Consider the following 51,265-nt stretch of genomic DNA (forward strand, 5'->3'; position numbering starts at 1 on the left):
CGACATCACCACGGTGTAGTCCTTCGGCAGAACGATGCCGACGTCGGGATGCCGCGAAGCCCAGTCGGCGGCGTAGGAGCCAAGAATGTTGTAGCCGAGCACGAACCGCCCGTCCGCGACCCGCTCGAGGATAGCCTGGCTGGTCGAATAGAGCTTGACGCCCGCCGCCCCCATCGCCCGGATGACGCTCCAGATGTCGCCGAATTGTTCCTGGTCGCGTGCCATGAAGAGGAAGCCGACGCCCGATCGCTCGATATCGTAGGTGCCGATGCGGCCGAAGACGGCGCTTCCCTGGCGCGTCAGGTAGTCGACGAATTCGGCGCGCGTCGCCGGCGGCCGTTCCTTCGCGAAACTCGGCTTGTGGTAGACGAACACGGCCGGCTCGAAGGTCAGCGCATAGGCCGTGTTGCGCCAGTTGGCCCAGGCCGGCCAGCGGCCGCTCATCGGCAGGTCGCTGCGCTGGGCGTAGCCGTCGTTGCTGAGCTTGACCTGCAGGTCCATGGCGGAGGAAAAGGCGAAATCGGCCGTCTTCCGGCCGGCATCGGTCTCCTTGACGATCCGGTCGTAGATCTCGCCGGTCAGCATATCCTCGTAGCGCACCGCGACATCCGGATTGGCCTTCTGGAAGCCGACGATCATCGGCCGCGCCAGGGGCTCGTCGAGCGAGGAATAGACGACGAGAACGGGCGCCGCCGCATCGCCGGAAACGGCCGGGAAGAGCACCGGTGCTGCACACGCGAGTCCGGCGAAAAACAACCAAAAAGCGAAGGAAATCAAGAACCGCATAATTTCACCATGCCTCACCCGCACGCCGTTCACAAGCAAGGTCACGACCGATAAGGTGGGGCGGGGAGACGTAAAAATTGCGAATCTTGCTCGTTGAAGACAATCAGGCGCTGGCAGAGGGTCTCTCGACCCTTTTGCGGGACAGCGGCTACGCCGTCGACGTGGTGAACGACGGCGCTTCGGCGCATGCCGTCGCCGCGGCCGAGAGCTTCGATCTGGTCATCCTGGACCTCAACCTGCCGGAGATGGACGGGCTCGACGTGCTGCGCGCCATGCGGGCCCGGCAGAACCGGGCCGCCGTCCTGATCCTGACGGCGCGCGGATCGCCCGAAGAAAGGGTAAGGGGCCTAGATCTCGGCGCCGACGACTACCTGATCAAGCCTTTCGACATCGGTGAGTTCGAGGCGCGCGTGCGGGTATTGCTCCGGCGTCAGGCAGGGTTGCGCAGTTCGATCGTCAGCTACGGCAACGTCTCGCTGGATCTCAATGCACGCAGCTTTTCCGCCGGCGGCGTGCCGATCGAGATTCCGGCGCGCGAACTGGGGCTTCTCGAGCTTCTCTTCATGCGCGCCGGCAAGGTGGTCGCCAAGGACGCGATCGTGCAATCGCTGACCGGCCTCGACGACGACCTCAGCCCCAATGCCATCGAGCAATATGTCAGCCGGCTGCGCAAGCGCCTGGCGCCCTACGGCCTGACGGTGCGCACCGCCCGCGGCATCGGCTACTACCTCGACAAGGCGGCCAACCCCGAATGAGGACCGTCGTCTATTCGCTGAGACGCAGGCTGCTCGGTTGGCTGTTGATCTCGACAGCGGTGATCGGCGTGGTCGCGCTGATGGATACCTATCGGGAAGCGGTCAAGACCGCGAACGTCGTCTCGGACCGGGTGCTCGCGGGCTCGGCGCTGGCGATCGCCGAGCGCGTGGTCGTCGCCGAGGACGGCACGCTGCAGGTCGACATTCCCTATGTGGCGCTGGAAATGCTGACCTCGGCCGCGCAGGATCGCGTCTTCTATAGGGTCGACGGGCCGCCCGGCCAGTTCATCACCGGCTACCAGACCCTGCCGTCGCTTCCGGAAGTCGCCGGCCAGTCGACGAGTTTTGCCGATGCGGTCTTCCGCGGCGAGCCGATCCGCCTCGCGGTGCTTCGCCGCTCCGCCTCCACCGGCGTCAATTCCGTCCCCTTCGTCGTCACCGTTGCCGAAACGACGATCGCCAGACGCCAGCTGACGCAGACCATCCTGTTGCATTCGGCGCTCCGTCTCGGATTGATGATCGCCGGTGCCGCCCTGATCGTCTGGGTGGCGGTGACCTTCTCCCTGAGGCCGCTCTATCGACTCGGCGACGCAATTGCCGAGCGCAGTCCCGACGATCTGCATCCGATCGGCGAGCGCGTGCCGAGCGAGGTGCAGGGGCTGGTCGACACGGTCAACTCCTTCATGGTGCGGCTGCAGTCGGCGCTGGACGCGCTTCGACATTTCACCGGCAATGCCAGCCATCAGTTGCGCACGCCGCTGGCAATCATCCGGACGCAGCTGGCGCTCGCCCGCCGGGCCGCGACGGTCGACGATGCGCGGGCTGCCGCCTCGAAGGCGGACGAGGCGGTCGCCAATGCCGAACGCATCCTTGCGCAATTGCTGCTGATGGCGAAGATCGATGCGGCGGCCCAGGAGGAGGCGCGCGGATCGGAGCGGATCGAACTTGCCCGGCTGGCGCGCAGCGTCACCGCCGAGCAGGTGCCGGCGGCCGGAGAGGTGGACATCGATCTCGGTTTTGCTGGCGAGGGGGAATATTGGATCCGGGCCGAGCCGCTGCTCGTCGCAGAGCTCCTGAAGAACCTCGTCGGCAATGCGCTGCTCTATGCCGGGCGTGGAGCGGAGGTGACCGTCCGCGTCTCAGGCTTGGAAGATGAGGTTGCGCTCGAGGTCGAGGACAACGGGCCGGGCATCAGGCCGGAGCTGCGCGAGGCCGTGCTGAAGCGCTTCAGGCGCGGCGGCAACGAGGCGCCCGGCACGGGGCTCGGCCTGCCGATCGTCGAGGAAATCGCCGCACTTTATGGGGGAACGATGCGGCTCGAGGACGGCGAGGCTGGGCGCGGCTTGAGGGTGGTCGTCACGTTCCCCGCGGGTTGAAACGCGCGGGGCGCCGACGGTGGGCTTGCGGTTCGGCGCACCGGAGTTCCGCTCCTAAGACGAGGCGACGCAGGCCTTGATTGCCTGGAGCTGCTCCGCCAGCCGAGGGCTGGCGGCCGGAAACCGACCGTCGAGTGCCGAGGTTCCGATTGTGAACCCGGCCGCTCCGCCGCCTCGTATCGTTTCGATCTGATCGGGCCGGTCAACCGAGCCGGCGACAATCACCGGCTTGTGTGCAGCACGGCAGACGGCCTCGATGAGGCAGGATACGTCGCCAGACGAGCGATAGGCCAGCAGGTCAAGACCGGCGACACCGGGATGGCCGGCAAGTGCCACGGCGCTTTCGACGATCTCGGCCTGCGACCCTTCGAGGATGCTCGGATGCCCGACGACGCGTCCGGGGAACGGATAGTAGCGGATCGCAGTGCCTTCGAGCAGCGGCAGGACGTCCTCGGCGCGGGTGCCGCCCAGGATATAGTCGACATCAAGTTCGATTGCCGCCTTGACAGAACGTATTTCGCTCTCGCGGTCCAGCGACACGATTTCGAGGTAGCTCATCGCTCCGGCCCCGTGGATTTGGCGCTGAAGATCGCCGAGCGCATCGAAGGGAAGACCGATGTCCTTGAAGCCGATATGGCGGATGCCGGCGCGGAGCGCTGTCTGGGCGTGGGCCGCGGCGTCCGTGACGGTGCGGTCGTTGCGGGTCAGCATGAATATGAAGTCGAACTGTGTCATCTCTTGTTGGCTCTCATGTTCCCGGATTTCAGCCGGACGGCATAGTCGAAGGCTGTCTCAAGGCTGGACGGGTCGGCAATGCCGCGCCCTGCGATATCGAAGGCAGTACCGTGGTCGGGGCTGGTGCGAACAAAGGGCAGGCCGAGCGTGATATTCACGCCCCGGTCCAATCCCAGGTATTTGACGGGGATGAGCCCCTGATCGTGGTATTGCGCGACGACGATGTCGAAGCGACCCGTGCGCGCCTGCATGAATACGGTGTCACCGGGCCACGGACCGGTGACGTCGATCCCCTCGGCGCGCGCTGCCTCGATCGCCGGCCGGATAATGCGGACCTCCTCGTCGCCGAATAGGCCGCCTTCCCCCGCATGCGGATTGAGGCCTGCCACGGCAATACGTGGATGCGCGATGCCGAGCGACAGCGCGCCTGTATGGGCGAGGCGTATTGCGTCCATCTGCGCGGCGAAGTCGGCTCTGCGGATCGCCTCTGCCAGCGAGCAGTGGATCGTGACGAGAACGGTGCGGATATCCTCGTTCGCCAGCATCATCGCGACGCTTCGGGCGCCGCCGAGCTCGGCCAGGATTTCGGTATGGCCGGGATAGGTCAATCCGGCGGCGGCAAGCGCCTCCTTGTGGATCGGCGCGGTGACGATGCCATGGACGCGTCCTTGGCGCGCGATTTCAATCGCTGCGGCGATGGCGTCGAATGCCGCGCGTCCGCCGGCCGCCGAGACCGTGGCCACGGCCGGCAGATCGCAAAGTCGGGACGCACAAAGTACATCGAGAAAACCAGCTTCGAACGGGGCATCGTCGACGGAAGACACCGGGCGGATGCGCAACTCGGTGCCGAGCATCGAGGCGGCTCGTTCCATGACCATCGGGTCGCCGACGACGAGCCAATGCCGCTTGTCCGGCCGCCGGAGATACATCTTGATTATGATCTCGGGACCGATGCCGGCCGGATCGCCCATGGTTACCGCAAGCGGGGCAGAGGCGGTCATTGGATGCGGTCTCTCGTTTCGGCAGCGAGTGCGCGGGCAGCATCGACGAGCGTCGAGCGGGAGCCGAAGCCGCCGGCCTTCATGGCAATCAGCAGGGAGGAGCCGTCCGCCCGCTCTGCACGACCGACCGGGAAACCTGGCTCGAGTTCGAAAGCGAGCATGAAGCGGCGGATGCCGATCCGGTCGAGGATTGCCGCCATCGTCTCGCCGCCGGTGGCAATCACAGCGTCGTAGCCATGCCGAGCAAGCGCTGAGCCGGCCTGCGCCGCGAGACCAACCAAGACAGACCCGGCATCCCCTTGTCTCTCGATCGGCGCGCAGAGACACAGAATGGAAGCATCGTTGGGCGCATCGGCCAGATCGCCGACGACAGCGACGCCGTGCGCTCGCAGGGAGTCGCACTGGAGGTGTGTGACCCGGTTGGCGCTTCCGGCGACGATCAACACGCGCCGAGCGATCAGGCTGTCGTCCGCACCGCCCTTCGAAGCTTGCGGAACCAGCGCGGCAAGTGCCGTGGCGAGACCGGGCGAGCCGACCCAGAGCGCCGCCTGGGGGTGCGGAATGCGGGCGACTTGCCGGTTCAACGCCTGCTGGCTGTCAGCGTCGAGGATCAGGACAGGCGCCTCGGCCGCGGACGGCACGGCGTCTTCCAGCGCGATGATTGTTGGTTTGCCGATCGCGGGATCGACCAATGCCCCGATGTCGGACGTGGACGCCGGATGGACGGGGTCTCGTCGATAGTCACTGCCGCTGACGGGAATGCCGTGAACCATCTGCATGCCGCCGACGGTCAGCCGTCCGGCCGCGGGAAAGGCCGGGGCGACAACCAGCCTGCTTCGGCCGCTTGCGCGCCAGGCGGCCGCGATTTCCGCGCGGATATGGCCGCGGAGCGTCGAGTCGATGGTCTTGAGAAGAAGGCTCCGGTCGGAAAGCGCGGCAATCGCAGCCGCCGTCAGCCGCGCCGCTTCGGTTGCGCTTAAGCTGCGGCTGTTGGTGTCGATGGAAACGACCGGCTCCTGTCCGATCCTCGCCTGGTCCCGGGTGATCAGAGGTGCGCAGCCCTTCGCAAGAAAAGGTGCCGCGCCATCGGTGGCGCTGGTGAGATCGTCGGCGACAATGCCGACCTGGAATAGTGTGCTCTGCTTCATATTGGTGAGGCTTGCAGACAGGAGGCGAAGGAATAGCGATATGTTTTGACGGATAATGGTGATAAAGAAGCACCAATGAGACGAGCCGACATTCCATGCCTCGACGATCTGCGCGCCTTTGAGACGGTAGCCCGCCTCGGATCCGTGCGGGCCGCAGCCATCGAACTCTCCTTGACGCATGGCGCGGTGAGCCGACGCGTCTCCAAGCTTGCCGAGATGCTCGGCCTGCGCCTGCTCGAGCCGGATGGACGGGGTGTGCGGCTGACGCCCGACGGCGAAAAATTGGCGGCGACGACCGGCCGGGCATTCTCCGCCATTATGGATACTCTCGCCGAAATCCGATCTGCCGCGTCAGCGGCACCAATCCTGTTGTCGTGCGAACGGTCGCTGGCGATGCGCTGGCTAATCCCCCGCCTTTCCGGCTTTCAGGACAAGTACCCGCATATCGACGTACATCTTGCAACCGGCGGCGGGGCGCTCGACTTCGCGCGGGATCGCGTGACGCTCGCGATCCGGCGGCTCGACTTTCCCGTAGAGCCCGAATGGATGATCACCCGGCTGATGCCTGAGCGGGTCGGGCCGGTCATGCTCCATTCGCATCGGCAGCGTTTCGATCGTGGCGACTATGTCGCGCTCGGGTCCCGCACGCGACCGAATGCCTGGCAGATGTGGCTGGATGGGCATCCCTCGGCACCGCGGCCGCGAAGCACGCGATTGCTCGACCATCATTTCCTGATGGCAGAAGCAGCGTTGGCGGGGCTCGGCGTTGCGCTCGCGCCGCAAGCGATCGCAGCGGATGACGTGACAAGCGGCCGGCTGGCGGCGCCCCTGGGTTTCGACGCGGATGGAACCGATTATGGCCTCATACAGCCACGGCAGGCGCCAACGCCAGCCGGATTGGCAGAGCTCCGGCAATGGTTGGTCGGTCAAAGTATGGAGTATGTCGCCTGATCGCTTCAATCGGCGCCTGAAGGACGCCCGGAGCTACCGGCGCGCTCCGGCAGGCCGCTCAGCGACCGCGGCGAGGAGGATGGGACGCCGCGCCGCGGGTCTGGACCCGCAGCATTGCGTTCCAAAGCTGACGAGCGAAACGTGATTGAACCTGCTTCGCAAGCTTGCCCTGCGATGACATGATAAATCTCCGATAGTTCAGGATGGCGCTCGTATAGTCTATCGGCCGCGCCTTGGCCATGGCGGAGTCTACGGAGCTGCCTTGCAGGGCAAGCATATGTCGAGCGGCAAGAATATCGACTGAATTGGGTAGGAGAAAACAAAGATGCCGGGATGAATTTCTTCATCCCGGCGAGGTACTTCACTGGGAGGGCAGTCTTCTTCAGGTTTTTTTCCGGCCTTTCTGGCGGTAGACGTCGACGACCACGGCGGCGACGATGATCACGCCCTTGACGATCTCCTGGTAGTAGGCGTCGACCCTGAGGAAGGTGAAGCCGGAGGTCATCACGCCGAGAATGATCGTGCCGATGACGGTGCCGGTGATGCGGCCGACGCCGCCCGTCAGCGAGGTGCCGCCGATGACGGTCGCGGCGATCGCATCGAGTTCGTACATGACACCCATGCCGGCCTGCGCGGTCTGGGCGCGGGCTGCGGTGACGACGCCCGCAAGACCGGCCAGCATGCCGGCGATCGCATAGACCTTGATCAGATGCGCCTCGACATTGATGCCGGAGACGCGTGCCGCCTGGACGTTGGCGCCGATCGCATAGGTGAACTTGCCGTAGCGGGTGTAACGCAGGGCGATGTGGAAGATGAGGGCGACGACGAGGAAGACCACCACCGGCCAGATGCCCGTGCCGATGAAGTTGAACTGGTCGGTGAGGCCGGAGACCGGCTGGCCTTTCGTGTACCACTTGGAAATACCGCGCGCCGAGACCATCATGCCGAGCGTGGCGATGAAGGGCGGGATCTTGGTTTTGGCGATCAGCTGCCCGTTGATGTAGCCGGCGACAAGGCCGATGCCGACGCCAAGCCCGATCGGCACGATCGCCGGCAGGTCGGTCAGGGAAGGATAGAGCGCGCGCGGCCAGGTGGAGGCTTGCGCGACGCTCGCCGAGATCATCGCCGTCATGCCGACAACGGAGCCTGAAGAAAGGTCGATGCCGCCGGTGATGATCACCTGCGTCACCCCGACCGCGATGATGCCGATCACCGACACCTGCAGGATCATGATCGTCAGGCGTTGGGGATTCATCAGGAAGCTCTGGCCGACGAGCAGCCAGCCGAGAACTTCATAGACGAGCGCGATCCCGATCAGCACCAGGAAGATATTGAGTTCGGGCGGCAAGCGCCGTCTCGACCCGGCGAGGGTCGAACTCGTGCCATGTGCAGCGATATTGGTTTCCATAGTCTTTCCTCCCTGCGGTCGGCATCCGCGCTAACGCGCGGCAAGTTCCATGACCTTGATTTGGGTGGCTTCTGCCCTGTCGAGGAAGCCCGTGACCCGGCCTTCATGCATGACCATGATCCGGTCGCTCATGCCGAGCACCTCGGGCATTTCCGACGAGATCATGATGACGGCGACGCCGTTGCGGGCGAGTTCGGTCACCAGCCGGTGAATTTCGGCCTTCGCGCCGACGTCGATGCCGCGTGTCGGCTCGTCGAGGATCAGAATATGCGGATTGGTGAGCAGCCAGCGGCCGATGAGGACCTTCTGCTGGTTGCCGCCGGAGAGGTTCTCGATGCGCTCCTGCAGGTTCGGCGTCTTGACGCGCAGCTTGCGGCTCATCTCCTCGCAGGCCGCGTTGACTTCCTTCTCGCTTACGAAGCCGCGCTTGACGAACCTGTCCTGCAGCACGGCGATCTGCATGTTCTCGAGGATGTCGAGGATCAGTAGGCAGCCGGTGTCCTTGCGGTCCTCGGTCAGAAACGCCATGCGGTTGCGGATCGCCGTATTCGGATTGTCGATCACCACTTCCTTGCCGTCGATCGCGATCGTGCCCGAGCTTGCCGGGGTGACGCCGAACAGCGTCTCGGCAACGTTCGAGCGGCCCGAGCCGACGAGGCCGGCAACGCCGAGGATCTCGCCGGCGCGCACGTCGAAGGACACTTCGTGGAAGACGCCGTTGAGCGTCAGGTTCTTGACCGACAGGACGACGTCGCCGATCGGCACCTCTTCCTTCGGGAACATCTGGGTGATCTCTCGGCCGACCATCATGCGGATGATGTCGTCGCGGGTCACCTCGCTCGACGCGTGCGTGCCGATATATTTGCCGTCGCGGAACACCGAGAACTCGTCGGCGATCTCGAACAGCTCGTTCATCTTGTGGGTGATGTAGACGATGCCGATGCCCTGCGATCTGAGGTCGCGGATGATCTCGAAGAGATGCGCGACCTCGCGCTCGGTGAGCGCCGAGGTAGGCTCGTCCATGATCAGCACGTCGGATTCATAGGAGACCGCCTTGGCGATCTCGACCATCTGCCGGTTGGCGACCGACAAGTGGCGCACCTCGATCTCCGGGTCTATGTCGATCTTCAGCCGCTCGAACAGCTTGGCCGTCATCCGGCGCATCTCGCCGTGGTCGACGAAGCCGAACCGGTTCTTCGGTTCGCGGCGGATCCAGATGTTCTCGGCGACGGTCATGAAGGGCATCAGGTTCAGTTCCTGATGGATCATCGCGATGCCGTTTTCGAGTGCGTCGAGCGGGGACTTCAGCTGGATGTCGACGCCGCGGAGTTTCACCTCGCCCTGGTCCGGGTGATAGATGCCGGCGAGTATCTTCATCAGCGTCGACTTGCCGGCGCCGTTCTCGCCCATCAGCGCATGCACGGTGCCGCGCTTCAGCTTGAACTGAACGTCGTCGAGCGCGACGACCCCGGGGAATTCCTTGCGCACGCCTTCGGCGGCCAGGAGATATTCGGCATTGGGTATGGCACCGCTGGCGCGCACGGCTGCCATCGTCGTGGGACTGAGCGTCATGGTCATTGCCTCCCCATCTTCCGGCCTCGGCCGGAACGTCCACGCGGCGGGCGGAACACCCTTCTTTTAGGCCATATGGGCCTCAGGCGGGACTTGTTTCCCAATGGGAGTGCGGCTGCGGCCGCACTCCCAAGTGGAACGATCAGTTCTTGGCCTGGTAGTCGGCGAGGTTTTCCTTCGTGACGAGCTCGAAGGGGATGTAGACCTTCTTCTCGACCGACTCGCCCTTGGCAAGCTTGAGGGCGGTGTCGACCGAGCCCTGGCCCTGGCCGGCAGCGTTCTGGAAGACGGTCACGTCGAGGTCGCCGGCAGCCATGGCGGCAAGGGCGTCCTGGGTGGCGTCGACGCCGCCGATGACGACCGAGTCCATCGACCGGCCCGCAGCCTTCAGCGCCTGGATGGCGCCGATCGCCATTTCGTCGTTGTTGGCAATCACGGCGTCGAACTCGAGGCCGGCGGAAAGCCAGTTGGTCATGAGGTCCGCGCCCTGGGTCCGCGACCAGTTGGCGGTCTGCTCCTCGACGATCTCGATGCCCTTGCAGGCGTCGGTGGCGAGGACGTCGTGGATGTCCTTGGTGCGCATGCGGGCGGCCTGGTTGGAGAGTTCGCCCATCATCACGACGGCCTTCCCCTTGCCGCCGAGCAGCTTGCAAACTTCCTGCGTCTCCAGCGTGCCGGATTCCATTTCGTTCGATGCGACAAAGGCCTGCTTTTCCGGCAGCGAGTCGATGTTCACCGGCTCGCGGTTGACATAGACGAGCGGGATGCCGGCATCGGCCGCGATCTTCGACATGGCGGCGGTCGCGTCCGTATCGACCGGGTTGACGATGATCGCATCGACGCCGGCGGCGATGAAGTTCTGGATCTGGCTCTGCTGCTTGGCGACGTCGTTCTGCGCGTCCTCGATCTGGAGCTCGACGCCATTCAGCGTCTTGGCATAGTCCTGCATGCCGTTGCGCAGGACCGTCAGGAAGTTGTCGTCGAACAGCGCCATCGAGACGCCGATCGTTTCCGCATGCGCAGCCGTCGACATCATGACCGCCATCGCAGTGCCCAGAATGAATTTCTTCATGTCTACTTTCTCCTCCACTTTGGTGCCGGCCACACCCTCTCTTGCCGGAAACTCGATTTTCGTTGATCGAGCTCAACCCTGGTCGGAAGCAACACTCCCGCTGCGCTCCCGACGAAAACGGAACAAACAAACCAGTGGTTTGTCATTACGGAATATGTATTCCATTTTATCTGGACGCCGTCAAGTGCATCTTGCGGCGCCCGGGCGGTATTTCCGCGCTTTGGTGCGCGCTTGGCGATCACGAGCGGGATTGCAGGTAGTCCATGCTATCGAGAATGGCCTTGGCCGGATCGCTGAGCGCATGGACGGAAGGTGCAAAGGGCTCGAACGAGAAGGGACCGCTGTAGCCTTCGGCGCGCAGCCGGCGGATCTGGCCCGCATTGTCCAGCCGGTCCGCGGCGTCGACCAGGATCCGGTGCGGGTCGCGCATCTCGGAGACGGCAACAGCCTCGTCGCTGACGCCGGAAATGTGAACGAGGCCGGTCAGCTTCGGGAAGAATGCGTCTTCGCCGGCGAGATGATGGTGGAACGTGTCATGGACGAGTCGGAAGGTTTCTCCGCCGATTTCCCGGATCGCTTCTGCGGCTTCCGTTTTGGAGCGCAGCGAGCAGATCTCGAAGCCGAGCGGTTCCACGAGGCCGATAATGCCGGCAGCATCGAGCAGCGGCTTCAGTGCTTTCAGGGCTGAGCGAAGGTTTGCCTGGCGCTCGCCGTCCTTCTGGCCGCTGCCGTCATTGACGGGCACCAGCACCAGCGCCCTGGCACCGCAATCGTGCGCATAGGCAATGAGATCGCGCGCTTCTGCCTCCCGGGCGTCGTTCCATTCGTTGAAGCGCTGGAGGGCGTTGATCGAGATGATCGTCAGCCCGTGGTTCTCGGCCAGCGCCTTCACCTCCTCGGGCCTCGTGCCGTCGAGGATGGCATTGCCGGACAGGTCGTTGCGAATCTCCACCGCCGACGTTCCGAGCGACTTGGCAAGGGCGAAGAAGGCATCGAGCGGCAGGCCCGGAGCAGCCATGTGATTGAGGGCGAAGGGAAGGGCAGTCATGGAAAGGTCCTCCGGGAATGTTTGGAATGGTTGTCGCGGATGTTCGGAACGTTTGTTCCATTTCCGGTCGACGACCACATTCACCAGTTAGACGGTATCCGTCAAAGCCATAGATGGGCAGGAGTATCGCATTCCTGCAAGAATGCGTGGCGACGATGATGGAATTCTGTCATCGCGCGCGCCACCCGATGCACCTTCGCCGAGGGATGCGCCGTCAGCGCATGAGCCTTCGCTCGAGGAAGTTCTGCATGTCGCGCCGGCCGTCGACGACGCAATAGACGATCACTCTGTCTTCGATGACCCGGTAGATCATCCTCCAAGGCTTATGGTGCAGTTCGCGATAGTCGGCGATGCCGAGTGCCGCGAGTTCTTTTGGAATGGTGCCCCGCTCCGGGAATTCGGAGAGATTGGCGCACGCCGCCTCTATGTCCTCGAGAATGCGGCCCGCCGTTGGTTCGCCGTCGCGCGCTGCCAGGTAACGGTAGAGGTCCTCGATGTCCTGTTCCGCGTCATGGGCGAGGTAAACCTGATAGCGCATCAGGTCTTCTTCGTGAGCCTGTTTCGTATGCGCTCGAACGCGTTCCCTGCAGTATCGACCTTGCCGTCCTGCACGTGCTTATTGGTTAGAGCCAGGATTTTCAGGAGCGCCAGCGTCTCCTGTGTCTCCTCGTATTGCGTCAAATCCTGCAGAACGGCCTTGGCTTCGCCATGCAAAGTGATGACAACCGGTTGCCGGTCCTCGCCCAGCTTCCGGATGACCTCGGGCGCATGTGCCTTGAGATAGCTGATAGGTTTGACTTGCTCGGACAGTTTCATGCCATAGCTCCTGCTTGACCATAATATAGACCCTTAAAGGCCAAGCAGGAAGAGGCTGCGCCGTTCTGATCACTTGACCCCGTTGGCCTCGGCAATGAAATCCGACAGCATCGGCACATAGTCCTCGCCGCGCCCGGCCCCGACGGCCTGGGCGAAGGAGTTCCTGACGGCCGCCCCGATCGGGTTGGCAGCGCCGGCTGAATTGGCGAAGGCCGCGAGATAGCTCATGTCCTTGAAGCCGTTGCGGATGGCGAACTTGTGGGCGTTCGGGTCGCGCTCCAACACCCAGCGGAAGAAGGTCTGGTAGAAGGGGCAATCCATGCGGCCGCCGCGCACGACGCTGTCGAAGATCTCCGGCGTGAGGCCGGCCTTGCGTCCGAGCATCAGCGCTTCGGAATAGAGCGCCGCATAGCCCATCGACAGAAAGTTGTTCAGCAGCTTCATCGTGTGGCCGGTGCCGGTGGGGCCCGTATGGACGATGCGGCCGGCGAAGCATTCAAGCACAGGCCAGACGCGGCGCACGTCGTCTTCGGCACCGCCGACCATGACGTCGAGCGTGCCGGCGGCTGCGTCCGCCGGGGTGCGGCTGAGCGGCGCATCGATCAGCGTGATGCCCTTGCGGGCGAGATCCGTGGCAAGCTTCGTCGTGACCGAGGGATCGGACGTCGAGCAATCGACGAGGGTGATCGGCTTGCCGGCGGCGGCGATGCCGTCTGCGCCTTCGACAACCGAAACCACCTCCGGCGAACCGGTGACGCAGAGCACGATGATCTCGCACCGTTCTGCCATCTCGCGCGGTGACTTCACTTCTTCCGCGCCGGCTGCGACAAGCGCTTCGACCGGTGCCCGGTTGCGGTGCGCCATGACCGAGAGCGGCCAGCCCTTCTTCAGAATGTTCGCAGCCATGCCCTGGCCCATCAGCCCGACCCCGATGAAACCCACATTCACGTTCGTCATGCTCGCCTCCATGGTGTTGAAGCCATGGTGCACGATTGGCCCGGGATCGCCAGACCAAAATTGAGCAGATGGACCGGCATGGCAGCGGCTGGAACGGAAAAGCGGTGTTGATACCCCCTCTGCTGGCTACAGGATCCAATGCCCTCCGAACTCCTCTAATCCCGCAGCGTGATCCACACCGGTGCGTGATCGCTGGCGTTGTCCCTCCCGCGAACCTCCCTGTCGATGCCGGCGCCGGCGAGCCGCCGTCTGAGCTTTCGGCTCAAAAGAACATGGTCGAGGCGCAGTCCTGCGTCGCGCTGCCAGCGATTGCGCCGATAGTCCCAGAAGGTGAAGAGCTCGTCTTCGGGATGGACCTTGCGCAGGGCGTCGAGCCAGCCCTGGTCGAGCAATTGCCGGAAGGCGGCGCGGCTTTCCGGCTGCACGAGGGCATTGTCGTCGTAGGAGCGGGTCGGATAGATGTCGCGTGGTTCAGGAACGACGTTGTAGTCGCCGGCGAGCACGACCGGCAGGCCGGTTTCGAAGAGCGCCGCGGCATGCAGCGCCAGACGCTCGTGCCAGGCGAGCTTGTAGTCGAATTTCGGCCCCGGCCGCGGATTGCCGTTCGGGGCGTAGAGCGAGGCGATCAGAATGCCGTTCACCGCCGCCTCGATATACCGGCTCTGCGTATCGGCGTCTCCGGGGAGTTCCGTGCGCGTCAGGACCGGATCGCTGTCGCGCGCGAGAATAGCGACGCCGTTCCAGGCGGGCTGCCCGCGCCAGACGGCGCCGTAGCCGGCGGATTCGATCGCCTGCTTCGGAAACTCCGCGTCGGTTGCCTTGAGTTCCTGCAGGCAGACGACATCCGGCTCGGCCGCGGCGAGCCAGGCCAGAAGATTGTCGAGCCGCTTGTTCACGCCGTTGATGTTGAAGGTGGCGATCTTCATGCCTGCTCAAGGGCCCAAACCCTGGACCCACCGCCTCACGGTTTCGGCGGCCGTCTTCAGATGATCGGCGGCCGAGAAGCCCGAGATGCTCTTGCGCGGCTTCAGGTCGTGGTCGCCGTCTTCCAGCCAGAGGATTTCGATCCGGTCGGACAGCGCGTAACCTTGGACCTCGTCCCGCGTGCCGAACTCGTCGCGGGTTCCCTGGCAGATCAGCGTCGGCGTCTGAAGGTCGGCGAGATGCCTCGTACGGAGCCGCTCGGGTTTGGCCGGCGGGTGGAAGGGGTAGCCGAGGCAGAGGAGCCCGGCGATCTTTCCGCCCGCGTGAAGCTCGTCGGCGACCATGCTGGCGACGCGCCCGCCCATCGATTTGCCGCCGATGATGAGCGGGCCTGCCGCGCCGAGCTCGGCGACGGCCGCCCGGTATTCCGGATTGAGCGTTTCGGCGCGCGGAGGAGGCTTTCGCTCGCCCCTGCGCCGCGCCGCCATATAGCCGAATTCAAAGCGGGCGACGCGGAAGCCCGCGGCAGCGAGCGCCTTGGCCGTCGCCGACATCGATGCCGAGTCCATCGGCGCGCCGGCACCATGCGCGAGAAGAATGGTGACCGGCGCGTCCTCCGGTCCGTCGAAAAGGAATTTTCCGTCCATTTGTAGCCAGCCGTCCCCTGCGTGGTTCCGTGAAGTCGAAGCGATCTAGGGATAAGATCATGCGGCGGCTCAAAGTGCCACAGCGACCTTGCAGCCCTGATCAGGCGCGCGGCGCGTGGGGGAGGCGGTGAAGATTGACGAACTGCACGCCGCGCTCGGCGGTGCGCGCCCATTCGGATTCCTTATCGAGTTCGAGATAACGCGCCCACCAGCGGCGCGCCTCGAGGAGGTTGCCGGCGTCGAATTCGAGCTTTGCCAGGTTGAAGATCGCATCCGCATAGTCGCAATCGACGTCGATGGCTTTCTGAAGGTGCCGGCGGGCGGTGTCGATGCGCCCCCGCTCGCTCATGAGCCCGGCGAGGTTGAACCAGGCCTCGGCGAAGGAGGGGTCGAGCTTGAGCGCGCGGGCGTAATCATGCGCGGCGTCCAGTTCACGGCCGGCTGCCCTCAAGCAGTTGGCACGGTTGAAAGCGGCGACCGAGTCGCTGCGATCGATGGAAAGATAACGCTGATAGATTGCCGCTGCCTGGTCGTAATCGCCCGCCTCTTCCGCCTCTTCGGCTAGCGCGAAGAGCTCCTCGAGTTCCGCCTCCTCGATCGCCCCGAGGTCGAGCAACAATTGCCCGTCGAGCTCGCTCAGACCCTCGGCACGCCGGGCGTAGATGGTCTTCGAGCCTTCGTGATGGAGCGACAGCGCCGTCAGCGACGCGACGTGGCTGGAGCGATGGACGGAACGCGCGATCGCTCCCCAGCCGGCGCCGCTTGAGATCAGTCCCGCGTATTTGCGGGCGAGGATCACGTCGCGGAACGAGTAAGGTTCGTTGTCGTGCTCGAAAGCGTCGAACAGTGACAGGAGGTCGAAGAGGCGAGGCGCGATCTTCGCCTGATCCATCAGCGACTGCCGCGGCAGCGCCGATGTCCCGGACGCCGTCGCCAGGCCCAGGAGCCGAAGGAAGCCGTTCTCGCTGAGCAGGCGCCGGCCGCTGCCGGCCTCACGCTCGAAACGCGCCTCGATGTCCGCATCGGTCGCCTTCGCAAGCAGGCCGCGGCCGAAGACCACATAGGCGGTCTGTCGCGTCACGCCGCGTCGCAGGTGCCCTCCTTGGCGCTCGACTTCCCGAGCGATCAGCCGTCGCGGAAAGGCGGCAAGCGCCCCGACGATGCCGAATGTCTTGCCAGCGACCGGCATCAGGCCTTCTTCTGTGCGCCAGGCTTCTTGGCGATGGATTTGGCAGCAGCACTCTTCGCCGCCTTCTCGGCAGCCGGCTCCGTCTTGCCCTTGCTTTTGGCCGGCGGTTTCGCCTGCGACAGGCTGGCCTTCAGCGCATCCATGAGGTTGATGACGTTGCCGCGTTCAGGCGGGGCCGCGATGATCGGCTTGTGGCCCTTGAGCTTCTCGCGGATCATCTGCATCAGCGCGGCCTCATACCGATCCTCGTAGTTCCTCGGATCGAAGACCGTCGTCTTTTGCTGGATGAGCGCCTCGGCGAGTTGCAACATTTCGGGATCCGGATTGCCGACCGGGATGTTGCCGAAATATTCGGCCGTGCCGCGCACTTCGTTCGGGTTCCTCAGCGTGCAGACGAACATGCCGGTTTCGCGCGGGCCGATGGCGATCACCCGTTCGCGGCTCGAAAGCACCAGGCGCGCGATGGCGAGCTTGCCGCTCCGCCGCAGGGCCTCCCGCAGGACGATGAAGGTCTCCTCGGCCATCGCCCCGTCCGGAGCCAGATAATAGGGCGTGTCCTGATAGATCACATCGACGGAGCCTTCGTCGACGAAGGCCTCGATGTTCATCGTGTGGGTGGATTCGATCTTGACGCTTTCGAGGTCGGCCTCGTCGATGACGATGTATTTCTTGTCCTCGTATTCATAGCCCTTCACCAGGTCGGATCGTTCGACGAGGCCGCGCTCCGGATCGACCGGCTTCATGTTGATCCGGTTGTGCGTATCCTTGTGAAGCTGGTTGAAGGTGATGCGCTCGCTCGTCGTGGTGGCGGGATAGAGCCTCACCGGGCAACTCACGAGGCTGAGCCTCAGATAGCCCTTCCAACTTGCCCTGGGTGCCATGATCGTCTCCTGCGCGGTGCTACCCGGTTACTTCTCCGCATTCGAAAGCCCCTGCATGTTTCCTTGAATCGTACCGATCTGAGGATAAAAACATGCAGCATTCAAAGTACTACAGCGACTTTGGCGCGTCTGATAGGACGCGCGGCGATGTAGGCAAATCCCTTGCGCAGTCGTCGATATCGGCCCAGGGATCGCCCGAGGTGGCCAAAAGGCCCGGTAACGAAGAATAATTTAAATCCTCGGGAGCGTCGATAGTTTCAAGATCGGCCCAGCTTAACGGGGTGGAGGCCGGCAGATTCGTACGCGCGCGCAGCGAATAGGGCGCTGCGGCAGTGTGCCCGCGGGCGTTGCGATGGAAGTCGATGAAGATCCGCTTGACGCGCTTTCCCTTGCTCATCGTGGTGATGAAGCTCTCGGGAGCCGTTGATGCCAGGTGGTTGGCGATATCGCCGGTCGCCTTGTGCACCTTCTTCCAGTCGAGCTTGGGCCGGATCGGCACGACGACATGGACGCCCTTTCCGCCCGAGGTCTTGACGAAGGGTACGAGGTCAAAGGCTTCGAGCTCGGCCTTGATGTGGATGGCCGCCTCGACCACCTCGCGCCAGCCGATGCCCTCTCCGGGATCGAGATCGAAGACGACGCGGTCGGGTTTCTCGAGCCGCGCCCGCGTCGACCCCCAGGAATGGAATTCGACGACGCCGAACTGCGCCAGTGCCAGGTAGCCTTTGGCGTCCTCAACCGAAAGATAGCGTTTCGTCTCGCCTTCCGAGCTCATGGCCTCGAAGCTCGCCACAGAAGGCGGCATGCCGGTAAAGGGATGGCGCTGGAAAAAGCAATCCTCGAACTTTCCCGTCGGGCAGCGGACGAGCGAAACCGGGCGACCGAGAATATGCGGCAGCATGAAATCGCCGACCATTGCGTAGTAGAGGGCGAGATCGAGCTTGGTCGGCCCGGATTTGCCGAACAGACGACGGGTCGGATTGGTGATCGAGATGCTGGCGAGGTCGGCATCGGAGATCAGCCGCTTTCGCTGAGCGCCAGCGGGGGCCGAGAGTTCGACCTCGCGAAGCCCCTTGAAGACGGGGTGGCGGAGCGCGTTGTCGGTGGTGCGGTTGGCGTAGTGAATACGCGCCGTCAGCACCGGTCTTACCCATATGATTTCCTTCGGCGCGCCATCGAGCTTCACGGCTTCGGCACGCAGCGGCTCCAGTCGTGCCAGCAATTGCTTGAGCGTGGCCGCGTCGAACCCCGTGCCGACCTTGCCGCGATAGTGCAACTCGCCATCGACCCACTCGCCGAGCGCCAGGGATGCAATGCCTTCCGCCGCCTCGGAGATCGTGTAGCCGGCGATGACGAAGTCCTCCGCCTTCAGCGCCTTGGTCTTGGTCCACGTCTTGGAGCGCCCGCTCTGATAGGGAGCCGAGGCGCGTTTGGAAATGATGCCCTCGAGGCCAAGTTCCGAGGCGTGCTCGTAAAAGGCGCGCCCGCCGCCGACGACGTGATCGCTGAACTGGATGGCGGAGCGGGTCGACAGTTGCGACGCGAGCAATTGCTTGAGCAGCGCCTTGCGCTTATCGAGCGGAACATTCGCGAGGCTCCAGCCGTCGAGATGGAGAAGGTCGAAGGCATACAGCACCAGCCTGTTCTCCGCGCGAGCGGAAAGCGCCTCCTGGAGGAGCGCGAAGCGGCTGATGCCCTCCTCGTCGAGCACGACGATTTCGCCGTCGATGACGGCTTCTCGGCACGGCAGCCGCCGAAAGGCCTCGGGCAGGTCGCCGTAGCGCCTCGTCCAGTCGAGGCCGCCGCGGGTGATCAGGCGCACCTCGCCGCCGGCGATGTGCGCCATGGTGCGATAGCCGTCGAACTTGATCTCATGCAGCCAGACATCGCGCGAGCCGGCGCTATCGGGTGGGGTCGCGGTCGGCGTGGCGAGCTGCGGTTCGATGCGCGTCGGTGCCGTTGCCTTCACCGCGCCGGGAAGAGCGCCCGGATTGAGCTTCACCGGTTTGGCAGGCGGTTTCGGCTTCTCGACCAGCTCCTCGATGCGCCGGCCGGATTTGACGCTTTCCGGCCGCGCCGCGAGAATGTCGGTGGAGGGGTCGGCGGCCGGGTCGCGTTCCTTGAAGAGAAGCCAGTGGCGCTGGTCCTCCTCCCCCGGCCGCGGCTTCAGCCGCGTCAGCATCCAGCCGCCGTTGAGCTTTTCGCCGGCCAGGCGAAACTTGAAGGCGCCTTTGCGCAAGCTCTCCTCGACATCCTCCATCGGGGCCCACGCACCGGTGTCCCAGACGATCATCGGACCGGCGCCATATTCGCCCTCCGGGATGACGCCCTCGAAGTCGATATATTCGATCGGATGATCTTCGGTCTCGACCGCCAGGCGCTTGTCGGCTGGATTGAGCGAGGGGCCCTTGGGTACCGCCCAGCTTTTCAGCACGCCGCCGACCTCGAGCCTGAGATCATAGTGGTCGGCTGTCGCATGGTGCTTGTGCACGACGAAGCGGTTGCCGCCGCCGGCAAGGCTGCCGGCCGGTTCCGGCGTCTTCGCGAAATCCCGCTTCTTGCGGTAGTCCTCAAGCTTCGTCGTCGCCATGCCTGAAGGCTAAGGCCGATCCGGCCGGGCCGCAATATCAGGCGTAACGGCGGCCGACAGCCAAGGCTATCTCAAGGATATTGACCCCCTCTGGCCTGCCGGCCATCTCCCTCACAAGGGGGGAGACGACTCGCGGCTGCCCCCTCTTCAATCGAAGCGTTTCTGCAGCCGAACGCTCCAGTGGCGGCGTAAGGCGGGCCACAGATTTTCTCCCCCCTTGTGGGGGAGATGGCCGGCAGGCCAGAGGGGGTAGCAACCCGCGTCGTCGGTCATCCCACTCGGAGGCTCATATGGCGGTTGACGTCCTTGTAGAGCAGGTAGCGGAACTTGCCGGGGCCGCCGGCATAGCAGGCCTGCGGGCAGAAGGCCCTGAGCCACATATAGTCGCCGGCCTCGACCTCGACCCAGTCGGCGTTGAGGCGGTAGACGGCCTTGCCCTCGAGAACGTAGAGGCCGTGTTCCATCACATGGGTTTCCATGAAGGGGATGACGCCGCCGGGCTCGAAGGTGACGATCGTCACATGCATGTCGTGGCGCATGTCGGACGGATCGACAAAGCGCGTCGTCGCCCAGCGACCGTCCGTCTCAGGCATCGGCGTGGGGGCGATCTCGCGTTCGTTGCTGACGATCGGTTCGGGGAGGGGAAGCCCCTCGACCTTTTCGTAGGCCTTGCGGATCCAGTGGAAGCGCGCCGGCGTGGAACCCTGGTTGTGGAGGCTCCAGTTCGTGCCGGGCGGAATGTAGGCGTAGCCGCCCGGCTGCATCAGATGCGGCTTGCCCTCGATCGTCAGCCGGAATTCGCCGTCGACGACGAAGAGCACAGCTTCGGCGCGCGGGTCCGTTTCGGGGCGGTCGCTGCCTCCTGAAGGCCCGACCTCCATGATGTATTGGGAGAAGGTCTCGGCAAAGCCCGATAAAGGCCGCGATAGGACCCAGAGCCGTGTGTTCGTCCAGAACGGCAGGTAGCTCGTGACGATGTCGCGCATCACCCCCTTCGGGATGATCGCATAGGCTTCGGTGAACACGGCCCGATCGGTGAGGAGGTTCGTCTGCGGCGGATGCCCGCCTTCGGGGAAATAGTAGCTGCTCTTCATGTTTACTCGCCTGTCGAGGTGATGCCGGTCCTCGCGATGCCGGCGGTGAAGTGTGGGGCCGACCTGCAGCGTCCCTGTTGAAGTGTGCGTAGACCCCCTCTGGCCTGCCGGCCATCTCCCCCACAAGGGGGGAGAACGCGTGCGGCAACGCCCGGCGGCAGTCGACAACTCCACATCACGAAACCTCCATTGCGCGCGATAGACTTGCCGCGGGTCCTCTCCCCCCTTGTGGGGGAGAGGGCCGGCAGGCCAGAGGGGGTCGTAACCGCGGGATCAATATGCGCTCTGCAATTGCCATATCTGCTAGCTTTCCTCCGGCCTGTGGCCGCCGATGGCGCGCGTCAGCTGGTCCGCTGTCCGACGCACGACGGGGCCGAGAACGTCGAGTTTCTCGTTATCGATGCGGACCGTCGGGCCGGAGATCGAGATGCCGCCGATCGCCTCGCCATATTCGTTGAAGACGGGCGCCGCAAGGCAGCGCATGCCGCGCGTATGCTCCTCGTCGTCGATCGACCAGCCACGATAGCGGATCTCCTTGATATCGGCGATGAGCGCCGGGAGCGTATCAAGGGTGCGCTCGGTGAAATGCGCAAGCGTTCTGCCGTTCAATGCCTTGGCGATCTCCGTGTCCGACCACGTGGCGAGGATCGCCTTGCCGATCCCGGACGCGTGGATCGGCCCGCGCCTGCCGGGACGGAAGAAGGCGCGCATCGGGGCGTGGCTTTCGATCTGGGAAATGAACACGACGTCGCCGTCATCCTCGATGCCGATATTGGCGGTTTCACCGCTTTCCTCCATCAGCCGCTTCAGGAAGGGCCGGCTGATCGTGCCGAGCTTGCGAAAGCGCAGGAAGGCATTGCCGATCTGGAAGGCCTTCACGCCGATTGTCCAGGTGCCGGTCTCGCCGTCCATCATCACCATGCCGTGGCTGGCGAGCGAGGTGAGCAGCCGGTGCACCGTCGAGGGCGCCATGCCGGTGCGCTCCGAAAGCGAGGTCAGTGTCGATCCGTCGTTCTCGGCGACGATGGCAAGCAGCGACAGGCTCCGGTCCAGAACCTGCACGGAGGAAGGGGCGGCATTCTCCGCAGCCTTGCGTCCTCGCCTTCCTCTGACTGTCGACTCCATGAACCCGACTCCTAATCGCTTCCGCTCATCATGCTCTACAGCGATTGCGTTTGATTTTCTCATATTTGTTGAAGATCTTTATTTCCATATAATGGGAATGAATTCCACAAATGAATTGATCGCGTCGATTTATGGGTTAGCATCTCACTCAAACAGGAGGAGTTCCCATGGCCAAGATGCGTGCTGTCGATGCAGCGGTTCATGTTCTCGAAAAGGAGGGGGTCGATTGTGCCTTCGGCGTCCCGGGAGCGGCGATCAACCCGCTCTATTCGGCGCTGAAGGCCCGCGGATCGATCCGCCATATCCTCGCCCGTCACGTCGAAGGCGCCTCGCACATGGCGGAGGGCTATACCCGCGCCAAGCACGGCAATATCGGCGTCTGCATCGGCACCTCGGGCCCGGCCGGCACCGACATGATCACGGGTCTCTACTCGGCGTCCGCAGATTCCATTCCGATCCTCTGCATCACCGGCCAGGCGCCGCGCGCCCGTCTCGACAAGGAGGATTTCCAGGCCGTCGACATCGCCGCGATCGCGGCACCCGTCACCAAGTGGGCGGTCACGGTCATGGAGCCGGCGCTCGTCCCCTTCGTCTTCCAGAAGGCGTTCCACCTGATGCGCTCCGGCCGGCCCGGTCCGGTGCTGATCGACCTGCCGGTCGACGTCCAACTGGCCGAGATCGAGTTCGATCCGGAGACTTATGAGCCGCTGACGCCTTATAAGCCGGCCGCGACCCGCGCCCAGGCCGAAAAGGCGCTCGCCATGCTGAACGAGGCCGAGCGGCCGCTGATCGTCGCCGGCGGCGGCATCATCAATGCGGACGCCTCCGACCTGCTCACCGAGTTCGCCGAGATCACCGGCGTCCCGGTCATCCCGACGCTGATGGGCTGGGGCACGATCCCCGACGATCATCCGCTGATGGCCGGCATGTGCGGGCTGCAGACCTCGCATCGCTATGGCAATGCGACGCTGCTTGCCTCCGACTTCGTCTTCGGCATCGGCAACCGCTGGGCCAACCGCCACACCGGCAACGTCCCGACCTATACGGAAGGTAGGAAGTTCATCCATGTCGATATCGAGCCGACCCAGATCGGCCGCGTCTTCGCGCCGGATTTCGGCATCGTCTCGGATGCGGGGCCAGCGCTGAAACTCTTCCTCGACGTCGCGACCGAATGGAAGACCGCCGGCAAGCTGCGCGATTGGTCGGCCTGGGCCGAGGAGTGCCGCGAGCGCAAGCGCACCATGCTGCGCAAGACCCATTTCGACCAGACGCCGCTGAAACCGCAGCGCGTCTACGAAGAGATGAACAAGGCCTTCGGCCGCGATACCTGCTTCGTTTCGACCATCGGTCTCAGCCAGATCGCCGGCGCGCAGTTCCTGCACGTCTACAAGCCGCGCAATTGGATCAATTGCGGCCAGGCCGGTCCTCTCGGCTGGACGCTGCCGGCAGCGCTCGGCGTGCGCGCCGCCGATCCAAACCGGCCGATCGTCGCGCTTTCCGGCGACTACGACTTCCAGTTCCTGATCGAGGAGCTTGCCGTCGGGGCGCAGCACAAGCTCCCCTACCTGCATGTGGTCGTCAACAATTCCTATCTCGGCCTGATCCGCCAGGCCCAGCGCGGCTTCGAGATGGATTTCGAGGTGAGCCTCGCCTTCGACAACATCAATGCGAGCGGCGACGCGGAAAAGGGCTACGGCGTCGATCACGTGGCCGTCGCCGAAGGGCTCGGCTGCAAGGCGATCCGCGTCCGCAGTCCCAACGAGTTCGCCGATGCCTTCGAGCGGGCCCAGGCTCTGATGGAGGAACACCGGGTACCGGTCGTCATCGAGTTCATCCTCGAACGGGTCACCAACATCGCCATGGGCGCCGACATCAACGCGGTGGTCGAGTTCGAGGAGCTTGCCGAGCGCGGCGAGGATGCGCCCACGGCGATCGCCGCCCTGCTCGACTGAAACCATCCAGTGCGCGGAATTGAGGACGCGTCATTTCGCCCGCATTCCTTCACCTTGCAAGAGGAGTAACCGCATGCCGAGATTTGCGGCAAACCTGACCATGCTGTTCAACGAGGCGCCGTTTCTCGACCGCTTTGCGCTCGCCGCCAAAGCCGGGTTCGAAGGCGTGGAATATCTCTTTCCATACGAGTTCGAGAAGGTGGCCCTGCGTACCGCGCTTGAGCGCAACGGCCTGACGCAGGTTCTTCACAACCTTCCGGCCGGCGACTGGGCGCGCGGCGAGCGCGGCATCGCCATCCTTCCGGACCGGGTCGACGAATTCCGCAGGGGTGTGGCGAGCGCCATCGATTATGCGACGGCGCTCGATTGCAAGCAGGTCAATTGCCTCGTCGGCATCGCGCCGGACGGCCTGCCGGACACCGTGCTGCGTGCGACGCTCGTCGCCAATCTGAAGCTCGCGGCGGCGGAGCTCGGCAAGCACGGCATCCGCCTGTTGATCGAGCCGATCAACCGCATCGACATTCCGGGTTTCTATCTCAACACTGTCGGCGAGGCGGCTTCGATCATCGAAGAGGTCGGCAGCGACAATCTGTTCATCCAGTACGACCTCTACCACCAGCAGCGCACCGAGGGCGAGCTGATCGGCACCTACAAGCGCTATTGCGACCGGATCGCCCATGTCCAGCTTGCCGACAACCCCGGCCGCAACGAGCCGGGCACCGGCGAGATCAACTATCCCTTCGTCTTCGACGCGCTGGAAGCCGCCGGCTACGCGGGCTGGATCGGTTGCGAATACAAGCCACTGACGACGACCGCGGAAGGGCTCGGCTGGCTAGGCGCAGAGCGCAAGCGCAGCCAATCCGCAGATATCATCAAGATCAGGAGCTAAGCAAAATGGCATCTATCGGTTTTATCGGACTGGGTATCATGGGCACGCCGATGGCGCGCCACCTGCAGGATGCCGGTCACACCGTCATCACCTCGAAATTCGCCGTCCCGCCGCGTCAGGAACTCCTGGATCAAGGCCTCAAGTTCGTCGAGACGCCGAAGGCGCTCGCCGAAACCGTCGACATTGTCATCCTGATGCTGCCGGACACGCCGGAAGTGAAGGACGTTCTCTTCGGCGAGAACGGCGTTTCTTACGGTCTCGGCAAGGGCAAGCTCGTCGTCGACATGAGCTCGATCTCGCCGATCGAGACGAAGGAATTCGCGAGGAAGATCCGCGAAACGGGCGCCGAGTACATCGACGCACCGGTTTCCGGCGGCGAGGTCGGGGCGAAGAATGCCACGCTGAGCATCATGGCCGGTGGCGCGACGGACTCCTTCGAGCGCGCTTTGCCGCTCTTCAAGCTGATGGGCAAGAACATCACGCTCGTCGGCGATTGCGGCGACGGTCAGGTCACCAAGGTCGCCAACCAGATCATCGTCGCGCTGACGATCGAGGCGGTATCCGAAGCGCTGGTCTTCGCCTCGAAGGCGGGCGCCGATCCGGCCCGCGTCCGCGAGGCGCTGATGGGCGGCTTTGCCTCCTCGCGCATCCTCGAGGTTCACGGCGAGCGGATGATCAAGCGGACCTTCGAGCCGGGCTTCCGCATCTCGCTGCACCAGAAGGACCTGAACCTGGCGCTGCAAGGGGCGAAGAGCCTCGGCATCTCGCTGCCGAACACGGCGGCGACCCAGGAGCTCTTCAACAACTGCGCCGCCAATGGCGACAGCGGGCTCGACCATTCCGGTCTCGTCCGGGCGCTCGAGCGCATGGCGAACCACGAGGTCGCTTAAAGCTTCGAAGATGCGCATGATCGGCCGGGCGGGCGTCCCCATCCACTGCGGCAGTCATGCAACCGGGCGGCGGAAGGAGGAGCCGCCGCCCGGGACTTTTGCGAACGGGAGGAAAAATGGTCGCCATCGCCGATCCGCGTCAATTCCTGGAAGCGTTGTTCACCTCGGCGGTCGCTGCCGCCGATCCGATGCGCGTCCTCGCCGCCAACCTGCCGGAGCGGCCGAAGGGCCGCACCGTCGTCATCGGTGCCGGCAAGGGTGCGGCGCAGATGGCACACGCTTTCGAGACGCTGTGGCGGGGGCCGCTCAGCGGCGCCGTCGTGACGCGCTACGGCTTCGGGGTTCCTTGCAGGCATATCGAAGTGCTCGAAGCCTCCCATCCGCTACCGGATGAGAGCGGACTACAGGCCTCGAAACGTCTGCTGGCCGAGGTCGGCCGCTTGACGGAGGACGACCTCGTCGTGGCGCTGATCTGCGGCGGCGGTTCGGCGCTGCTGCCGGCGCCGCCGAAAGGGCTGTCGCTCGAGGACGAGATTGCCGTCAACCGCGCCTTGCTGGCCTCGGGGGCGCCGATCCGGGCGATGAATGCCGTGCGCAAGCATGTCTCGACGATCAAGGGCGGGCGGCTCGCCGCCGCGGCTTATCCGGCGCGGGTGGTGTCGCTCGTCGTTTCCGACATTCCCGGCGACGATCCGGCATTGGTCGCCTCCGGTCCGACGATTGCCGACGACAGTACGCGCGCAGATGCCTTGAGGGTCGTGGAGCGCTACCGCCTGGAGCTGCCCGAAAGCGTCCGGACTTGGCTGGCGAGCGAGGCGGCGGACGCGCCAAGGCCTGACGATCCGTGCTTTGCCCGAAGCGAAGTGCGGCTGATCGCGTCGGCGGGAGTCTCGCTCGAAGCTGCTGCGGCGGAGGCGCGGGCGGTCGGCATCGACGCGATCATTCTTTCGGATTCGATCGAAGGCGAGGCACGCGATGTCGGGCTTGTCCACGCCGCGATCGCGCGGGAGGTCGCGACCCGCAGCCGTCCCTTCAGGAAACCGGTCGTCGTGCTTTCCGGCGGCGAAACCACTGTCACCGTAAACGGTGCCGGCAGGGGCGGCCGCAACAGCGAGTTCCTGCTGTCGCTCGCCCTCGGTATCGACGGGGTGGGGGGCATCTCCGCGCTCGCCGCCGACACCGACGGGATCGATGGCTCGGAAGACAATGCCGGCGCCTTCGCCGACGACACGACGATCGCCCGCCTGCTTGGGCGACGGATCGACGCGGCGGCGCTCTTGCAGCGCAACGACAGCTGGGCGGCCTTCGATGCGCTCGGCGACATCTTCAAGCCGGGCCCGACCGGAACCAACGTCAACGATTTCCGGGCAATGCTGATCCAGTGAGTGCTGCGGAGCGATGGAAAGAAACCCCATGAAATCCCTGCCGATCCGGCCCCTGTCGCGGGCCGCATTCACCCCCTTCGGCGACGTGATCGAACTCGACGAGGCAAAGAGCTTCCCCATCAACGCGGGCAAATGCATCCGCTATCACGATCTCGCAACGGTCGAGACGACGGGCCCGAAAGCGCGCGCCCTGATCAGCCTGCTGCGCGGAGAACCTTACGAAATTCCGCTGCCGCTCAAGATGGTGGAGCGCCACCCCCTCGGCAGCCAGGCCTTCGTGCCGCTCACCGAACACTCATTCCTCGTCGTCGTTGCTCCGGATGAAAACGGCAGGCCGGGCGAGCCGATCGCCTTCGAGACCGCGCCCGGCCAGGGCGTCAACATCGCCCGCAACGTCTGGCACGGCATTCTGACGCCACTCCACGGCGTATCCGATTTCATCGTCGTCGACCGCGGCGGCGAGGGCTGCAATCTGGAGGAACATTTCTTCGAGATGCCATATCGCGTCGAATACGCGTAGGGACCATAATCGCCTCCGCCCTTGTTGTGAGGCCATCAAGCTCTTAGGTTCGCGCTATCGAGTCCGTGATCTATTGAGCAATGCTGCAGTCGGCGAGGAAAATGTGGGGGGAGACCGGGTGGGGCGTGCCGACCTCGGTCGCCCTGCATCTGGCACTCGCGTTTATCCTGCTGGTTAGGCTGCCCGAGCACGCTCCGCCGGCAAAGGATGAGAGCATCAATGTCGAGCTCGTTTCGCCGCCGAAGCCTGCGGCGAAGCCGCAAGACAAGCCGAAGGAGGCAAAGCCCGAGCCTTCCCGATCGCAGCCGCAGGTCTTCGAATCCGCTTCGGCAGAGGTCGACAAGGAAAAGCCCCCACAGCCGCAATTGCCGCCTGCCGGGCCAAGCCGGATCGACAAGCCGAAATTGCCCGATGCGCAAGCGAAGCCCGCCTCGGCCAAGACGGAGAGCGCCGACAAGCCGGCCGAAACAAGGACGGCACTGGCCGAGTTGCGGGTCGAGGCCGAAGACGCGGTGAGCGAGGCGGAAGATGCCGAGCCGACGCCGCACCGCGCGCCTGTTCCCAAGGAAAAGCCCGTGGCCGATGAAGCGAAGGCGGACGCGGCCCAGGAGCCGGCGGAGGCTGCCGCGGACCAGCAGTCAAGCGAGTTGGTGGAAGCGAAACAACTCTATTCGCGGGACGCCCTGTCCGATCCGCGCGTCAAACAGGCAATCGGCAGGCTGCCGCCGAAGCGGCGCATCGTACAGCTCTGCACGATCGAGGCGCTGGAACAGGTGCGCCGCCAAAGGCCTGACGCTTTCCCGGACATGCTGGTGCCGTTCGGTCCCGTCGGTGGTATCGTTTCGGCTTCCAGTCTCAGCGCCAACGGCGGCGCCTATCGCAGCCGGGGGAAATGGTACGGCATCGACTTCAAATGCGAAGTCAACGCGGAGACGACGTCGGTCGCCTCCTTCAGCTTCGCCGTCGGCGGGGCTATTCCGAAAAGCGAATGGAGTGCGCGCCAATTGCCGAAGGAATAAAGGCAACACATTCAACAATTCATGCAACGCGTTTCGGGCTTTCCGCCGGCGTACTGCCCCTCATCCGGCCTGCCGGCCACCTTCTCCCCGCAGGCGGGCCGAAGGAGACCCGCGGCACCGCTTAAGTCACCTCTCCCCGCCTGCGGGGAGAGGGCTAGGGTGAGGCGCATTCGTTGACTATGGTTTCACCTTCAGCGCATCATCGCCAAGGCTGCGGCAAAGAAATCGTCGCCACCGAAGTTCCCCGATTTCAGCGCCAGCAGCATGTCGCCCTGGGCATTGCCGATGGTGCGAAGCACCGGAACGCCGGGGGCAATCTCCGGGCCGATCAGGAAGGCGGGGATGGCGAGCCTGTCGACCGTTGCGCCGGAGGTCTCGCCGCCCGCGACGACCAGGCGCTTGACGCCGCGCGCCACCAGGTCGCTGGCGACGGTTGCGGTCGCGGTTTCGATGGCGTGGCCGGACGCCTCGCGGCCATATTGAGACTGCAGGCGCGAAACCATCTCGGCTGAGGCGCTTGCGGCGATGACCACAGGCCCATCGGAAATACGCTCGCCGGCCCAGGCGATCGCCGCGGCAATTTCGTCTGACCCTCTGAGCAGCTTTTCGGTGTCGAGCCGGAGCACAGGCATGGAGCGTTCGGCCACTTCGAGTTGCCGCAGCGTCGCGGCGGAGCAACTGCCGGCGACGATTGCGGCAAGACCTCCGACGGGACGAACGGCATCCGCCGTGTCGGCACTTGCCGCAGAGGCGCGACCGGAGCGCACGATGGCGCGGGCCAGCCCGAGGCCGAGGCCGGAGGCGCCGGTCGACACCGGCGTCTGCAACGCCACCTCGCCAAGCATTTCGAGGTCACGCTCTGACGTCGCGTCGGCGATCGCTGCGGTTACCCCCTCGGAACGCAGAGCATCGAGCCGGGTCTTTACGGCGGCATGTCCGGCCGTGATCGTTGCCAGGTCGACGAGGCCGACCTTGCCCTGCGACTGCCGGCCCATGACGCGAACCAGGTTGGCGTCATGCATCGGATTGAGCGGATGGTCCTTGAGCGGGCTTTCGTCGAGCGGCTGGCCATTGACGAAGAGATGGCCGAGATAGACGGTCCGGCCGGTTTCCGGAAAAGCCGGCGTGACAAGTGCGATGCCGCCGCCCGCGGCCTGGGAAAGCGCCTCTGTCACCGGACCGATATTGCCCTGGTCGGTGGAATCAAAGGTTGAGCAGATCTTATAGAGGACGTGGGCGGCGCCGCGCTGCCGTAACCAGCGGTCTGCCTTGCCCGCTGCAGCGACGGCTTCGTCGGCGGCAACCGAGCGGATCTTCAGCGAAACGACCACCGCATTGACATCCGGCAATACAAGCGACGGGTCGGGGATGCCGACCGTCTGCACGGTCCGGAGTCCGTTCTTGGTCAGCGTATTGGCGAGATCGGAGGCGCCCGTGTAGTCGTCGGCGATCGATCCGAGCAGGATTGTCATCGTTCAGCTCCGTGCAAAGGGTTTGAACCAGGCAAGGCCTTCGAGCGTCCCGCTGCTTGGGGAATATTCGCAGCCGACGAAACCGGCATAGCCGAGGCGGTCGATCTCGGCGAAGAGATAGGGATAGTTCAGTTCTTCGCCGTCCGGCTCCTGTCGCGAAGGCACGCTGGCGATCTGGATGTGCCCGGTGACCGGCATGAGGCGGCGGAGCGCCATGGTGACGTCGCCATGGATGATCTGGCGATGGTAGATGTCGAACTGGAGCTTCAGGTTGGCAAGCCCGAGATCGGCGATCAGCCGCTCGGCGGCGCCGAAGTCGTTGAGGAAATAGCCGGGCATGTTGCGGGCGTTGATCGGCTCGAGCAGGAGGTCGAGCCCTTTTTCGGCAAGGCGCTCGGCAGCATAGGCGACGGCGCGCCGGTAGCAATCTGCCGCTTCTGAATCGGAGGGGTCGGCCAGTCCCGCCATCAGATGCAGGCGCTTGACACCGGTCGCGGCGGCATAGTCGAGCGCGCGTTCGACATCGGCTTTCAACTCCTCGAAGCGGCCGGGAAGGGCGGCGATGCCGCGCTCGCCCGCCGCCCAGTCGCCGGGCGGCAGATTGAAGAGTGCCTGTTCAAGCTTGTTACGCGCGAGCCGTTCGGCGATCGCCTCGGGCGGTGCCTCATAGGGGAAGAGATATTCGACGGCCGTGAACCCGGCGTCCGCGGCAGCGTCGAAGCGGTCTAGGAACGGCCACTCGTTGAACATCATCGTCAGATTGGCGGCGAAAACGGGCATCTCGAACGTCCTTTATGCCTTGTCCATGCCGGGCAGCTTGGCGCCGGAAAGCTGGGCGTAGAGCCGCGCGAGCGAGGAATCGTCGTCGCGGCCCATGCCGGCGCCGGAAGCGCCGAGATACATCTGGAGGGCCGCCGCCACCAGCGGCACCGGATAGCGCTCGGCGCGTGCCATGTCCTGGACGATGCCGAGATCCTTGACAAAGATCTCGATGGCGCTGAGCGGCGTATAGTCGCCGGCCAGCACATGCGGGACGCGGTTCTCGAACATCCAGGAGTTTCCGGCCGAGGCGGTGATCACCTCGTAGACCTTGTCGAGGTCGAGTCCCTGCTTGGCGGCGAAGGTGATCGCCTCGCAGGCGGCGGCGATGTGGACGCCGGCCAGAAGCTGGTTGATCATCTTGAAGGCCGCGCCGGTGCCGGCAGCGTCACCGAGCTCGTAGACCTTGGCGGCCATCGCGTCGAGCGCTGGACGGGCGGCGGCGAAGGCCTTGGCCGAGCCCGACGCCATGATTGTCAGTTCGCCTTTCGCGGCCCGAGCGGCGCCGCCGGAGATCGGCGCGTCGAGGTAATGGAAGCCGAGAGCCTCGACCCGTTGCGACAGGTCCCGTGCGACAGCCGGATCCATGGTTGCCGAGGAGATGAATACCGCGCCGGGCTTCATCGCGCCGGCGACGCCGCCAGGCCCGAACAGGATCGCTTCCGTCTGCGCGGCATTGACCACCACGGAGACGACGATGTCGGCAGCTTGAACCGCCGCGGCGGGCGTTTCCGCGCAGCGGCCGCCCTCTGCGGCGAAGCGATCGACGGCTGCCGGGGTGATATCGTAACCGATGACATCGAGGCCGTCGCGCTTCATGGACTGGGCCATTCCGAAGCCCATGGAACCGAGACCGATCACAGCCGCGGTGGGCGCGCGTCCCGGACTTTCAGCATGCAATGACATGAAGAGATTCTCCAGCTCTGACAGGGCAAGGGAGCACCGCCGGGCCGAGGGGATCCGGCGGTGCCGACTTGGAAGCTTACCGGTTCACGGTCTTCGCGGGAACAGCCAGAACGGCCAGCGAGCCGATGACAAGAGCGGCGGCCAGGAGATACATGCCGGCGCTGTTGCTGCCGGTGAAGTCCTTGAGATAGCCGACCAGGAAGGGCCCGAGGAAACCGGCGAGATTGCCGACCGAGTTGATCCAGGCGATGCCGGCCGCGGCCCCTGTCCCGGCGAGAAATGCCGTCGGGAGCGACCAGAAGAGCGGTGCGCAACTGATGGCGCCGGCGGCAGCGAGCGAGAGGCAGACAATTGCCAGCGTCGTGCTTGTTGCGCTGGTCGCCGCGATAAAGCCGCCGGCGGCGATGACGGCCGGGACGACGAGATGCCAGCGCCGTTCGCGCAAGCGATCCGAGGAGCGCCCGAGCGCCAGCATGGCGACGAAGGTGCAGACATAGGGGATCGCGGAGATCAGGCCGATGTTCAGGTTTCCGGTCACGCCGGTCGCCTTGACGAGCGTCGGCATCCAGAAATTCAGGCCGTATTGGCCGAGCACGAAGCAGAAATAGATGAGGCACATCAGCCAGACGCGCGGGTCGGTGAGCGTTCCGGCGACGCTGTGCGGGCTCGACGATTTGGTCCGGTTCTCGGCGTCGATGTTGACGGTCAACACCTTCTTTTCCTCGCTTGTGAGCCACTTCGCGTGGCCGATCGTGTCGTCAAGATAGAAGAAGGTGGCGACGCCGAAAAGGATCGCAGGGATAGCTTCGATCAGGAACATCCACTGCCAGCCGGACAGGCCATGCGTTCCGTGGAAACTGTCCATCAGCAGGCCGGAAAGCGGGTTGCCGAATATGGAAGAGATCGGAATCGCCGACATGAAGGTGGTAATGATCTTGGCACGACGGTGCGCCGGATACCAGGTCGTCAGGTAAAGGATGATCCCCGGGAAGAACCCTGCCTCCGCGATACCCAGCAGGAAGCGCAGGATGTAGAACACGGTTTCCGAGGTGGTGAACATGAAGGCGGCGGAGATGACGCCCCAGGTGATCATGATGCGGGCGATCCATACTCGGGCGCCGACCTTGTTGAGGATGACGTTGCTCGGCACTTCGAATAGGAAATAGCCGATGAAGAAGATGCCGGCGCCGATGCCGTAGGCCGCTTCCGAAAGGCCAAGTTCGCTCGACATCTGCAGTTTGGCGAAGCCGACATTGACGCGGTCGAGATAGGCGACCACGTAGCAGAGCATCAGGAACGGGATAATTCTCCAGAACACTTTGCTATAGGCGCGGTCCTCCACCGACCGGTCCGAATAGACGCCGTCGATCGGCGCCGGGGTTTCCAGGGTCATGATTTTTCCTCCTCCGGTAGATTCGCCGGGGCCTCCTTGCAAACTCCTCCGACGACGCGCTCGATTGGCAGCGCTGCCAGTTTCCTCTAGCGCGTTTTGGCAGCGCTGCCAAGTCAAAAATGGTAGCGCTGCCAAAACAAATGGCGTATCTGGATTGAAAGGTGAGCCGCCCAGCGGGAGCGACGCGGCGGCTGCATTCGGAGAGCGGAGTCGAACGTGGATTTCGATTTCAAACAGAGTACTGTGACGCTTGCCGAGGTCGCCGAAGCGGCCGGCGTCGGCGAGAGCACGGTTTCGCGCGTTCTCAGGAACGAGGGGTCGTTTTCGCGCAAGGCGAGGGAGCGGGTGATGGAGGCCGTCGAGCGGCTCGGCTATGTGCCGAACCGGATCGCGGGAACGCTCGCTTCCGCCGGATCGCGCCTCGTCGCCTTCGTGATCCCCTCGCTCTCCAACATCGTCTTCCCCGACGTGCTGCGCGGCGCAAGCGGCGTCTTGGAGGCAAACAGGCACCAGGCCGTCTTCTCCGTGACCGACTACGATCCGGAACGCGAGGAGGCATTGGTCGCCGCGATGCTCGCCTGGCGGCCGACGGCGGTGATGCTTGCCGGCTTCGAACATACGGAAGGCACGTTGAAGATGTTGCGTGCCAGCGGCTGCCGGGTGGTCGAAGTGCTCGATGTCGACGGCACGGCGCTCGATCTGGCCGTCGGTTTTTCCAATCGTGCCGCCGGCCAGGCAAGTGCCGAGTTCTTGCTGAAGCGCGGCTACCGCCGCATCGGCTATGTCGGACATGACCTGGATCGCGATACCCGCGCCGGCAAGCGCTTTGGCGCCTTCGGCGAAACGCTCGCCTCTTCCGGCTCGCCGCTGGTCGGTCGGGAGATCTGCTCCGGCGCGTCGTCGGTGGAAAGCGGGCGGCTGGGCCTGGAGCGACTGCTCGAGAGACATGCCGATCTCGACGCCATCTATTTCTCGAACGACGACATGGCGCTTGGCGGCTACTTTCATTGCCTGGCGCGCGGCATCCCGGTTCCCTCGCAACTGGCGATCTTCGGCTATAACGGCCTCGATGTCGGACGGGTGACGCCGCAGCCCTTGTCGACCATTCGCACGCCCCGCGTCCAGACGGGCCAATTGGCGGCCGAACTCGTCGTCACCAACGCGCCGCCCCAGGTGGTCGATCTCGGCTTCGAACTGGTCGCAGGCGCGACCGCCTGAACGGAAAGGATTTGTAAATGTCCGAGAGCCGACTGCGTGAGGAAATCTGCCGTTACGGACGATCGCTGTTCGAGCGCGGGCTCACGCCGGGCTCCTCCGGCAATATCTCGCTCAGGCTCGACGACGGCGGCTGGCTGGTGACGCCCACCAACGCATCGCTCGGCTTTCTCGACCCGGCCCGCATCTCGCGGCTCGATGCTGAGGGGCGGCTCGTCTCCGGCGACAAGCCGACGAAGGAGATACCACTGCACTCGGCGCTCTACGAGTCACGCGGCAGCGCAAGAGCGATCGTTCATCTCCATTCGACCCACGCGGTCGCGCTTACAATGCTCCCCGAGATCGATTCGCGCGCAGCGCTGCCGCCGATGACGCCCTATTACCTCATGCGCGCCGGCCAGACGGCGCTCGTACCCTACTACCGCCCCGGCGACCCGGCGGTCGCCGATGCGATCCGAGGCCTCGCCGGCAAGTACTCTTCCGTGCTCCTTGCCAACCACGGGCCGGTGGTGGCGGGAGACAGCCTCGAAGCGGCGGTGTTTGCCACGGAGGAACTGGAGGAAACGGCGAAGCTCTATCTGCTTCTGCGAAACCTCAACCCGCGCTATCTCACGCCGGATCAGGTGACCGATCTTGTCAAAACCTTCGGTCTCGAATTGCCGTCGCATGACGATCATGAGGGACATGATCACGGTTGACGTCCGAGCTCGCGCCGGTGTCCGCCCCTCATCCGGCCTGCCGGCCACCTTCTCCCCGCAGGCGGGGCGAAGGGGACAAGCCGCGCCCGCTTCAGTCCCCTCTCCCCGTCAAAACGGGGAGAGGGCTAGGGTGAGGGGCATTTTCAACTGCAAACTTCTGGTGCGCCTGCGCTGCACAATGGCGCTTCGCATTTTTGCTGCGCTGCCGCAACGAACTGGCCTTGACCGAGCCTTCCGAACGGCCTCTATTCGTATTACTGATCTGCTGGACCAACCAGTGGATCAGTGGAGGAGTGGCGCCGATGACTGGCAGTCCGATACTCACGCAGATGCCGAAGGTGGGGCGCAGCCTCGACCGCCGTACGGCGCGTGAGGTGATTGCCGACAAGCTGATGGTTCTGGTGGCCACCAATATGTTGCGACCCGGCGACGAACTGCCGGGGGAGCGGGAACTCGCCAACGTCCTCCATGTCAGCCGCGAGACCGTGCGCGGTGCCATCCAGACGCTGGCGGCGCGCGGTATCATCGAAGTCTCGCAGGGAAGCCGAAGCCGCGTTGCCGATGTCGATCTCAGCGACGTCACCGTGACGATCGCCTCGCCGAACGCCATCGACAGCTACGACCTCGAAGACGTCCATGCGGCACGCCTGCACATAGAGCTCAAGGTGGTTGGCGATGCCGCCACGCACATCGACGAGGAGGCGCTGAAGAAGCTCGAAAGCCTGCTCGACGCACAAAAACTCTGCGGCGACGACGCGATGCGTTTCCTCATCTGCGACCGCGAATTCCACGTGGCGATCTACAGGGCATGCGGCAATCCGCTGCTCTCGGATTTCGTCACCGACCTCTATACTTACATGATGGACTACCGGCGCAGCGCCATGTCGCGCCCGGGTGCGATCGAGGCAAGCTACAAGGATCACAGCGAAATCGTCGAGGCGCTGCGGCGGCACGACCGCGAAGCGGTGGTGGCGGCCTTTCACCAGCATCTCATGCGCATCTATCGGACGACGAGGGAACTGCTCGTCGACGGAAACGGCAGGAAACAGAAACAGAAGGGCACGCGCAACCCGGAGTGACCGGGTGTGGCAAACGGAGGAGGTTCGCCGCGAATGCATGTCATGATCATCGGTGCGGCCGGCATGATCGGCCGGAAACTCGTCGAGAAACTGGCGGCCGAGCCGGACGCCCTCGGGTATGAGATCAGCCGGCTTACTCTTGTCGATGTCATCGAGCCGCCGGTTCCTGTGGCCTATTCCGCGGTCTCGACGGCCTTGGCGCTCGATCTCTCGACGGAAGGAAGCGCCGAGCAGCTTGTCGCGACTAGGCCGGACGTCATCTTCCACCTTGCGGCGATCGTTTCGGGCGAGGCGGAGGCGGATTTCGACAAGGGTTACCGCGTCAATCTCGACGGTACGCGAGCGCTCTTCGAGGCGATCCGCCGCGAGGGTCAACGCGAGCGCTATGTCCCGCGGCTCGTCTTCGCCTCCTCGATCGCCGTCTTCGGCCAGCCTTTCCCTGAAAAGATAGGCGACGAGTTCTTTACGACTCCGCTGACGAGCTACGGCACGCAGAAAGCCATCTGCGAATTGCTGCTTGCCGACTATTCGCGGCGCGGCCTCTTCGACGGCATCGGCATCCGCCTGCCGACCATCTGCATCCGGCCGGGCAAGCCGAACAAGGCGGCCTCCGGCTTCTTCTCCAACATCCTGCGCGAGCCGCTCGCCGGTCAGGAGGCCGTTCTGCCGGTCGATGAGAACGTCCGGCACTGGTTCGCAAGTCCGCGTTCGGCCGTCGGCTTCTTCGTCCACGCGGCGCGAATGGACACAGGCCGGATCGGGCCGCGGCGCAACCTGACCATGCCGGGCCTGTCGGCGCTCGTCGGCGAGGAGATCGAAGCGCTGAAGCGGCTTGCCGGCCCGAAGGCGGCAAGCCTCATCCGCCGCGAACCGGATCCGGTCATCGCCGCGATCGTCGCCGGCTGGCCGACGAATTTCGATGCGCGCCGTGCTCGTGAACTGGGCTTTACGGCCGAGAGCAGCTTCGACGAGATCATCCGCATCCATATCGAGGACGAACTCGGGGGGAAGGCCTGACATGACAGAGGGCAGGAGACCGGGCGAGGGCAAGATCGCGCTGGTGACGGGCGGCGGGTCCGGCGTCGGGCGCGGAATCGCCAGGGGATTGAGTGCCGAGGGCTACGTCCTCGTCATCACCGGGCGTCGTCCGGATGTGCTTGAGGCGGCGGCGGCGGAAATCGCAGCCGGCACCGGCGGCATCGTTCGGGCGATCACCTGCGATGTCGGCGACCCCGGCCAGGTTGCGGCGTTGTTCGGTGCGATCCGGACCGAGTTCGGGCGGCTCGACCTGTTGGTCAACAATGCCGGTTCGACAGTGCCGCCGGTGCCGCTCGAAGAGGTCACCTTCGAGCAGTGGAGCGGAATTCTTGCCGCGAACCTGACCGGCGCCTTTCTCTGCACCCAGCAGGCGTTTCGGCTGATGAAGACGCAGGAGCCGCGCGGCGGGCGGATCATCAACAACGGCTCGATCTCGGCGACGACGCCCCGGCCCAACTCGGCGCCCTACTCGTCAACCAAGCATGCGATCACCGGGCTTACCAAGTCGACGGCGCTCGACGGACGGCCATTCGATATTGCCTGCGGGCAGATCGATATCGGTAATGCCGCAACCGACATGACGCAGAAGATGAGCAGCGGCGTACTGCAGGCCAACGGCGAGATTGCTGCGGAGCCGACCATTCCGGTCGAGCATGTCGCCGAGGCCGTCGTCTACATGGCAAGCCTGCCGCTTTCGGCAAACGTGCTGACGATGACGGTGATGGCGACGAAGATGCCGCTGGTCGGCCGCGGATAGGATCAAAGCCTTTGCCCGTCCACTGGAGGGATGGGGCGGAGGCAGGAATGAGTTCTGGGAGGAACGTAAATGGCAGGCGTGGATTTTGTCGATGTCCGGAAATCCTTCGGGACTGTCCCCATCATCAAGGGCGTGAACATCGAAATCGACGACGGCGAGTTCGTCATTCTCGTCGGTCCGTCCGGCTGCGGAAAGTCGACCTTGCTGCGGATGCTCGCGGGGCTCGAGAACATCACGGCGGGAGAAATCCGCATCGGCGACCGCGTTGTCAACCGGCTGCCGCCGAAGGATCGCGACATCGCCATGGTATTCCAGAATTACGCGCTCTATCCGCATATGACGGTCGCCGACAACATGGCTTTCTCGCTGATGCTGGCAAACAAACCGAAGGCGGAGATCGACAAACGGGTTGGCGTTGCGGCGGACATTCTGGGGCTCTCGAAACTGCTCGACCGCTATCCGCGTCAGCTGTCCGGCGGCCAGCGCCAGCGCGTCGCCATGGGCCGGGCGATCGTGCGCGACCCGCAGGTGTTCCTGTTCGACGAGCCGCTTTCCAACCTCGATGCGAAGCTGCGCGTTGCGATGCGCGCCGAGATCAAGGAACTGCACCAGCGGCTGAAGACGACGACGGTTTATGTCACCCACGACCAGATCGAGGCGATGACCATGGCCGACAAGATCGTCGTCATGCATGACGGCATCGTCGAGCAGATCGGCGCGCCGCTCGAGCTTTACGACCATCCGGCCAATCTCTTCGTCGCCGGCTTCATCGGTTCGCCGGCCATGAACATGATCCGCGGCCGGCTGCACCCGGAAGACCCGACCGCCTTCATGACCGCGGACGGCACGGCGCTTCCCGTCGCCCGGCCAAGTGCCGCCGCCCGGAGCCGTGACCTCGTCTATGGGCTCAGGCCCGAATACATGTCGCTCGACCCGAACGGGCTGCCCGCCGAGGTCGTGGTGATCGAGCCGACCGGCTACGAGACGCAGATGATCGCCAGGCTCGGCGGCAACGACGTGACCTGTGTCTTTCGCGAGCGGGTAACTGCCAAGCCCGGCGAGACGATCCGCCTCAAGATCGACGGCGCGCATGTTCATCTGTTCGACGCTGAGACCGGACAACGATTGTTCGACTGACGCCCGTCCGGGAGGAGGAAGGGGAGGAGCCTTCCTTTGCCGCACGGGCGATGCCGGGGCAATCGCCGGCATCGGGGTCGCGGCATTCGCCAAGCGGGACGGCGAATGCCGGGAAGATTTGCTCCCGCTGTTTCAAGGAGGAGTACCAATGCCGATAAAGAGACGTGATTTCCTCGCGACCTCCGCCGCCCTTGCCGGCGCCGTGGGTCTTGGCATCCGCCCGACCTTCGCGCAGGCCGAACCGAGCTACAAGCCGGAAGAGGGTGCGAGCCTCAGGCTGCTGAGATGGACGCCCTTCGTGAAAGGCGACGAGGACGCCTGGCTTGCCAACACCAAGAAGTTCACCGAGGCAACCGGCGTCGAGGTCCGCATCGACAAGGAAAGCTGGGAAGATATTCGCCCCAAGGCCGCCGTTGCCGCGAATGTCGGCTCCGGCCCGGACATGGTGATGTGCTGGTTCGACGACGCGCATCAGTATCCGGACAAGCTCGTCGATATGACGGAGCTCGCCAACTACCTCGGCAACAAATATGGCGGCTGGTATGATGGCGTGAAAGGCTATGCGACCCGCGGCGACAAGTTCATCGCCATGCCGCTGACGGCGATCGGCAACGCCGTCTGCTACCGCGACAGCCACATGAAGGCGGCGGGCTTCAGCGAATTCCCGAAGGATAACGCTGGCTTTCTCGAGCTCTGCAAGGCGATGAAGGCCAAGGGCACTCCGGCCGGCTTCCCGCACGGCAAGGCGGTCGGCGACGGCAACAACTACGCCCACTGGCTGCTCTGGAGCCACGGCGGCAAGATGGTCGACGAAAGCGGCAAGGTGACCATCAACAGTCCGGAGACGCTGGCGGCGATCAACTACGCCAAGCAGCTCTACGAGACCTTCATTCCGGGCACGGAAAGCTGGCTCGACATCAACAACAACCGCGCCTTCCTCGCCGGCCAGGTCTCGCTGACGGCGAACGGCGTGTCGCTCTACTACGCTGCCAAGAAGGATGCGGCGCTTGCCGAGCTGGCTGCGGATATCCGTACGACGAACTTCCCGATCGGCCCGGTCGGCCAGAGCGTCGAGCTGCACCAGACAAGTTCGATCCTGCTCTTCAACCACAGCAAATACCCGGAAGCGGCAAAGGCCTACATCAAGTTCATGATGGAAGCCGAGCAGATGAACGCCTGGATTCAGGGGTCTAGCGCCTATTGCTGCCAGCCGCTGAAGGCCTTTGCCAACAACCCGGTCTGGACCTCCGATCCGATCCACGCGCCCTATGCCAAGGCCTCCGAGACTCTGCGTCCGAACGGCTATGCCGGTCCGCTCGGCTACGCCTCGGCAGGCGTCATGGCCGACTATGTGCTGGTCGACATGTTCGCGACCGCGGTAACCGGCCAGATGACGCCCGAGGACGCCGTCATCGAGGCCGAACGGCGGGCCAACCGCTACTACCGCGTCTGATTTCCCGTGGCGGCCTGTCGGCCGCCACGTCCACCGACGAGGCCGGCGGTAAGGCCGCCGGCTCAATATCTGAACCCATTCCAGGCCGGAGAAATTCGATGTCGATCACGTCGTCCGGAAAGCCGCCATCCGCCATGGCATCGCTGATGCAGAACAACAACGTGCTCGGCCTGCTCTTCATGCTGCCGGCCGCCGTTTTTCTCATCTGCTTTCTCACCTATCCGCTGGGGCTCGGCGTCTGGCTCGGCTTCACCGACACGCGCATCGGCCGCGACGGCATCTTCATCGGGCTCGAGAACTACGTGTTCCTGGCGCGCGATTCGGTCTTCTGGCTCTCGGTCTTCAACACGCTGCTTTACACCTTCGTGGCGTCGATCCTGAAGTTCGCGCTCGGCCTGTGGCTGGCGCTTCTGCTCAACGAGAACCTGCCGTTCAAGTCCTTCTTCCGCGCCATCGTGCTGCTGCCCTGGGTCGTGCCGACGGTGCTTTCGGCGCTCGCCTTCTGGTGGATCTACGATTCGCAGTTCTCGATCATTTCCTGGTCGCTGATGCAGCTCGGCCTGATCGACGGACCGATCAACTTCCTCGGCGACCCGACCAATGCGCGCGCCTCGGTCATTGCCGCCAATGTCTGGCGCGGCATCCCCTTCGTGGCGATCTCGCTGCTCGCCGGGCTGCAGACGATCCCGGCGTCGCTGCAGGAGGCTGCCTCGCTCGACGGCGCCACCAGCTGGCAGCGTTTCCGATACGTCACGCTTCCGATGCTGACGCCGATCATCGCCGTGGTGATGACCTTCTCGGTGCTCTTCACCTTCACCGATTTCCAGCTCATCTACGTGCTGACCAAGGGCGGGCCGGTGAATGCCACCCATCTGATGGCGACGCTATCCTTCCAACGCGGCATTCCGGGCGGCCAGCTCGGCGAGGGGGCTGCGATCGCCGTCGCCATGGTGCCCTTCCTGCTCGCCGCCATCATGTTCAGCTTCTTCGGCCTGCAACGCCGCAAATGGCAGCAGGGTGGACAGGACTGAGATCGGGAGAGACAAGATGAACACGACCACGAGAATAGAAGACGAGGTCCTCACCGATACCGCCGAGGGCATGAGCTATCTCAACCGCCTGCCGCGCCGGATCGTCACCCTCTATCTGCCGATGGCGGTCTTCGTCTTCGTGCTGCTCTTCCCGTTCTACTGGATGGCGATCACGGCGGTGAAGCCGAACTCACAGCTCACCGACTACAACAATTACAGCCCCTTCTGGGTGGTCGGCCCGACGCTCGATCACATCAAGTATCTGCTCTTCGAGACCTCCTATCCGGGCTGGCTGTGGAACACGATGCTCGTCGCCCTTGGCTCGACGATCCTGTCGCTGGCGGCGTCGATCTTCGCGGCCTATGCGATCGAGCGGGTGCGCTTCACCGGCTCGCGCCCGGTCGGGCTGATGATCTTCCTCGCCTATCTGGTGCCGCCGTCGATCCTGTTCATTCCGCTCGCCTTCATCGTCTTCAAGTTCGGCATCTACGATTCCAAGCTGGCGCTGATCTTCACATATCCGACCTTCCTCATTCCCTTCTGCACCTGGCTGCTGATGGGTTATTTCCGCTCGATCCCGTTCGAGCTGGAGGAAAGCGCCCTGGTGGACGGGGCGACGCGCTGGCAGATCCTTATCCGGATCATCCTGCCGCTCGCCGTTCCGGGATTGATTTCGGCCGGCATCTTCGCCTTCACGCTGTCGTGGAACGAGTTCATCTATGCGCTGACCTTCATCCAATCATCGGAGAACAAGACGGTGCCGGTCGGCGTGCTGACGGAGCTGGTGCGTGGCGACGTGTTCGAATGGGGCGCGCTGATGGCCGGGGCGCTGTTCGGTTCGCTGCCGGTGGTCATCCTCTACTCGTTCTTCGTCGACTACTACGTCTCGTCGATGACAGGCGCTGTCAAGGAGTGACTTTCTCGAAGAACCGGCCCGCCAGCAGAAGCACGAGGGTTGCGACGATGACGGCGAAAGGCGCCAAGGCGCCCAGGTCGTCCATGGCCCAAAGGGTGAGCCCGCTATAGACACACCACACGATCGGGATGGGCAGAAGCAGCCACAGCCTTCTCTGACCGACGATCAGCATGGCGCCGAATGTGGTCGCAACCGTCGGATCCGGCATCATCCCGAAGGTTTCCGCCGTGGCGGGCGGACGGCCTGCCACAAGCGCGATGAATGGATAGACGAGCAGGCCGCACACCGCGAGGCCGATGCCGCCGTGATGACGCAGGCCGCCTGCGTAGGTGGGCGAGCGGGGCAGGAGGGCGGCCATAACCAGCAGTCCCGCCTGTGCGAAGAAGGCGGCGGCAGCATAGGACATCGCCCAGTTGATGCTGGCATAGCGCGTCCACAAGAACTGCCAGGCGCAGAAGGCCCATGCCAGGGAGAAGAGCGGGAGAACCGCAGCCCGGGCGCGGGGAGCTTGGAGGGCTGCCGGAACCAGCAGGAAAAGCGCGCCTGCGATGAAGACAAGCTGAAGCGGCCAGAATTCCTGGTTGTAGCGCTCGATGAGGCGGAAATAGACGCGCGGCGAGAACATCAGGAAGTCGGTGAGCGTGTAGGTCCCCCATTCGGACATCAGCCAAGCTTCCCGTCAGGAGCCGAGCGGCCGCTCACAGCGCTTCCACATAGTCGATCATGCGCCGGCGCAGCTTCTCGCCAGGTAGCGTCCCGCCTGCGGCCTCGAGGTTTTCACGCACGTGATCGACCCGGGTGGTCGCCGGGATGACGCAGGTGACCGCCGGATGGGAGATGATGAATTTCAGGAGGAACTGGGCCCAGTTGCGGGCGCCCGTCTCGGTGAGCCAACCCGGCAGCGGCTCGTCCTCGAGCTCACGGATCAGGTCCCCCTCCCGGAACGGCCGGTTGGCGATGACGGCGATGCGTTTTTCCCGGGCCAGCGGCAGAATGCGCGACTCGATCTCGCGGTCGAGGATATTGTAGGTCGCCTGGACGAAGTCGATCGGCTGGCTCGCCATGACCTTCTCGATCTCGCGATGCCTGCGCCCTTCGGATGTCGTGATGCCGACATAGCGCAACTGTCCTGCCGCCTTCATTTCAAGGAGTACCGGCAGGTGTTCTTCCCAGGAGACGAGATTGTGGACCTGCATGAGATCGAACTTGTCGACGCCCCAATGGGCGCGCGACGCCGCGATCTGCGCGCCTCCCTGTCCGGGGTCCGATATCCAGACCTTCTCGGCGGAAAACAGGCGCTCTGGATAGCCGAGCTTGCGGAGACCGTAACCGATCGTCGGCTGCGAGGAGCTGTACATCGGCGAGGAATCGATCATGCGGCCGCCGCCCTCGAAGAAGGCGGCCATCACCGCGGCGCATTCCTCCATGAGGACCGGATCGTCGCCGACATTGAAGGTGATCCAGGTGCCGAGACCGACCACCGGTATCGGTTCTCCGCTTGAGGGAATCGGCCTGGTGAGAATGCCTGCCGGCTGGCCAAGAGCCAGCCGCGGCGCGAACGGCAGCAATGCGCCGATGCCAAGCCCCTGAACGGTCGCGCGCCGAGTGATTGCCATCGGGTCGCCCCTTCTCAAAGCTTTGCGGGATCGGGTTGATAATGAACCTGCTTGCGACGGCGCTGAAGCCACGAAGTCGTGATCGAAAGAATCGCTGCCAGGCTCTCAGTCTCTCCCGTTGAAGGCGCGTTCGAGCGCGTCGATGTCGAGCTTCACCATGCCGAGCATGACCTCGGTTGCGCGTCTGGCCCGATCGCGGTCGGGACTGGAGATCATCTCGCCCAAGACCCGCGGTACGATTTGCCAGCAGAGGCCCCAGCGGTCCTTCAGCCAGCCGCATTGTTCGGCTTCGCCGCCATTGGCGAGGAAGGCGTCCCAGATACGATCGATCTCCTGCTGGCTGTCGCACTCGACCAGAATCGAAAAGGCATGGTTGAAGGGATCGAAAGGCCCGGCTTCGAGCGCGATGAAATTCTGGCCGTCCAATGTGAATTCGATGACCTTGACGCTGTCCGGGGGGCCGCTCGGTGTCTCCGCGGGAACCGTTGTCTCGCCCGCAATGGCCGAGTTCGGGATGATCGAGACGTAGAAGTCGACGGCTTCGCGGGCCTGCTCTGCGAACCACAAATGAGAGACGATCCTGGGCATCGAATGAACTCCTCTGGCATGTCCAACGACATGAAGACGTGCCGCCGTGCTCTCATCCGACAGCTCGGCTTACAAAAAAGCACGCTTGGAGCAGAGGCCGCGGCTGTCGCTGTATCAGGCTCGTGGATCGCGAATTTGCCGATCGTGCCAGAGTTACCGAAGATGTTACCAGGACCGCCAGCCGCTCGACCAATAACGCTCCTTCAGTTCGCTCAAACGATCCTCGATGTCGGAGATGACATCGTCGATGCGCGAGGTGCGCCGCATGTACCAGGAGGGCCGACTGGTGCTTGCCAGGATCAAGCCGATGAGGCCGACCAGGGCGATCGCCGTCCAGGCGGGATGCTCCCGCGCCACTTCTCCGGCCCTGCGGCCCGTATCCATGACCGTGTTTGCCACGGCTCTGCCGGAAGGAATGCCGAGGTCGGAGAGCGTGTCTTTCAACGCGTTGACCTGCTCACGCAGCCACTTGACCTCGTCCTCCATGCTCTTCTGGTTCTGAACGCCGACCGCGCCGGTCTTGGTATCGACGACGCCGCGCGGAACTGCGGAACCGATTGATTTCTCCTGTGCCATTTGCTGATCCTCCATATCTGGGCCCGTGAGGTGTCCCCGAGAGGAAAACGACGGCCGGCCCTTGGAGTTCCTTTGCATGAACGGACGGCGCGGCGGCATGCAGCCAGGGTGCTGACGGTTCAAGCTCGATTTCGCCAGTTGCAAGTGCGATGTCGCCGGTGAGGATGCCGGCCGCCTTGCCCTGGGATGGATGCGGCGGAGCGCCGCCTCCACCGCTGCCTGCACCTCCGGCGCGCCGTGCATCACTCTTGTCGATCATTTCGCCGGGTGATTTGACTACGGCACCTGGGCACCGGTGGCTGTGACGTAGATCGAATAGACCGAAGTCGTGGCAGTGATGAAGAGACGATTGCGGCGCAGGCCGCCGAAAGTCAGGTTCGCGACGGTCTGCGGGACGAGAATCTTGCCGATCAGCGTACCGCTCGGGGCGAAGCAATGCACGCCGTCACCGGCGCTCGACCAGATATTTCCCGCCATGTCCGTCCGTACGCCATCCGGAATGCCGTTGTCGATGGAGGCGAAAACGCGGCTGTTGGTCAGCCGGCCGTTGACCACATCGAATGCGCGGATATGGCGTGGCAGGCTCTCGTCATGGCTCGCGCCGGAGTCTGCGACATAGAGCGTCTTTTCATCCGGTGAGAATGCCAGCCCGTTCGGCTGGTTGAAGTCGGTGGCGACGGCTTGTAGTTCGCCGGTATGTGGATCGAGCCGATAGACGTTTCGGGTCGTCTGCTCCGGCTCTGCCCTAAAACCCTCGTAGTCGGAAAGAATGCCGTAGCTCGGGTCGGTGAACCAGATCGTGTCGTCGGAGCGGACGACGACGTCGTTGGGCGAGTTGAGGCGTTTGCCCTGATAGCTCTCCGCCATGACGGTGATCGAGCCGTCGATTTCGGTACGGGTCACCCGCCGCGTCCCGTGCTCGCAGGAAATCAGTCGCCCTTGCCGGTCACGTGTGTGCCCGTTGGCGAAGTTTGACGGTTGGCGGAAGATGGAGACTCCACTTTCCGGTGTCCAGCGCAGCATGCGCTGGTTCGGAATGTCGCTCCAGACGAGCTGGTTGGCATCGCTGAACCAGACCGGCCCTTCCGCCCAACGGCAACCGGTATGGAGCTCTTCCAGGCGGGCGCTGCCGACGATCAAGCGGGCGAAGTGTGGATCGTGAATTTCGTAAATGGAGTTGTTGGTCATGCGGACCGCCCTCGAACTAACGCGCGCCTGGCTGTCGGCCGCCTGCGAGCATAATGACGCTGATGATGATGAGCCCCGTCATGATCAGGCGGATGCCTGCGCCGAGGCCATAGGTGTTGAGCATGGAGACGACGAGGTACATGAAGAGCGAGGCGCCCCAGATGCCCGGCACATTGGAATCGCCGCCGGCGACCGCCGTGCCGCCGAGAACAACGACGGCGATCGACATGAGCAGATACTCCGAACCCATGTTGAGAGCCGCACCGCCCGAGAAGCAGGCGAGCAGATAACCGGCCAGCGCGGCGAGAACGGCGCAGAACACGTAGGTTACGAAGCGGGTGCCGTCGACCGGAATGCCGGCCATCCTGGCCGCCGGCATGCTCTGGCCGATCGCGGAAATCCAGCGCCCGTAAATGGTCCTTTCGAGCAGGAACCAGGCGCCGAGTGAGATGAGGAGCGCGATGATGGCGACGTTCGGCACGCCCAGCGTACCCGAAGTCGTGAACTCCGCCAGGAAACCGGGCGGCTTGATGCGCAGGCCCCGATTGGTCCAGATCGCCGCCGACTGGACGATGAAGCTCATCGATAGCGTTGCGATGATCGGCGGAATGCGCAGAGCCTTTATGAGCCCGTAGTTCAAGAGGCCCACCGCGACCCCGATCAGCACGGCGACAACCAGTCCCGGCAGGATCATGCCGTTGTCGACGTCCATCAGCTTCAGCGACACCGTGCCCGCGAGCGTCATCGTCGAGGGCACGGAGAGGTCGACATTGCCGGGGCCGAGCGTGATGACGAACATCTGGCCGATCCCGACGATGATGGAGAAGGCTGCGAAAGTGAGCGCTGCCTGTGTCAGCCCGAGCGTGCTTGCGCCGCCGGTGACGATGATGGTGGCGAACCAGACCAGGAAGACCGCGACCCATGACCATATCCAGGGCCTTCGGGAGAGGCGCTCAAGCGTTTTCATCGCCCCGTCTCCCCGCTCTCGATGCGATTGAGAAGCAGACGCAGCGCCAGAACGACGATGAGGATCGCTCCCTGCGCTCCAATTTGCCAATCAGGCGAGATCCGCAGGAATGACAGGAACGAACCGGCAAGCGTCAGCGTCAAGGCGCCGATCACCGCCCCGACAGGCGAGACGCGCCCGCCGATGAACTCGCCGCCGCCCAGGATGACGCCGGCGATCGAAAGGAGCGTGTAGCGGAGCGCGATGTTCGCGTCGGCCGAGGTCGTGAGACCGACGAGGGCAATTCCCGCGAGGACGGCGAAGATCCCGGCGAGGCCATAGGCTCCGGCGCGCGTGGCAAGCACGGACCAGCCCGCCCGTTCGACTGAACGCTCGTTGCCGCCGACACCGCGGATCACCACCCCGAGAGAGGAACGCATGACGATGAGATGCGCGAGAATGGCGATGGCGATGCTCGCGACGATCGCCATCGGGGCTATCGGTGGCTTCATCGTCATCAGCGCGCGGACCCAGTCCGGAGCCTGTCCGCCGGGCGCCGGCAGCAACAGGACGGCAAGACCCGCCCAGACGAAACTCATGCCGAGCGACACGACGATCGACGGCAGGTTGCGCAGGTGGATGACGATGCCGAGCACCGAATAGACGATCACGACACCGGCGAGGATGAGCGTGCCGACCAGCGGCGCGTCGCGAAGGAAGGTCGCCGCCACGCAGGCGACGAAACTCACGAAGGAGCCCATCGAAAGGTCGAGGTCATTGACTGCCATGATCAGCATCTGGGCGATCGTCGCCAGCGCGATTGGAACGGCCAGATTGAAGAGCAGGTTGAGGCCTATATAGCTCATCGCCCGAGGCTGCAGCCAGAAAACCGCGGCAAGCAGCAGGGTCAGCGCGAGCGCCGGGATTGTCAGCCGGACCGCATCGGCGGAGACCGTCAACCTCATGCCGCTTCCGCCCTGAAGGAGGCGGCGAGAATGTTCTCCTCCGTGACCGCATCGCCTGCAAGCTCGGCGACGATCGCACCCTCCCGAAACACATAGACGCGGTCGCAGAGACAAACTTCCTCCATCTCGGTCGAATACCAGACGAAGGTCCGGCCCTGCGCGGCCTCCTGGCGCACGATCTCGTAAACCTCCTGCTTCGTGCCGACGTCGACCCCGCGCATCGGGTCGTCCATCAGCACTACCGGCGCGCGTGTCGAGAGCGCCCGCGCAAACAGCACCTTCTGCTGGTTGCCGCCCGACAGCGACAGGATGCGGTTGGCCATGTCAGGCGTCCGGATCTCGATACGGCGCTTCCATTCCCCGGCACGCTCCGTCTCCGCGCCTGAATTCACCACGCCGCGCACGGCCAGATCGCCGAGCGAGGCGATGGAGAGATTCTTCAGGATGCTCCACAGTTCGAAGATGCCGTTCAGGCGGCGGTCCCCGGCGACGAAGGCGATGGCAGGATCGCGCCGCGGCAGCCAGTCTGCGCTTGCCGTCGCATGCAGCTTCATCAGCATACGCGTCTGGCCATGTCCGGCGAGCCCGGCAAGGCCGACGATCTCGCCGCGCCTGGCACGGAAGGGCATGCCGCGACCGGTCTGCTCAACGACGACAGGCGCATCGGCAAGGTCGCGCGCCTTGCGGCGATGCGCCTCGCCTTTGACCACGCTGCCCATGGCTTCGACCAGGCTTTGCTCTGTCCAGACGGCGGCCGGCCGTTCGGCAACGATGCGTCCGTCTTTCATGACCACGATGCGGTTCGCCGTCGTGAGGATCTCATGCAGGATGTGGGAAATGAAGATGACCGAACCGCCGGCAGCGACGAAGCGGCGGATATGGGCGAGTAGCCGGTCCGCGAGGCTGGCATCGAGCGACGAGGTCGGCTCGTCGAGGATGATGAGGCGCGGCGTTGTGCCGGCATCCGAGAATGCCATGGCAATCTCAACCATCTGCCGTTCGGCAATCGAGAGGTCGCCAACGGTCCTGTCACTTGCGATTCCATGGCCGGGAAACACCGCATCGAGGCTCCGCTCGACCACTTCCTTCGCGCGTGTCCGCCAGCCGAAGCCGCCCAGATGACGATGCAGGACGCGGGCATTCTCGATGACCGTCAGATTGGGGCAAAGCGACAGCTCCTGGAAGACGCAGCGCACGCCCCGCGCTCGGGCGGCGTTGATGCCGTAGCGCGCCAGGATCTCGCCGTCGCCGCAGATGCTGCCCTGATGCGGCGTCAATCCGCCGTTGATGACACTGACGATCGTTGATTTGCCTGCGCCATTGTGGCCGACAAGGCCCAGGCATTCGCCGGGCATGATCGCCAGCGTCACGCCGTCGAGCGCCTTGACCGCTCCGAAGCTCACCTTGGCGTCGGCAACCTCGATTACTGCCTTCGACCCATTGCCCGTCATTGATGCCGTCTCTGCTCAGTAGGAAATTGTCGCGCGGCCCGGTCAGAACCGCGCGACAGGCTGGGAGGCATTATTTTGCGGCTTCGATGACCTTGATCGCGTCCGCCTGAGAGTATTCGACATTGGCGACGCCGCCCGCCTGCGTGTTGGCGAGGTTCTGCTCCAGATTGTCCTGGTCGATGCGAAGGAAAGGCACCACGAGGTCTTTCTTGACCTCCTTGCCGTCGAGAATCTGCTGTGCGACCCAGAAGGCAAGTGTGGAGACGCCGGGGGCGATGGAGACCGACATGGTTTCATAACCATTCGCGTCCTTCTGCTCCTTCCACCATTTCAGCTCGTCTTCGCGGTTACCCATGACGATGACCGGCATCGGCCGTTTTGCTGCTGCGATCGCTTGGGCCGCGCCGTATCCGTCACCACCCTGCGTCACGACGCCGACGACCTCCGGAAGACTTGGCAGAATGCCGGCGACGGCTTTCTGGGCTACGTCCTGCGCCCAGTCGCCGTGGACCGAGCCAACGACCTTGAACTGCGGAAACTGCTTTACGCCCTCATGGATGCCCGCCGAAATCTCGTCGTCGACGAAAACACCGGCGAGGCCGCGGATCTCGAGCAAGTTGCCGCCTTGCGGCAGTTTCTTGGAGAGATACTCGACCTGGCTGCGGCCCATCTCCTTGAAGTTGACCGCAATGCGCCAGGCGCACGGCTCGGTCACGATGCCGTCGACGGAGACGACCGTGATCCCCGCATCGCAAGCCTCCTTGACCGCACCGTTCAGTGCCGTCGGAGAGGCGGCGTTGAGGACGATCGCGTCATAGCCCTGCAGGATCATGTTCTGGATCTGCGCGGCCTGCTCCGTAGCCTGGTTTTCGGCGGTCGTGAACGGGTCCGCTGCGGCGACGACGCCTGCCTTGACGGCCTCGCTCGTCACCTTGTCCCAGCTCGTGAGCATCGCCTGGCGCCAGGAGTTTCCGGCATAGTTGTTGGATAGTGCGATCTTCTTGCCGGATGTGTCGGCAAGCGCCGATGCCGGCATGGCCGCGCATGCAACGGCCACAGACGCCAGCAGCATCTTACGAAATCTCATGTCTTCCTCCCTCTGGATCCCTTCGTTCGATTGGATCGCTTCCCCGGCCGCGCTACAGCGCCGTGCGCCTTTTCAGACGCACAAAAGGTCGCTGCAGCACTTTGAATTGCTGCATGTTTTTATCCTTGATGATGTGGACGCCCCCGCGCCGGCGGTTGCCGCTATGATGCCGGCCAGTTACCCGCAGCAAAAGAGGAGCGTTGA

The 51,265-nt window shown here is 64.2% G+C and carries 49 protein-coding genes (1 of these 49 cut by a window edge); 18 read left to right on the forward strand and 31 right to left on the reverse strand.

What is annotated here, in order from left to right; all coding sequences use genetic code 11:
- Positions 1-786, reverse strand: the 5' portion of a protein-coding gene (locus AU381_RS23450; RefSeq protein WP_064244098.1) for an ABC transporter substrate-binding protein. 282 nt of this gene lie to the left of the window's left edge; the window shows 786 of its 1,068 coding nt (coding positions 1-786); its start codon is at positions 784-786; its stop codon lies beyond the left edge, outside the window.
- Positions 787-863: 77 nt separating this feature from the next.
- Here AU381_RS23450 and AU381_RS23455 point away from each other — a divergent pair, with 77 nt between their 5' ends.
- A complete protein-coding gene (locus AU381_RS23455) occupies positions 864-1,541 on the forward strand; it encodes a response regulator transcription factor (RefSeq protein WP_064244099.1) in 678 nt (225 codons plus the stop codon).
- Positions 1,538-2,917 carry a sensor histidine kinase gene (locus tag AU381_RS23460; RefSeq protein WP_064244100.1) on the forward strand — a complete coding sequence of 460 codons (1,380 nt, stop codon included), beginning with the start codon at positions 1,538-1,540 and terminating at the stop codon, positions 2,915-2,917. The genes AU381_RS23455 and AU381_RS23460 overlap by 4 nt, the downstream gene beginning before the upstream one ends.
- A 54-nt stretch (positions 2,918-2,971) precedes the next feature.
- Here the strand turns inward: AU381_RS23460 and AU381_RS23465 are convergent, their stop codons facing one another.
- The 3 genes from AU381_RS23465 to AU381_RS23475 are packed head-to-tail and all read right to left on the reverse strand — an operon-like array spanning position 2,972 to position 5,801.
- The gene (locus tag AU381_RS23465) at positions 2,972-3,652 is read right to left on the reverse strand and encodes a beta/alpha barrel domain-containing protein (RefSeq protein ID WP_064244101.1); all 681 of its coding nucleotides are present in this window, start codon (positions 3,650-3,652) and stop codon (positions 2,972-2,974) included.
- Positions 3,649-4,653: a 4-hydroxythreonine-4-phosphate dehydrogenase PdxA gene (gene pdxA / locus AU381_RS23470; protein ID WP_064244102.1), complete on the reverse strand. Its 1,005-nt coding sequence runs from the start codon at positions 4,651-4,653 to the stop codon at positions 3,649-3,651. The genes AU381_RS23465 and pdxA overlap by 4 nt, the downstream gene beginning before the upstream one ends.
- Positions 4,650-5,801: a four-carbon acid sugar kinase family protein gene (locus tag AU381_RS23475; RefSeq protein ID WP_064244103.1), complete on the reverse strand. Its 1,152-nt coding sequence runs from the start codon at positions 5,799-5,801 to the stop codon at positions 4,650-4,652. Before AU381_RS23475 ends, pdxA begins: the two co-directional genes overlap by 4 nt.
- Positions 5,802-5,876: 75 nt before the next feature.
- Here AU381_RS23475 and AU381_RS23480 point away from each other — a divergent pair, with 75 nt between their 5' ends.
- Positions 5,877-6,752, forward strand: a complete 876-nt coding sequence (locus tag AU381_RS23480; RefSeq protein ID WP_064244104.1) for a LysR family transcriptional regulator — start codon at positions 5,877-5,879, stop codon at positions 6,750-6,752.
- Positions 6,753-7,134: 382 nt separating this feature from the next.
- Here AU381_RS23480 and AU381_RS23490 read toward each other — a convergent pair whose 3' ends face one another.
- The 14 genes from AU381_RS23490 to AU381_RS23555 all read right to left on the reverse strand — a co-directional run bounded on the left by AU381_RS23490 (position 7,135) and on the right by AU381_RS23555 (position 22,075).
- A complete protein-coding gene (locus tag AU381_RS23490) occupies positions 7,135-8,160 on the reverse strand; it encodes an ABC transporter permease (RefSeq protein ID WP_064244105.1) in 1,026 nt (341 codons plus the stop codon).
- 30 nt (positions 8,161-8,190) lie between these two features.
- Positions 8,191-9,732: a sugar ABC transporter ATP-binding protein gene (locus AU381_RS23495; protein ID WP_064244221.1), complete on the reverse strand. Its 1,542-nt coding sequence runs from the start codon at positions 9,730-9,732 to the stop codon at positions 8,191-8,193.
- A gap of 142 nt (positions 9,733-9,874) precedes the next feature.
- The gene (locus tag AU381_RS23500) at positions 9,875-10,804 is read right to left on the reverse strand and encodes a sugar ABC transporter substrate-binding protein (RefSeq protein WP_064244106.1); all 930 of its coding nucleotides are present in this window, start codon (positions 10,802-10,804) and stop codon (positions 9,875-9,877) included.
- Between the two features lie 238 nt (positions 10,805-11,042).
- Positions 11,043-11,852 carry a TIM barrel protein gene (locus AU381_RS23505; RefSeq protein ID WP_064244107.1) on the reverse strand — a complete coding sequence of 270 codons (810 nt, stop codon included), beginning with the start codon at positions 11,850-11,852 and terminating at the stop codon, positions 11,043-11,045.
- A gap of 214 nt (positions 11,853-12,066) precedes the next feature.
- The gene (locus tag AU381_RS23510; protein ID WP_064244108.1) at positions 12,067-12,390 is read right to left on the reverse strand and encodes a type II toxin-antitoxin system RelE/ParE family toxin; all 324 of its coding nucleotides are present in this window, start codon (positions 12,388-12,390) and stop codon (positions 12,067-12,069) included.
- On the reverse strand, positions 12,390-12,668 hold the full coding sequence (locus AU381_RS23515; RefSeq protein WP_064244109.1) for a type II toxin-antitoxin system Phd/YefM family antitoxin: 279 nt from the start codon (positions 12,666-12,668) through the stop codon (positions 12,390-12,392). The genes AU381_RS23510 and AU381_RS23515 overlap by 1 nt, the downstream gene beginning before the upstream one ends.
- Before the next feature lie 69 nt (positions 12,669-12,737).
- Positions 12,738-13,625: an NAD(P)-dependent oxidoreductase gene (locus tag AU381_RS23520; RefSeq protein ID WP_082910307.1), complete on the reverse strand. Its 888-nt coding sequence runs from the start codon at positions 13,623-13,625 to the stop codon at positions 12,738-12,740.
- A gap of 155 nt (positions 13,626-13,780) precedes the next feature.
- The gene (locus AU381_RS23525) at positions 13,781-14,551 is read right to left on the reverse strand and encodes an exodeoxyribonuclease III (RefSeq protein ID WP_064244111.1); all 771 of its coding nucleotides are present in this window, start codon (positions 14,549-14,551) and stop codon (positions 13,781-13,783) included.
- Positions 14,552-14,557: 6 nt separating this feature from the next.
- Positions 14,558-15,196: an alpha/beta hydrolase family protein gene (locus AU381_RS23530; protein WP_064244112.1), complete on the reverse strand. Its 639-nt coding sequence runs from the start codon at positions 15,194-15,196 to the stop codon at positions 14,558-14,560.
- Positions 15,197-15,296: 100 nt separating this feature from the next.
- Complete coding sequence (locus AU381_RS23535; protein WP_064244113.1) at positions 15,297-16,385, reverse strand: tetratricopeptide repeat protein; 1,089 nt, start codon at positions 16,383-16,385, stop codon at positions 15,297-15,299.
- Complete coding sequence (gene ku / locus AU381_RS23540; protein ID WP_064244114.1) at positions 16,385-17,266, reverse strand: non-homologous end joining protein Ku; 882 nt, start codon at positions 17,264-17,266, stop codon at positions 16,385-16,387. The genes AU381_RS23535 and ku overlap by 1 nt, the downstream gene beginning before the upstream one ends.
- Positions 17,267-17,375: 109 nt before the next feature.
- Positions 17,376-19,856 carry a DNA ligase D gene (ligD, locus tag AU381_RS23545; RefSeq protein ID WP_064244115.1) on the reverse strand — a complete coding sequence of 827 codons (2,481 nt, stop codon included), beginning with the start codon at positions 19,854-19,856 and terminating at the stop codon, positions 17,376-17,378.
- A 269-nt stretch (positions 19,857-20,125) separates the two neighbouring features.
- Positions 20,126-20,950 carry a bifunctional allantoicase/(S)-ureidoglycine aminohydrolase gene (locus AU381_RS23550; protein WP_064244116.1) on the reverse strand — a complete coding sequence of 275 codons (825 nt, stop codon included), beginning with the start codon at positions 20,948-20,950 and terminating at the stop codon, positions 20,126-20,128.
- Between the two features lie 303 nt (positions 20,951-21,253).
- Positions 21,254-22,075, reverse strand: a complete 822-nt coding sequence (locus AU381_RS23555; RefSeq protein WP_064244117.1) for an IclR family transcriptional regulator — start codon at positions 22,073-22,075, stop codon at positions 21,254-21,256.
- A 167-nt stretch (positions 22,076-22,242) separates the two neighbouring features.
- Between AU381_RS23555 and gcl the strand changes: the two genes are divergently transcribed.
- From gcl to AU381_RS23585, 6 genes are all read left to right on the forward strand, one after another.
- Positions 22,243-24,027 carry a glyoxylate carboligase gene (gcl, locus tag AU381_RS23560; RefSeq protein WP_064244118.1) on the forward strand — a complete coding sequence of 595 codons (1,785 nt, stop codon included), beginning with the start codon at positions 22,243-22,245 and terminating at the stop codon, positions 24,025-24,027.
- A gap of 73 nt (positions 24,028-24,100) precedes the next feature.
- Positions 24,101-24,916, forward strand: coding sequence for a hydroxypyruvate isomerase (gene hyi, locus AU381_RS23565; protein ID WP_064244119.1), 816 nt, complete (start codon positions 24,101-24,103; stop codon positions 24,914-24,916).
- 5 nt (positions 24,917-24,921) lie between these two features.
- On the forward strand, positions 24,922-25,806 hold the full coding sequence (gene glxR / locus AU381_RS23570; protein ID WP_064244120.1) for a 2-hydroxy-3-oxopropionate reductase: 885 nt from the start codon (positions 24,922-24,924) through the stop codon (positions 25,804-25,806).
- Between the two features lie 116 nt (positions 25,807-25,922).
- Positions 25,923-27,191: a glycerate kinase type-2 family protein gene (locus AU381_RS23575; protein WP_064244121.1), complete on the forward strand. Its 1,269-nt coding sequence runs from the start codon at positions 25,923-25,925 to the stop codon at positions 27,189-27,191.
- Positions 27,192-27,219: 28 nt separating this feature from the next.
- The gene (locus tag AU381_RS23580; RefSeq protein WP_064244122.1) at positions 27,220-27,711 is read left to right on the forward strand and encodes an ureidoglycolate lyase; all 492 of its coding nucleotides are present in this window, start codon (positions 27,220-27,222) and stop codon (positions 27,709-27,711) included.
- Between the two features lie 80 nt (positions 27,712-27,791).
- Complete coding sequence (locus AU381_RS23585) at positions 27,792-28,730, forward strand: DUF930 domain-containing protein (RefSeq protein ID WP_064244123.1); 939 nt, start codon at positions 27,792-27,794, stop codon at positions 28,728-28,730.
- 191 nt (positions 28,731-28,921) lie between these two features.
- Here the strand turns inward: AU381_RS23585 and otnK are convergent, their stop codons facing one another.
- The 4 genes from otnK to AU381_RS23605 all read right to left on the reverse strand — a co-directional run bounded on the left by otnK (position 28,922) and on the right by AU381_RS23605 (position 33,320).
- A complete protein-coding gene (otnK, locus tag AU381_RS23590; RefSeq protein WP_064244124.1) occupies positions 28,922-30,202 on the reverse strand; it encodes a 3-oxo-tetronate kinase in 1,281 nt (426 codons plus the stop codon).
- 3 nt (positions 30,203-30,205) lie between these two features.
- Positions 30,206-30,982, reverse strand: a complete 777-nt coding sequence (gene otnI, locus AU381_RS23595) for a 2-oxo-tetronate isomerase (RefSeq protein ID WP_064244125.1) — start codon at positions 30,980-30,982, stop codon at positions 30,206-30,208.
- A 12-nt stretch (positions 30,983-30,994) separates the two neighbouring features.
- The gene (ltnD, locus tag AU381_RS23600; RefSeq protein ID WP_064244126.1) at positions 30,995-31,927 is read right to left on the reverse strand and encodes an L-threonate dehydrogenase; all 933 of its coding nucleotides are present in this window, start codon (positions 31,925-31,927) and stop codon (positions 30,995-30,997) included.
- A 76-nt stretch (positions 31,928-32,003) separates the two neighbouring features.
- Positions 32,004-33,320, reverse strand: a complete 1,317-nt coding sequence (locus AU381_RS23605) for an MFS transporter (RefSeq protein WP_064244127.1) — start codon at positions 33,318-33,320, stop codon at positions 32,004-32,006.
- Positions 33,321-33,536: 216 nt separating this feature from the next.
- Here AU381_RS23605 and AU381_RS23610 point away from each other — a divergent pair, with 216 nt between their 5' ends.
- From AU381_RS23610 to AU381_RS23650, 9 genes are all read left to right on the forward strand, one after another.
- Entirely contained in the window at positions 33,537-34,538 is a 1,002-nt protein-coding gene (locus AU381_RS23610) for a LacI family DNA-binding transcriptional regulator (protein ID WP_064244128.1), read from the forward strand.
- A 17-nt stretch (positions 34,539-34,555) separates the two neighbouring features.
- Positions 34,556-35,233: a 3-oxo-tetronate 4-phosphate decarboxylase gene (otnC, locus tag AU381_RS23615; RefSeq protein WP_064244129.1), complete on the forward strand. Its 678-nt coding sequence runs from the start codon at positions 34,556-34,558 to the stop codon at positions 35,231-35,233.
- A 302-nt stretch (positions 35,234-35,535) separates the two neighbouring features.
- Positions 35,536-36,312 carry a FadR/GntR family transcriptional regulator gene (locus tag AU381_RS23620; RefSeq protein ID WP_064244130.1) on the forward strand — a complete coding sequence of 259 codons (777 nt, stop codon included), beginning with the start codon at positions 35,536-35,538 and terminating at the stop codon, positions 36,310-36,312.
- A 33-nt stretch (positions 36,313-36,345) separates the two neighbouring features.
- A complete protein-coding gene (gene denD / locus AU381_RS23625) occupies positions 36,346-37,329 on the forward strand; it encodes a D-erythronate dehydrogenase (protein WP_064244131.1) in 984 nt (327 codons plus the stop codon).
- A gap of 1 nt (position 37,330) precedes the next feature.
- Complete coding sequence (locus AU381_RS23630) at positions 37,331-38,107, forward strand: SDR family oxidoreductase (protein ID WP_064244132.1); 777 nt, start codon at positions 37,331-37,333, stop codon at positions 38,105-38,107.
- Positions 38,108-38,176: 69 nt separating this feature from the next.
- Entirely contained in the window at positions 38,177-39,244 is a 1,068-nt protein-coding gene (locus AU381_RS23635) for an ABC transporter ATP-binding protein (RefSeq protein WP_064244133.1), read from the forward strand.
- A gap of 148 nt (positions 39,245-39,392) precedes the next feature.
- Entirely contained in the window at positions 39,393-40,697 is a 1,305-nt protein-coding gene (locus tag AU381_RS23640; RefSeq protein WP_064244134.1) for an ABC transporter substrate-binding protein, read from the forward strand.
- A 98-nt stretch (positions 40,698-40,795) separates the two neighbouring features.
- A complete protein-coding gene (locus tag AU381_RS23645; RefSeq protein WP_064244135.1) occupies positions 40,796-41,728 on the forward strand; it encodes a carbohydrate ABC transporter permease in 933 nt (310 codons plus the stop codon).
- A 16-nt stretch (positions 41,729-41,744) separates the two neighbouring features.
- Positions 41,745-42,644, forward strand: a complete 900-nt coding sequence (locus AU381_RS23650; RefSeq protein WP_064244136.1) for a carbohydrate ABC transporter permease — start codon at positions 41,745-41,747, stop codon at positions 42,642-42,644.
- Here AU381_RS23650 and AU381_RS23655 read toward each other — a convergent pair.
- The 9 genes from AU381_RS23655 to AU381_RS23695 all read right to left on the reverse strand — a co-directional run bounded on the left by AU381_RS23655 (position 42,634) and on the right by AU381_RS23695 (position 51,061).
- Positions 42,634-43,308 carry a DUF6064 family protein gene (locus tag AU381_RS23655; RefSeq protein WP_064244137.1) on the reverse strand — a complete coding sequence of 225 codons (675 nt, stop codon included), beginning with the start codon at positions 43,306-43,308 and terminating at the stop codon, positions 42,634-42,636. The genes AU381_RS23650 and AU381_RS23655 overlap by 11 nt on opposite strands.
- A 34-nt stretch (positions 43,309-43,342) precedes the next feature.
- Positions 43,343-44,260 (reverse strand): aldo/keto reductase, encoded by a 918-nt coding sequence (locus AU381_RS23660; protein WP_064244138.1) that lies wholly within the window; start codon positions 44,258-44,260, stop codon positions 43,343-43,345.
- 105 nt (positions 44,261-44,365) lie between these two features.
- The gene (locus AU381_RS23665) at positions 44,366-44,848 is read right to left on the reverse strand and encodes a VOC family protein (RefSeq protein WP_064244139.1); all 483 of its coding nucleotides are present in this window, start codon (positions 44,846-44,848) and stop codon (positions 44,366-44,368) included.
- A gap of 165 nt (positions 44,849-45,013) precedes the next feature.
- A complete protein-coding gene (locus AU381_RS23670; RefSeq protein WP_064244140.1) occupies positions 45,014-45,424 on the reverse strand; it encodes a hypothetical protein in 411 nt (136 codons plus the stop codon).
- Positions 45,425-45,700: 276 nt separating this feature from the next.
- On the reverse strand, positions 45,701-46,612 hold the full coding sequence (locus tag AU381_RS23675; RefSeq protein ID WP_064244141.1) for an SMP-30/gluconolactonase/LRE family protein: 912 nt from the start codon (positions 46,610-46,612) through the stop codon (positions 45,701-45,703).
- Between the two features lie 16 nt (positions 46,613-46,628).
- Positions 46,629-47,579, reverse strand: a complete 951-nt coding sequence (locus AU381_RS23680; RefSeq protein WP_064244142.1) for an ABC transporter permease — start codon at positions 47,577-47,579, stop codon at positions 46,629-46,631.
- On the reverse strand, positions 47,576-48,523 hold the full coding sequence (locus AU381_RS23685) for an ABC transporter permease (RefSeq protein WP_064244143.1): 948 nt from the start codon (positions 48,521-48,523) through the stop codon (positions 47,576-47,578). Before AU381_RS23685 ends, AU381_RS23680 begins: the two co-directional genes overlap by 4 nt.
- Positions 48,520-49,974 (reverse strand): sugar ABC transporter ATP-binding protein, encoded by a 1,455-nt coding sequence (locus tag AU381_RS23690; RefSeq protein ID WP_064244144.1) that lies wholly within the window; start codon positions 49,972-49,974, stop codon positions 48,520-48,522. The genes AU381_RS23685 and AU381_RS23690 overlap by 4 nt, the downstream gene beginning before the upstream one ends.
- A gap of 70 nt (positions 49,975-50,044) precedes the next feature.
- Positions 50,045-51,061, reverse strand: a complete 1,017-nt coding sequence (locus AU381_RS23695) for an ABC transporter substrate-binding protein (RefSeq protein ID WP_064244145.1) — start codon at positions 51,059-51,061, stop codon at positions 50,045-50,047.
- Positions 51,062-51,265: the final 204 nt, after the last annotated feature.

It is taken from the genome of Sinorhizobium glycinis, from assembly GCF_001651865.1.
In the GTDB taxonomy this organism is placed as follows: Bacteria; Pseudomonadota; Alphaproteobacteria; order Rhizobiales; family Rhizobiaceae; genus Sinorhizobium; species Sinorhizobium glycinis.

Coding starts and splice junctions, on each gene's coding strand:
- AU381_RS23460 (WP_064244100.1), top strand. CDS start 1,538: ATGAGGACCGTCGTCTATTCGCTGAGACGCAGGCTGCTCGGTTGGCTG.
- AU381_RS23465 (WP_064244101.1), bottom strand. CDS start 3,652: ATGACACAGTTCGACTTCATATTCATGCTGACCCGCAACGACCGCACC.
- pdxA (WP_064244102.1), bottom strand. CDS start 4,653: ATGACCGCCTCTGCCCCGCTTGCGGTAACCATGGGCGATCCGGCCGGC.
- AU381_RS23475 (WP_064244103.1), bottom strand. CDS start 5,801: ATGAAGCAGAGCACACTATTCCAGGTCGGCATTGTCGCCGACGATCTC.
- AU381_RS23480 (WP_064244104.1), top strand. CDS start 5,877: ATGAGACGAGCCGACATTCCATGCCTCGACGATCTGCGCGCCTTTGAG.
- AU381_RS23490 (WP_064244105.1), bottom strand. CDS start 8,160: ATGGAAACCAATATCGCTGCACATGGCACGAGTTCGACCCTCGCCGGG.
- AU381_RS23495 (WP_064244221.1), bottom strand. CDS start 9,732: ATGACGCTCAGTCCCACGACGATGGCAGCCGTGCGCGCCAGCGGTGCC.
- AU381_RS23500 (WP_064244106.1), bottom strand. CDS start 10,804: ATGAAGAAATTCATTCTGGGCACTGCGATGGCGGTCATGATGTCGACG.
- AU381_RS23505 (WP_064244107.1), bottom strand. CDS start 11,852: ATGACTGCCCTTCCCTTCGCCCTCAATCACATGGCTGCTCCGGGCCTG.
- AU381_RS23510 (WP_064244108.1), bottom strand. CDS start 12,390: ATGCGCTATCAGGTTTACCTCGCCCATGACGCGGAACAGGACATCGAG.
- AU381_RS23515 (WP_064244109.1), bottom strand. CDS start 12,668: ATGAAACTGTCCGAGCAAGTCAAACCTATCAGCTATCTCAAGGCACAT.
- AU381_RS23520 (WP_082910307.1), bottom strand. CDS start 13,625: ATGACGAACGTGAATGTGGGTTTCATCGGGGTCGGGCTGATGGGCCAG.
- AU381_RS23525 (WP_064244111.1), bottom strand. CDS start 14,551: ATGAAGATCGCCACCTTCAACATCAACGGCGTGAACAAGCGGCTCGAC.
- AU381_RS23530 (WP_064244112.1), bottom strand. CDS start 15,196: ATGGACGGAAAATTCCTTTTCGACGGACCGGAGGACGCGCCGGTCACC.
- AU381_RS23535 (WP_064244113.1), bottom strand. CDS start 16,385: ATGCCGGTCGCTGGCAAGACATTCGGCATCGTCGGGGCGCTTGCCGCC.
- ku (WP_064244114.1), bottom strand. CDS start 17,266: ATGGCACCCAGGGCAAGTTGGAAGGGCTATCTGAGGCTCAGCCTCGTG.
- ligD (WP_064244115.1), bottom strand. CDS start 19,856: ATGGCGACGACGAAGCTTGAGGACTACCGCAAGAAGCGGGATTTCGCG.
- AU381_RS23550 (WP_064244116.1), bottom strand. CDS start 20,950: ATGAAGAGCAGCTACTATTTCCCCGAAGGCGGGCATCCGCCGCAGACG.
- AU381_RS23555 (WP_064244117.1), bottom strand. CDS start 22,075: ATGGAGTCGACAGTCAGAGGAAGGCGAGGACGCAAGGCTGCGGAGAAT.
- gcl (WP_064244118.1), top strand. CDS start 22,243: ATGGCCAAGATGCGTGCTGTCGATGCAGCGGTTCATGTTCTCGAAAAG.
- hyi (WP_064244119.1), top strand. CDS start 24,101: ATGCCGAGATTTGCGGCAAACCTGACCATGCTGTTCAACGAGGCGCCG.
- glxR (WP_064244120.1), top strand. CDS start 24,922: ATGGCATCTATCGGTTTTATCGGACTGGGTATCATGGGCACGCCGATG.
- AU381_RS23575 (WP_064244121.1), top strand. CDS start 25,923: ATGGTCGCCATCGCCGATCCGCGTCAATTCCTGGAAGCGTTGTTCACC.
- AU381_RS23580 (WP_064244122.1), top strand. CDS start 27,220: ATGAAATCCCTGCCGATCCGGCCCCTGTCGCGGGCCGCATTCACCCCC.
- AU381_RS23585 (WP_064244123.1), top strand. CDS start 27,792: ATGCTGCAGTCGGCGAGGAAAATGTGGGGGGAGACCGGGTGGGGCGTG.
- otnK (WP_064244124.1), bottom strand. CDS start 30,202: ATGACAATCCTGCTCGGATCGATCGCCGACGACTACACGGGCGCCTCC.
- otnI (WP_064244125.1), bottom strand. CDS start 30,982: ATGCCCGTTTTCGCCGCCAATCTGACGATGATGTTCAACGAGTGGCCG.
- ltnD (WP_064244126.1), bottom strand. CDS start 31,927: ATGTCATTGCATGCTGAAAGTCCGGGACGCGCGCCCACCGCGGCTGTG.
- AU381_RS23605 (WP_064244127.1), bottom strand. CDS start 33,320: ATGACCCTGGAAACCCCGGCGCCGATCGACGGCGTCTATTCGGACCGG.
- otnC (WP_064244129.1), top strand. CDS start 34,556: ATGTCCGAGAGCCGACTGCGTGAGGAAATCTGCCGTTACGGACGATCG.
- AU381_RS23620 (WP_064244130.1), top strand. CDS start 35,536: ATGACTGGCAGTCCGATACTCACGCAGATGCCGAAGGTGGGGCGCAGC.
- denD (WP_064244131.1), top strand. CDS start 36,346: ATGCATGTCATGATCATCGGTGCGGCCGGCATGATCGGCCGGAAACTC.
- AU381_RS23630 (WP_064244132.1), top strand. CDS start 37,331: ATGACAGAGGGCAGGAGACCGGGCGAGGGCAAGATCGCGCTGGTGACG.
- AU381_RS23635 (WP_064244133.1), top strand. CDS start 38,177: ATGGCAGGCGTGGATTTTGTCGATGTCCGGAAATCCTTCGGGACTGTC.
- AU381_RS23640 (WP_064244134.1), top strand. CDS start 39,393: ATGCCGATAAAGAGACGTGATTTCCTCGCGACCTCCGCCGCCCTTGCC.
- AU381_RS23645 (WP_064244135.1), top strand. CDS start 40,796: ATGTCGATCACGTCGTCCGGAAAGCCGCCATCCGCCATGGCATCGCTG.
- AU381_RS23650 (WP_064244136.1), top strand. CDS start 41,745: ATGAACACGACCACGAGAATAGAAGACGAGGTCCTCACCGATACCGCC.
- AU381_RS23655 (WP_064244137.1), bottom strand. CDS start 43,308: ATGTCCGAATGGGGGACCTACACGCTCACCGACTTCCTGATGTTCTCG.
- AU381_RS23660 (WP_064244138.1), bottom strand. CDS start 44,260: ATGGCAATCACTCGGCGCGCGACCGTTCAGGGGCTTGGCATCGGCGCA.
- AU381_RS23665 (WP_064244139.1), bottom strand. CDS start 44,848: ATGCCCAGGATCGTCTCTCATTTGTGGTTCGCAGAGCAGGCCCGCGAA.
- AU381_RS23670 (WP_064244140.1), bottom strand. CDS start 45,424: ATGGCACAGGAGAAATCAATCGGTTCCGCAGTTCCGCGCGGCGTCGTC.
- AU381_RS23675 (WP_064244141.1), bottom strand. CDS start 46,612: ATGACCAACAACTCCATTTACGAAATTCACGATCCACACTTCGCCCGC.
- AU381_RS23680 (WP_064244142.1), bottom strand. CDS start 47,579: ATGAAAACGCTTGAGCGCCTCTCCCGAAGGCCCTGGATATGGTCATGG.
- AU381_RS23685 (WP_064244143.1), bottom strand. CDS start 48,523: ATGAGGTTGACGGTCTCCGCCGATGCGGTCCGGCTGACAATCCCGGCG.
- AU381_RS23690 (WP_064244144.1), bottom strand. CDS start 49,974: ATGACGGGCAATGGGTCGAAGGCAGTAATCGAGGTTGCCGACGCCAAG.
- AU381_RS23695 (WP_064244145.1), bottom strand. CDS start 51,061: ATGAGATTTCGTAAGATGCTGCTGGCGTCTGTGGCCGTTGCATGCGCG.